The 56646-nt window shown below is 72.8% G+C and carries 52 protein-coding genes (1 of these 52 only partly in view); 16 read left to right on the top strand and 36 right to left on the bottom strand.

Annotation, left to right across the window (positions count from 1 at the left end; all coding sequences use genetic code 11):
* The 5 genes in view from ACZ462_RS28620 to ACZ462_RS28600 are tightly spaced (each overlapping or abutting the next) and all read right to left on the bottom strand, a layout consistent with a single transcriptional unit that may run on beyond the window.
* A protein-coding gene (locus ACZ462_RS28620) for a NuoI/complex I 23 kDa subunit family protein (RefSeq protein ID WP_467807166.1) crosses the window boundary here: on the bottom strand, window positions 1–378 show its 5' portion. Its footprint begins 264 nt before the window's first position; only the first 378 of its 642 coding nucleotides appear in the window; the start codon lies at window positions 376–378; its stop codon lies off the left edge, out of view.
* Entirely contained in the window at window positions 375–1334 is a 960-nt protein-coding gene (locus ACZ462_RS28615; protein ID WP_467807123.1) for a complex I subunit 1/NuoH family protein, read from the bottom strand. The genes ACZ462_RS28620 and ACZ462_RS28615 overlap by 4 nt, the downstream gene beginning before the upstream one ends.
* Window positions 1331–2515, bottom strand: coding sequence for an NADH-quinone oxidoreductase subunit C (locus tag ACZ462_RS28610; protein ID WP_467807122.1), 1185 nt, complete (start codon window positions 2513–2515; stop codon window positions 1331–1333). The genes ACZ462_RS28615 and ACZ462_RS28610 overlap by 4 nt, the downstream gene beginning before the upstream one ends.
* Complete coding sequence (locus ACZ462_RS28605) at window positions 2512–3099, bottom strand: NADH-quinone oxidoreductase subunit B (RefSeq protein ID WP_467807120.1); 588 nt, start codon at window positions 3097–3099, stop codon at window positions 2512–2514. The genes ACZ462_RS28610 and ACZ462_RS28605 overlap by 4 nt, the downstream gene beginning before the upstream one ends.
* Complete coding sequence (locus ACZ462_RS28600) at window positions 3090–3497, bottom strand: NADH-quinone oxidoreductase subunit A (RefSeq protein ID WP_467807118.1); 408 nt, start codon at window positions 3495–3497, stop codon at window positions 3090–3092. The genes ACZ462_RS28605 and ACZ462_RS28600 overlap by 10 nt, the downstream gene beginning before the upstream one ends.
* Before the next feature lie 148 nt (window positions 3498–3645).
* Here ACZ462_RS28600 and ACZ462_RS28595 point away from each other — a divergent pair, with 148 nt between their 5' ends.
* The 8 genes from ACZ462_RS28595 to ACZ462_RS28560 all read left to right on the top strand — a co-directional run bounded on the left by ACZ462_RS28595 (window position 3646) and on the right by ACZ462_RS28560 (window position 14272).
* On the top strand, window positions 3646–4815 hold the full coding sequence (locus ACZ462_RS28595; RefSeq protein ID WP_467807117.1) for a sensor histidine kinase: 1170 nt from the start codon (window positions 3646–3648) through the stop codon (window positions 4813–4815).
* Between the two features lie 133 nt (window positions 4816–4948).
* Window positions 4949–6349 (top strand): sensor histidine kinase, encoded by a 1401-nt coding sequence (locus ACZ462_RS28590; protein WP_467807115.1) that lies wholly within the window; start codon window positions 4949–4951, stop codon window positions 6347–6349.
* 202 nt (window positions 6350–6551) lie between these two features.
* On the top strand, window positions 6552–7223 hold the full coding sequence (locus ACZ462_RS28585; protein WP_467807114.1) for a response regulator transcription factor: 672 nt from the start codon (window positions 6552–6554) through the stop codon (window positions 7221–7223).
* 253 nt (window positions 7224–7476) lie between these two features.
* Window positions 7477–9435 (top strand): 2-oxoacid:acceptor oxidoreductase subunit alpha, encoded by a 1959-nt coding sequence (locus tag ACZ462_RS28580; protein ID WP_467807112.1) that lies wholly within the window; start codon window positions 7477–7479, stop codon window positions 9433–9435.
* The gene (locus tag ACZ462_RS28575; RefSeq protein ID WP_467807111.1) at window positions 9428–10495 is read left to right on the top strand and encodes a 2-oxoacid:ferredoxin oxidoreductase subunit beta; all 1068 of its coding nucleotides are present in this window, start codon (window positions 9428–9430) and stop codon (window positions 10493–10495) included. The genes ACZ462_RS28580 and ACZ462_RS28575 overlap by 8 nt, the downstream gene beginning before the upstream one ends.
* A gap of 182 nt (window positions 10496–10677) precedes the next feature.
* Window positions 10678–11535, top strand: a complete 858-nt coding sequence (locus ACZ462_RS28570; RefSeq protein ID WP_467807109.1) for an SDR family oxidoreductase — start codon at window positions 10678–10680, stop codon at window positions 11533–11535.
* Window positions 11536–11729: 194 nt separating this feature from the next.
* Window positions 11730–12740 carry an EamA family transporter RarD gene (gene rarD, locus ACZ462_RS28565; RefSeq protein WP_467807107.1) on the top strand — a complete coding sequence of 337 codons (1011 nt, stop codon included), beginning with the start codon at window positions 11730–11732 and terminating at the stop codon, window positions 12738–12740.
* 215 nt (window positions 12741–12955) lie between these two features.
* The gene (locus ACZ462_RS28560) at window positions 12956–14272 is read left to right on the top strand and encodes a M28 family metallopeptidase (protein WP_467807106.1); all 1317 of its coding nucleotides are present in this window, start codon (window positions 12956–12958) and stop codon (window positions 14270–14272) included.
* A 15-nt stretch (window positions 14273–14287) separates the two neighbouring features.
* Here the strand turns inward: ACZ462_RS28560 and ACZ462_RS28555 are convergent, their stop codons facing one another.
* The 6 genes from ACZ462_RS28555 to ACZ462_RS28530 all read right to left on the bottom strand — a co-directional run bounded on the left by ACZ462_RS28555 (window position 14288) and on the right by ACZ462_RS28530 (window position 18327).
* Window positions 14288–14704 carry a hypothetical protein gene (locus tag ACZ462_RS28555; protein WP_467807104.1) on the bottom strand — a complete coding sequence of 139 codons (417 nt, stop codon included), beginning with the start codon at window positions 14702–14704 and terminating at the stop codon, window positions 14288–14290.
* Window positions 14701–14904 carry a plasmid partition protein ParG gene (locus ACZ462_RS28550; RefSeq protein ID WP_114053686.1) on the bottom strand — a complete coding sequence of 68 codons (204 nt, stop codon included), beginning with the start codon at window positions 14902–14904 and terminating at the stop codon, window positions 14701–14703. Before ACZ462_RS28550 ends, ACZ462_RS28555 begins: the two co-directional genes overlap by 4 nt.
* Before the next feature lie 136 nt (window positions 14905–15040).
* Entirely contained in the window at window positions 15041–16240 is a 1200-nt protein-coding gene (locus tag ACZ462_RS28545; protein ID WP_467807102.1) for a LolA family protein, read from the bottom strand.
* Between the two features lie 331 nt (window positions 16241–16571).
* On the bottom strand, window positions 16572–16952 hold the full coding sequence (locus ACZ462_RS28540; RefSeq protein ID WP_467807101.1) for a PIN domain-containing protein: 381 nt from the start codon (window positions 16950–16952) through the stop codon (window positions 16572–16574).
* Window positions 16949–17206 carry a hypothetical protein gene (locus ACZ462_RS28535; protein ID WP_467807100.1) on the bottom strand — a complete coding sequence of 86 codons (258 nt, stop codon included), beginning with the start codon at window positions 17204–17206 and terminating at the stop codon, window positions 16949–16951. The genes ACZ462_RS28540 and ACZ462_RS28535 overlap by 4 nt, the downstream gene beginning before the upstream one ends.
* 110 nt (window positions 17207–17316) lie before the next feature.
* Window positions 17317–18327: a polyprenyl synthetase family protein gene (locus tag ACZ462_RS28530; protein ID WP_467807098.1), complete on the bottom strand. Its 1011-nt coding sequence runs from the start codon at window positions 18325–18327 to the stop codon at window positions 17317–17319.
* A gap of 357 nt (window positions 18328–18684) precedes the next feature.
* On the opposite strand from ACZ462_RS28530, the gene ACZ462_RS28525 reads away from it, so the two are divergent.
* Window positions 18685–20709, top strand: coding sequence for a CocE/NonD family hydrolase (locus ACZ462_RS28525; RefSeq protein WP_467807097.1), 2025 nt, complete (start codon window positions 18685–18687; stop codon window positions 20707–20709).
* Window positions 20710–20759: 50 nt separating this feature from the next.
* On the opposite strand, the gene ACZ462_RS28520 is transcribed toward ACZ462_RS28525, so the two are convergent.
* The gene (locus ACZ462_RS28520; protein WP_467807095.1) at window positions 20760–21578 is read right to left on the bottom strand and encodes an HAD family hydrolase; all 819 of its coding nucleotides are present in this window, start codon (window positions 21576–21578) and stop codon (window positions 20760–20762) included.
* 141 nt (window positions 21579–21719) lie between these two features.
* Here ACZ462_RS28520 and fahA point away from each other — a divergent pair, with 141 nt between their 5' ends.
* Both fahA and ACZ462_RS28510 read left to right on the top strand, forming a co-directional pair.
* Entirely contained in the window at window positions 21720–22943 is a 1224-nt protein-coding gene (gene fahA / locus ACZ462_RS28515) for a fumarylacetoacetase (protein WP_467807094.1), read from the top strand.
* A 197-nt stretch (window positions 22944–23140) separates the two neighbouring features.
* Window positions 23141–23749: a Uma2 family endonuclease gene (locus ACZ462_RS28510; protein ID WP_467807165.1), complete on the top strand. Its 609-nt coding sequence runs from the start codon at window positions 23141–23143 to the stop codon at window positions 23747–23749.
* 69 nt (window positions 23750–23818) lie between these two features.
* On the opposite strand, the gene nuoN is transcribed toward ACZ462_RS28510, so the two are convergent.
* From nuoN to ACZ462_RS28440, 14 genes are read right to left on the bottom strand one after another with little or no spacing between them, the layout of a single operon-like run.
* Window positions 23819–25474 carry an NADH-quinone oxidoreductase subunit NuoN gene (nuoN, locus tag ACZ462_RS28505; RefSeq protein ID WP_467807093.1) on the bottom strand — a complete coding sequence of 552 codons (1656 nt, stop codon included), beginning with the start codon at window positions 25472–25474 and terminating at the stop codon, window positions 23819–23821.
* Window positions 25471–27063 carry an NADH-quinone oxidoreductase subunit M gene (locus ACZ462_RS28500; protein WP_467807091.1) on the bottom strand — a complete coding sequence of 531 codons (1593 nt, stop codon included), beginning with the start codon at window positions 27061–27063 and terminating at the stop codon, window positions 25471–25473. The genes nuoN and ACZ462_RS28500 overlap by 4 nt, the downstream gene beginning before the upstream one ends.
* 1 nt (window position 27064) lies before the next feature.
* Window positions 27065–29005 carry an NADH-quinone oxidoreductase subunit L gene (nuoL, locus tag ACZ462_RS28495; protein WP_467807090.1) on the bottom strand — a complete coding sequence of 647 codons (1941 nt, stop codon included), beginning with the start codon at window positions 29003–29005 and terminating at the stop codon, window positions 27065–27067.
* 12 nt (window positions 29006–29017) lie between these two features.
* Window positions 29018–29317 carry an NADH-quinone oxidoreductase subunit NuoK gene (gene nuoK / locus ACZ462_RS28490; protein WP_189807950.1) on the bottom strand — a complete coding sequence of 100 codons (300 nt, stop codon included), beginning with the start codon at window positions 29315–29317 and terminating at the stop codon, window positions 29018–29020.
* Complete coding sequence (locus ACZ462_RS28485; protein ID WP_467807088.1) at window positions 29314–30126, bottom strand: NADH-quinone oxidoreductase subunit J; 813 nt, start codon at window positions 30124–30126, stop codon at window positions 29314–29316. Before ACZ462_RS28485 ends, nuoK begins: the two co-directional genes overlap by 4 nt.
* A complete protein-coding gene (nuoI, locus tag ACZ462_RS28480) occupies window positions 30123–30719 on the bottom strand; it encodes an NADH-quinone oxidoreductase subunit NuoI (RefSeq protein ID WP_467807087.1) in 597 nt (198 codons plus the stop codon). Before nuoI ends, ACZ462_RS28485 begins: the two co-directional genes overlap by 4 nt.
* Window positions 30712–32079 carry an NADH-quinone oxidoreductase subunit NuoH gene (nuoH, locus tag ACZ462_RS28475; protein ID WP_467807085.1) on the bottom strand — a complete coding sequence of 456 codons (1368 nt, stop codon included), beginning with the start codon at window positions 32077–32079 and terminating at the stop codon, window positions 30712–30714. Before nuoH ends, nuoI begins: the two co-directional genes overlap by 8 nt.
* Window positions 32076–34583 (bottom strand): NADH-quinone oxidoreductase subunit G, encoded by a 2508-nt coding sequence (locus ACZ462_RS28470; protein WP_467807084.1) that lies wholly within the window; start codon window positions 34581–34583, stop codon window positions 32076–32078. Before ACZ462_RS28470 ends, nuoH begins: the two co-directional genes overlap by 4 nt.
* Window positions 34580–35929, bottom strand: coding sequence for an NADH-quinone oxidoreductase subunit NuoF (nuoF, locus tag ACZ462_RS28465; RefSeq protein WP_467807082.1), 1350 nt, complete (start codon window positions 35927–35929; stop codon window positions 34580–34582). Before nuoF ends, ACZ462_RS28470 begins: the two co-directional genes overlap by 4 nt.
* Window positions 35929–36687, bottom strand: a complete 759-nt coding sequence (nuoE, locus tag ACZ462_RS28460; RefSeq protein WP_467807080.1) for an NADH-quinone oxidoreductase subunit NuoE — start codon at window positions 36685–36687, stop codon at window positions 35929–35931. Before nuoE ends, nuoF begins: the two co-directional genes overlap by 1 nt.
* Entirely contained in the window at window positions 36684–38009 is a 1326-nt protein-coding gene (locus tag ACZ462_RS28455; protein WP_114053666.1) for an NADH-quinone oxidoreductase subunit D, read from the bottom strand. The genes nuoE and ACZ462_RS28455 overlap by 4 nt, the downstream gene beginning before the upstream one ends.
* Entirely contained in the window at window positions 38009–38740 is a 732-nt protein-coding gene (locus ACZ462_RS28450) for an NADH-quinone oxidoreductase subunit C (RefSeq protein WP_467807079.1), read from the bottom strand. Before ACZ462_RS28450 ends, ACZ462_RS28455 begins: the two co-directional genes overlap by 1 nt.
* Window positions 38737–39291: a NuoB/complex I 20 kDa subunit family protein gene (locus ACZ462_RS28445; RefSeq protein ID WP_114053664.1), complete on the bottom strand. Its 555-nt coding sequence runs from the start codon at window positions 39289–39291 to the stop codon at window positions 38737–38739. The genes ACZ462_RS28450 and ACZ462_RS28445 overlap by 4 nt, the downstream gene beginning before the upstream one ends.
* A 13-nt stretch (window positions 39292–39304) precedes the next feature.
* The gene (locus ACZ462_RS28440; protein ID WP_114053663.1) at window positions 39305–39664 is read right to left on the bottom strand and encodes an NADH-quinone oxidoreductase subunit A; all 360 of its coding nucleotides are present in this window, start codon (window positions 39662–39664) and stop codon (window positions 39305–39307) included.
* A gap of 771 nt (window positions 39665–40435) precedes the next feature.
* Here ACZ462_RS28440 and ACZ462_RS28435 point away from each other — a divergent pair.
* Window positions 40436–41257, top strand: a complete 822-nt coding sequence (locus tag ACZ462_RS28435; protein WP_467807076.1) for a C40 family peptidase — start codon at window positions 40436–40438, stop codon at window positions 41255–41257.
* Window positions 41258–41509: 252 nt separating this feature from the next.
* Here ACZ462_RS28435 and ACZ462_RS28430 read toward each other — a convergent pair whose 3' ends face one another.
* Entirely contained in the window at window positions 41510–42793 is a 1284-nt protein-coding gene (locus ACZ462_RS28430) for a geranylgeranyl reductase family protein (RefSeq protein WP_467807074.1), read from the bottom strand.
* Window positions 42794–42889: 96 nt separating this feature from the next.
* Here ACZ462_RS28430 and ACZ462_RS28425 point away from each other — a divergent pair, with 96 nt between their 5' ends.
* Window positions 42890–43441: a GNAT family N-acetyltransferase gene (locus ACZ462_RS28425; protein WP_467807073.1), complete on the top strand. Its 552-nt coding sequence runs from the start codon at window positions 42890–42892 to the stop codon at window positions 43439–43441.
* Between the two features lie 16 nt (window positions 43442–43457).
* Here the strand turns inward: ACZ462_RS28425 and ACZ462_RS28420 are convergent, their stop codons facing one another.
* Together ACZ462_RS28420 and ACZ462_RS28415 are read right to left on the bottom strand one after the other, a co-directional pair.
* On the bottom strand, window positions 43458–44384 hold the full coding sequence (locus tag ACZ462_RS28420; protein ID WP_467807072.1) for a glutaminase: 927 nt from the start codon (window positions 44382–44384) through the stop codon (window positions 43458–43460).
* Window positions 44385–44402: 18 nt separating this feature from the next.
* Complete coding sequence (locus ACZ462_RS28415) at window positions 44403–45095, bottom strand: demethylmenaquinone methyltransferase (RefSeq protein WP_467807071.1); 693 nt, start codon at window positions 45093–45095, stop codon at window positions 44403–44405.
* Window positions 45096–45425: 330 nt separating this feature from the next.
* Here ACZ462_RS28415 and ACZ462_RS28410 point away from each other — a divergent pair, with 330 nt between their 5' ends.
* Window positions 45426–46367 carry a DUF3152 domain-containing protein gene (locus ACZ462_RS28410; protein WP_467807070.1) on the top strand — a complete coding sequence of 314 codons (942 nt, stop codon included), beginning with the start codon at window positions 45426–45428 and terminating at the stop codon, window positions 46365–46367.
* A gap of 62 nt (window positions 46368–46429) precedes the next feature.
* On the top strand, window positions 46430–46735 hold the full coding sequence (locus ACZ462_RS28405) for a response regulator transcription factor (protein ID WP_467807069.1): 306 nt from the start codon (window positions 46430–46432) through the stop codon (window positions 46733–46735).
* Here ACZ462_RS28405 and ACZ462_RS28400 read toward each other — a convergent pair.
* From ACZ462_RS28400 to ACZ462_RS28385, 4 genes are all read right to left on the bottom strand, one after another.
* A complete protein-coding gene (locus tag ACZ462_RS28400) occupies window positions 46701–47351 on the bottom strand; it encodes an imidazolonepropionase-like domain-containing protein (protein ID WP_467807067.1) in 651 nt (216 codons plus the stop codon). The genes ACZ462_RS28405 and ACZ462_RS28400 overlap by 35 nt on opposite strands.
* 7 nt (window positions 47352–47358) lie before the next feature.
* Window positions 47359–48558: a cyclic dehypoxanthinyl futalosine synthase gene (gene mqnC, locus ACZ462_RS28395; RefSeq protein WP_467807066.1), complete on the bottom strand. Its 1200-nt coding sequence runs from the start codon at window positions 48556–48558 to the stop codon at window positions 47359–47361.
* A 74-nt stretch (window positions 48559–48632) separates the two neighbouring features.
* Window positions 48633–50357, bottom strand: a complete 1725-nt coding sequence (locus ACZ462_RS28390; RefSeq protein WP_467807163.1) for a serine/threonine-protein kinase — start codon at window positions 50355–50357, stop codon at window positions 48633–48635.
* A 329-nt stretch (window positions 50358–50686) separates the two neighbouring features.
* The gene (locus ACZ462_RS28385; RefSeq protein WP_467807065.1) at window positions 50687–51535 is read right to left on the bottom strand and encodes a menaquinone biosynthetic enzyme MqnA/MqnD family protein; all 849 of its coding nucleotides are present in this window, start codon (window positions 51533–51535) and stop codon (window positions 50687–50689) included.
* Between the two features lie 239 nt (window positions 51536–51774).
* Here ACZ462_RS28385 and ACZ462_RS28380 point away from each other — a divergent pair, with 239 nt between their 5' ends.
* The gene (locus ACZ462_RS28380; RefSeq protein ID WP_030012116.1) at window positions 51775–51978 is read left to right on the top strand and encodes a cold-shock protein; all 204 of its coding nucleotides are present in this window, start codon (window positions 51775–51777) and stop codon (window positions 51976–51978) included.
* 215 nt (window positions 51979–52193) lie between these two features.
* Here the strand turns inward: ACZ462_RS28380 and ACZ462_RS28375 are convergent, their stop codons facing one another.
* The 3 genes from ACZ462_RS28375 to ACZ462_RS28365 all read right to left on the bottom strand — a co-directional run bounded on the left by ACZ462_RS28375 (window position 52194) and on the right by ACZ462_RS28365 (window position 55806).
* Window positions 52194–53939, bottom strand: coding sequence for a lytic transglycosylase domain-containing protein (locus ACZ462_RS28375; protein WP_467807063.1), 1746 nt, complete (start codon window positions 53937–53939; stop codon window positions 52194–52196).
* A 333-nt stretch (window positions 53940–54272) separates the two neighbouring features.
* A complete protein-coding gene (locus ACZ462_RS28370; RefSeq protein WP_467807062.1) occupies window positions 54273–54854 on the bottom strand; it encodes a TetR/AcrR family transcriptional regulator in 582 nt (193 codons plus the stop codon).
* Window positions 54855–54915: 61 nt separating this feature from the next.
* Window positions 54916–55806: an SDR family NAD(P)-dependent oxidoreductase gene (locus tag ACZ462_RS28365; protein ID WP_467807061.1), complete on the bottom strand. Its 891-nt coding sequence runs from the start codon at window positions 55804–55806 to the stop codon at window positions 54916–54918.
* Window positions 55807–56646 lie beyond the last annotated feature (840 nt).

Genomic DNA, 56646 nt, shown 5'->3' with positions numbered 1-56646 from the left:
CGTCTCCGCGTACTCGAACTCCGGCGACCAGAAGAGGGCGTCGAAGGGGCAGACCTCGATGCAGATGCCGCAGTACATGCAGAGGGAGAAGTCGATCGCGAAGCGGTCGAGGACGTTGCGGCTGCGCTCGCGGCCGCCGGGGGTGGCGGCGGGCACCGTCTCCTTGTGGGAGTCGATGTAGATGCACCAGTCGGGGCACTCGCGGGCGCACAGCATGCAGACCGTGCAGTTCTCCTCGAACAGGCCGATGACCCCGCGGGTGCGGGGCGGGAGTTCGGGCTGCACCTCGGGGTACTGGGCGGTGTGCGAGCGCTTCGTCATCGTGCGCAGGGTGACGGCGAGGCCCTTGGCCAGGCCGGATCCGGGGATGGGCATCAGTTCATCGCCACCTTCACGATGCCGGTGAGCGCGATCTGGGCGAGCGCGAGCGGGATGAGCACGGTCCAGGCGAGCTTCTGGAGCTGGTCCTCGCGCAGGCGCGGGTAGCTCACGCGGAGCCAGATCACGACGAAGGCGAGGACGGCGGTCTTGAGGAGGGTCCACACCCAGCCGTCGGCGACGGGCCCGTGCCAGCCGCCGAGGAAGAGGACGGTGGTCAGGGCGCAGAGGACGACGATGCCGGCGTACTCGGCGAGGAGGAACAGGGCGAAGCGCAGGCCGGTGTACTCGGTGTACGCGCCGAAGATGATCTCGGAGTCGGCGACGGGCATGTCGAAGGGGGGCCGCTGGAGTTCGGCGAGCCCGGCGGTGAAGAAGACGAGCGCGCCGGTGATCTGCCAGGGCAGCCACCACCACTCGAAGGCGCCGACGATGCCGGGCAGGGACACCGTCCCGGCGGCCATGGCGACGGAGGCGGCGGTGAGCAGCATGGGCAGCTCGTAGGCGAGGAGCTGGGCGGCGGTGCGCAGGCCGCCGAGGAGGGAGAACTTGTTCGCGGAGGCCCAGCCGGCCATGAGGCTGCCGAGGACGCCGACGCCCATGACGGCGAGGACGAAGAACACGCCGGCGTCGATGGCCTGCCCGACGGCGCCCTCGCCGGGGCCGATGGGGATGGCGATGAGGACGAGGAGGTAGGGGAGCAGGGCGACTGCCGGGGCGAGCTGGAAGATGCGGCGGTCGGCGCCGGCCGGGACCACGTCCTCCTTCTGCGCGAACTTCACGCCGTCGGCGACGAGCTGGGCCCAGCCGTGGAAGCCGCCCGCGTACATGGGGCCGAGGCGGCCCTGCATGTGCGCCATCACCTTGTGCTCGGTCTGCCCGATGACGAGCGGGAGCACGAGGAAGACGGCGAAGACGACCAGCAGCCGCAGGGCGACGTCGAGTGCGTCGTTCACGCGTCGCCTCCGTTGTCGGGTGTGGGGTCGGGGGTGGTGGTCTCGGCGGCGCCCGAGCCGCTGCCGGTGCCGGTGTCGCTGCCGCTGGCCGGGGTGCCCCGCTCCTGGGCGGGGGCGGGGCCGGGTTTGCGCTCCCGGCCGGCGGGGGGCTCGGCCTCGTCGAAGGCGGGCTTGGGGTCGTGCCAGGGGGCGTCGGAACTGCGCCGGGCGGCGGCCTTGCGGGCGGGCCGCTCCTCCCCCGCGGCTGCCGGGGCCTCCCCTTCGCCGGGCGGCGGCGCAGGCGCGGCGGCCGCCTGGCTCGCCGAGCCCTCCGACGCCGACCGCGAACGCCGCACCGGACGCACCGGAGCCTCCGCACCCTCGGCACCCGCCGCCGGAGCGGCCGCCGCCTGGCTCGCCGAGCCCTCCGACGCCGACCGCGAACGCCGCACCGGACGCACCGGGGCCTCCGTGCCCTCCGCCGGAGCCGGAGCGGCAGCCGCCTGGCCGGCCGAGCCGTCGGCGGCCGAGCGGGTGCGTCGGACCGGCGCGCCCTCGCGGGGGGTGCGGGCGGCCGCGCCCGCGGCGCGCGCGGTGCGTGCCGGGCGGGCGGGGGCGGGCGGGAGCTGGCCCTTGAGGGGGCCCCAGTCGTTGGGGTCGGGGACGCCCGGCGGCAGCATCTGCCGCCGCTTCGGCCCGTCGGCGTCGGCGCCCTCGCCGGGCTCCTTCGCGCCCGGCCAGGCCTTCGCGACGCGCGCCGCGAGCACGAAGTCCTTGCGCAGCGGGTGGCCCTCGAAGTTCTCCGGCAGGAGCAGCGGCGCCAGGTTCGGGTGGTCGGTGAAGTCGACGCCGAACATCTCGTGCGTCTCGCGCTCGTGCCAGGCGGCGCCCGCGTACACGGCGACGGCGGACGGCAGCGAGGCCGCGGCGTGCGGGACGGTGGTGCGCAGCAGCAGGCGGCGTACGCGGCGGTTCTCCAGCGCGACAACGTGCGCGCAGATGCGGAAGCCGGTGCCGGGCTCGTCGACGGCGCTCAGCCAGTCGAAGTAGGTGCAGCCCAGCTTGTCGCGGGCGGTCTCCAGCGCGGAGATCCAGCTGCCGACGGGGACGTCGACGGTCAGGACGCCGTACGAGCTCTCGGCGACGGCCTCGGCGCCGAAGACGGTGGCGGCGGCGTCGGGCAGCGCGTCGTACAGGTTCATGCGCCGCCTCCCGGGGCGGGCGGGGGCGTGACCAGCCCGCTGGTGAGCTGCTGCACCGAGGGCGTCTGCGCGTACCGCTCGGCGAGCGACTCGCGGGCGATCTTCTCCTGGAGCTTGAGGATGCCCTGGAGCAGTGCTTCCGGGCGGGGCGGGCAGCCGGGGACGTAGACGTCGACGGGGATGATCTGGTCGACGCCCTTGGTGACGGAGTACGAGTCCCAGTACGGGCCGCCGCAGTTGGCGCAGGCGCCGAAGGAGATGACGTACTTCGGCTCGGGCATCTGCTCGTAGAGCCGCTTGACGGCCGGGGCCATCTTGTCGGTCACCGTGCCCGAGACGATCATCAGGTCGGCCTGGCGGGGGCCCGGCGCGAAGGGGATGACGCCGAGCCGGATGAAGTCGTGCCGGGCCATCGACGCGGCGATGAACTCGATCGCGCAGCAGGCGAGGCCGAAGTTGAAGACCCACAGGCTGTAGCGGCGGCCCCAGTTGAGGACCACCTTCATGGGCTCGGGGGCCAGCCGGGACAGGACCCCGAGGCGCCGGGGCTCCGGCAGCATCAGGGGCTCGGGTGTCACGTCCATTCGAGGACGCCCTTCTTGTACGCGTAGAGCAGGCCGACGGCGAGGAAGCCCAGGAAGACGAACATCTCCACGAGCGTCGTGGCGCCGTAGCCGGCGGCGGCGAACACCGTCGCCCACGGGAAGAGGAAGATCGAGTCGACGGCGAAGATGACGTAGAGGAAGGCGTAGACGTAGTAGCGGACCTGGGTGTGCGCCCAGCCCTCGCCGACGGGGTCGACGCCGCACTCGTACGTCAGCAGCTTCTCGGGGGTCGGGACGGCGGGGCGCAGCAGGCGGCCCGCGCCGAAGGCGACGGCGACGAAGAGCACGCCGAGGACCGCCAGCAGGCCGACGACCGAATAGCTCCGGAAGTAGTCCGCGGCGAGCAGGGTCGCGGTCGACACCGTTGGTTCGGGCACGTCCGTTCCTCGCTCCTTGGCCGCTGTCGACGATCTGGTACGGACGGGAGTCTAGGGCCTGGCCCGAGCGGGGTGGGGTTATCCCCCGTTCACCGCGGCCCGGCTCCCCCCTGGCACCGGCCGCGGGCGCCTTGGCAGGCTGTGCGGCATGACCGCGCTCCCTGCCGCCACCGACGACGACCGACCGCCTGCCGTGCAGCCCGCCCTGGGGGCGGTGGCGTGGAAGGAGATCGCCCATCTGCTGTTCAACCTGCCTGCCTCGCTGTTCGGGTTCGTGTGGACCCTGACGATGGTGACGACGGCGGGCGGGCTGTCGATGACGGTGGTGGGTGTTCCGCTGCTGGCGGGCGGCCTGGCCTTCTCCCGGGTGGTGGGGCGGATGGAGCGGGCGCGGGCCCGGCTGCTGCTCGGCGTGCGGGTGGAGGAGCCGTCCGCGCTGCCGGGTCCGCGGCGGGCGGGCGGGTTCCTGGCCTGGCTGCGGGCCGCGGTGACGGACCCGGTGGCCTGGCGGGCCGTGCTGTACGAGCTGGTACGGCTGCCCTGGGGGGTGCTCACCTTCACGGTAGCGCTGGCCGGCCTGTTCGTGCTGTGGCCGGTGCTGCCGTATGTGTCGCGGGCGCTGACGAACGTGGACCGGGTGCTCGTACGGGTGCTGCTGTCGCCGTCGGACGAACTGGAGCGGCGGATCGCCGAGCTGGAGTCGGACCGCGGGGTGGTCGTGGACACCGCGGCCGCGGACCTGCGGCGCATCGAGCGGGACCTCCACGACGGGGCGCAGGCCCGGCTGGTGGCGCTGGCGATGGGCCTGGGCCTGGCGAAGGAGAAGCTGGCGGAGGACCCGCGGGCGGCGGCGGCCATGGTGGACGAGGCGCACGGCGAGGTGAAGCTGGCCCTGAAGGAGCTGCGGGACCTGGCGCGCGGCATCCACCCGGCGGTGCTCACCGACCGCGGCCTCGACGCGGCGCTGTCCTCGGTCGCCTCGCGGTGCACCGTGCCCGTGGCCGTCGCCGTCGACCTGCCCGCTCGGCCCGCCCCCGCCATCGAGGGCATCGCCTACTTCACCGTCTCCGAGCTCCTGCAGAACGTCAGCAAGCACGCGCAGGCCTCGTCGGCCCGCGTCGAGGTGTGGAAGTCGGGGCCGCGGCTGCTGATACGCGTCGCCGACGACGGGCGCGGCGGGGCGGCGCCCTCCGGGGGCACCGGCATGGCGGGGCTGGCGGAGCGGCTGGAGGCGGTCGACGGGGTGTTCGCCGTGGACTCCCCGCCGGGCCGGGGGACGGTCGTCACCGCGGAGCTGCCGTGGCGGGCGCGCGGCTGACCGCGACGCACTGGTGCCGGGGGTGGGGTTAACCCCCGGCGGGGGAGGCCGACGCACCTCATGGCCCGGCCCGGCCCCGGCGGGCAGGGTGAAGGGGCGGATCACGCGGACTCGGCGGGAAGGCGGGCGGGACATGGACGGCGGCGGCGCGGTGGCCGGCAGGGCGGGCGGAGCAGGCTGGAGGGGCAGGGCCGGCGGGGCCGGGCGGGCCGGCCGGGGGGCCGGCCGGGGCGTCGGCGGGGCGCTGCTGGCCCCGGTGTCGGGACGGGCGTGGCGGGAGTTCGCGTACGTGCTGCTGTCGCTGCCGCTGTCCGTCGCCTACTTCTCCCTCGCGGTCACCGGGCTGAGCCTGGCCGCCGGGCTGCTGGTGACGTTCGTGGGGATCCCGGTGCTGGCCGGGGTGCTGCTGATGTGCCGCGGGTTCGGATGGCTGGAGCGGGCCCGGGCGCGCGTCATGCTGGGGGCCGAGGTCGCCGATCCGGAGCCCCTGCCGCCGGCCCGGCCCGGCGCGGGGGCCGGCGGCGGGCGCGGTGCGCTCGGGGCGGTGGCCGCGCTGCTGAAGAGCGGCAGCGCCTGGCGGCACGCCGTGTACGCGGTGGTGTGGTTCCCGTGGGCCGTGTTCGCGTTCTGCACCGCCCTGACCCTGTGGACGGCCGCGTGGTCGCTGCTGCTGTACCCGCTGTGGTTCTGGGTGTTCCCGGTGTTCACGGACCAGCCCGGCCTGCAGGTGTTCCAGAACGGCGATGCCGCCCTCCGCCTGGACTCGCCGGCGGAGATCGCGCTGTCCTGCCTGGCCGGCCTGGTGCTGGTGCTGGCCGCGCCGTGGGTCGTACGGGCGCTGGCCGCCGTGGACCTGCTGCTCGTCCGCGGGCTGCTGGGCCTGTCCCTCCTGGCGCACCGGGTGTCCGAGCTGGAGTCGGACCGGGGCGTGGTCGCGGACACGGCGGCCGCGGACCTGCGGCGCATCGAGCGGGAGCTGCACGACGGGGCGCAGGCCCGGCTCGCGGCGCTGGCGATGGGGCTCGGCCTGGCGAAGGAGAAGGCGGCCGGGGACCCGGAGGCCGCGGCCCGCCTGGTCGACGAGGCGCACGGCGAGGTGAAGCTCGCGCTGAAGGAGCTGCGGGACCTGGCGCGCGGCATCCACCCGGCGGTGCTCACCGACCGCGGGCTGAACGCCGCCCTGTCCTCCGTCGCCTCGCGCTGCTCCGTGCCCGTGGCCGTCGCCGTCGACCTGCCCGCTCGGCCCGCCCCCGCCATCGAGGGCATCGCCTACTTCACCGTCTCCGAACTCCTCCGGAACGTCAGCGACCACGCGCGCGCCACGGCCGCCCACGCGGACGTCTGGAAGTCGGGTCCGCGGCTGCTGGTCCGCGTCGCCGACGACGGGCGCGGCGGGGCCCGCCCCGGGTCCGGCGGTACGGGGCTCGCGGGGCTCGCCGAGCGGCTGGGCGCCGTGGACGGCGTGCTGGTCGTCGACTCGCCCGACGGCGGCCCCACCACGGTTACCGCGGAGCTGCCCTGGCGCTCCCGCTGACCGCTGACCGCTGACCGGGCGGCGGCCGTCCGCCGCCCCGGCCGGGCCCGCCCCGCCCCGCCCTGCCCCGCCCTGCCGGAATCCACAATTCCGCTGACTGCGCCTCCCGAACGCGCCCCTGCGCGCCCCTGTACGCGCCCCCGGCCTGGAATGCTTGGCCGCGTCGGTACACCGGACGAGTGGACGCGGGAGCTGCGGAATCGTGGAAGACAGGGTGCGGGTGGTCATCGCCGAGGACTCGGTGCTGCTGCGGGAGGGGCTGACGCGGCTGCTGACCGACCGGGGGCACGACGTCGTCGCGGGCGTCGGGGACGCGGAGGCCCTGCTCAAGACCGTGGACGAGCTGGCGGCCGAGGGCGCGCTGCCCGACGTGGTCGTGGCCGACGTGCGGATGCCCCCGACGCACACGGACGAGGGCGTCCGGGCGGCCGTACGGCTGCGCCGCACCCACCCCGGGGTCGGGGTGCTCGTGCTGTCGCAGTACGTGGAGGAGCAGTACGCCACCGAACTCCTGGCCGGTTCCAGCACCGGTGTGGGGTACCTCCTCAAGGACCGCGTGGCCGACGTCCGCGAGTTCCTCGACGCGGTGGTCCGCGTCGCCCGCGGCGGCACCGCGCTGGACCCGGAGGTCGTCGCGCAGCTGCTGGGGCGCAGCCGCAGGCAGGACGTGCTGGCGGGGCTGACCCCGCGCGAGCGGGAGGTGCTGGGGCTGATGGCGGAGGGCCGGACGAACTCGGCGGTGGCCAGGCAGCTCGTGGTCAGCGACGGCGCCGTCGAGAAGCACGTCGGCAACATCTTCATGAAGCTGGGCCTGTCGCCCAGCGAGGGGGACCACCGGCGCGTCCTGGCGGTCCTGGCCTACCTGCGGTCCTGACGCCCCCTCCGGCCCCCCGCCCTCCCGGCCCCGCCGCCCCGCCTCCGTCCGGGGATTCACACCTTTTCCCGAACGCGGCCGAAAATTTCGGAATCGGCGATTCCGCGGGATTGCCGCGCAATCCCGCGGAATTCTGACCGGAGGCCGCCTTGTGCGGCGATCCGGAGTATGAACGTCCCCGATATGGGCAGGCCCGGCGTCGTAGGGTGGGCCTTGGAGCGGCAACGCCACGCCTCGAAGGAGGTCCAGTTCAGTGACCAGTCAGGTCAGTAGCCCAGCCGAGCAGGCCGACGGGGCCGGCGGCGCCGAGCCGGCCGTCGTCGGCGAGCAGAGGACGCCGCCGGGTCCGGGCGGCGGCGGGAAGGAAGTGCGCCGCCTCGACCGGGTGATCATCCGCTTCGCGGGTGACTCGGGGGACGGCATGCAGCTCACCGGCGACCGGTTCACCTCGGAGACGGCGGCCTTCGGAAACGACCTCTCCACCCTCCCGAACTTCCCGGCCGAGATCCGGGCACCTGCCGGCACCCTGCCGGGCGTCTCCTCGTTCCAGTTGCATTTCGCGGACCACGACATCCTCACGCCGGGCGACGCCCCGAACGTGCTGGTGGCGATGAATCCGGCCGCGCTGAAGGCGAACATCGCCGACGTTCCGCGCGGTGCGGAGATCATCATCAATACCGATGAATTCACCAAGCGCCCGATGGCGAAGGTCGGCTACGAGACCTCGCCGCTGGAAGACGGCTCCCTGGGCGCGTACAACATCCACCCGGTGCCGCTGACCACGCTCACGGTCGAGGCGCTGAAGGACTTCGGGCTCTCCCGCAAGGAGGCCGAGCGCAGCAAGAACATGTTCGCGCTGGGCCTGCTGAGCTGGATGTACCACCGGCCGACCGAGGGCACGGAGAACTTCCTGCGCCGCAAGTTCGCCAAGAAGCCGGAGATCGCCGAGGCGAACGTCGCGGCGTTCCGGGCGGGCTGGAACTTCGGCGAGACCACCGAGGACTTCGCGGTCTCCTACGAGGTCGCCCCGGCCACCCGCGCGTTCCCGACCGGCACCTACCGCAACATCTCCGGCAACCTCGCCCTCTCCTACGGGCTGATCGCCGCGAGCCGGCAGGCCGGACTGCCGCTCTACCTCGGCTCGTACCCGATCACCCCGGCCTCGGACATCCTGCACGAGCTGAGCCGGCACAAGAACTTCGGCGTGCGGACCTTCCAGGCCGAGGACGAGATCGCCGGCATCGGCGCCGCGCTCGGCGCGGCCTTCGGCGGCGCGCTCGGCGTCACCACCACCTCCGGGCCGGGCGTGGCGCTGAAGTCCGAGACGATCGGCCTGGCGGTCTCCTTGGAGCTGCCGCTGCTCGTCGTGGACATCCAGCGCGGCGGCCCCTCGACCGGACTGCCCACCAAGACCGAGCAGGCGGACCTGCTGCAGGCCATGTACGGGCGCAACGGCGAGGCGCCGGTGCCGATCGTGGCCCCGCGCACCCCCGCGGACTGCTTCGCCGCCGCCCTGGACGCGGCCCGCATCGCGCTGACGTACCGCACGCCGGTGTTCCTGCTCTCCGACGGGTACCTCGCCAACGGCTCCGAGCCCTGGCGGATCCCCGACCCGGAGGAGCTGCCCGACCTGCGCACGGCCTTCGCCGACGGGCCGAACCACACCCTCGCGGACGGCACCGAGGTCTTCTGGCCGTACAAGCGGGACCCCGAGACGCTGGCCCGCCCGTGGGCCGTCCCGGGCACGCCCGGCCTGGAGCACCGCATCGGCGGCATCGAGAAGCAGGACGGCACGGGGAACATCTCCTACGACCCCGCCAACCACGACCTGATGGTCCGCACCCGGCAGGCCAAGGTCGACGGCATCGACGTGCCCGACCTGGAGGTCGACGACCCGGGCGGCGCCCGGACCCTGGTCGTCGGCTGGGGCTCCACGTACGGCCCGATCACCGCCGCCGTCCGCCGGCTCCGCTACGCGGGCCTGCCCGTGGCACAGGCCCACCTGCGCCACCTGAACCCCTTCCCGCGCAACCTCGGGGACGTCCTGCGGCGCTACGACACGGTCGTCGTGCCGGAGATGAACCTCGGGCAGCTCGCGACCCTGCTCCGGGCCCGCTACCTGGTCGACGCCCGCTCGTACACGCAGGTCAACGGGATGCCGTTCAAGGCGGAGCAGCTCGCTAAGGCACTGGAGGAGGCCATCCATGACTGAGGCGACCGACACGGCGAGCCTGCTCTCGCTGGTCCCGAGGGCCGAGGCCCGCCAGTCCATGAAGGACTTCAAGTCGGACCAGGAGGTCCGCTGGTGCCCGGGATGCGGCGACTACGCCGTGCTCGCCGCGGTACAGGGCTTCATGCCGGAACTCGGGCTGGCGCGGGAGAACATCGTCTTCGTCTCCGGCATCGGCTGCTCCTCGCGCTTCCCGTACTACATGAACACGTACGGGATGCACTCCATCCACGGCCGCGCCCCCGCCATCGCGACGGGGCTGGCCACCTCCCGGCGCGACCTGTCGGTGTGGGTCGTCACCGGCGACGGCGACGCGCTGTCCATCGGCGGCAACCACCTGATCCACGCGCTGCGGCGGAACGTCAACCTGAAGATCCTGCTGTTCAACAACAGGATCTACGGGCTCACGAAGGGGCAGTACTCCCCCACCTCCGAACTGGGCAAGGTCACCAAGTCGACGCCGATGGGCTCGCTCGACGCGCCCTTCAACCCGGTGTCACTGGCACTGGGCGCGGAGGCGTCGTTCGTGGCGCGCACCGTCGACTCCGACCGCAAGCACCTCACCGAGGTGCTGCGGGCGGCCGCGGACCACCCGGGCACGGCTCTGGTGGAGATCTACCAGAACTGCAACATCTTCAACGACGGCGCCTTCGACGCCCTGAAGGACAAGGACCGGGCCGAGGAGGCGGTGATCCGCCTGGAGCACGGGCAGCCGATCCGCTTCGGCGCGGGCGGCCGCAAGGGCGTCGTGCGCGATCCGGCGACCGGGGACCTGGAGGCCGTCGAGGTCACCCCGGAGAACGAGGCGCGCGTCCTGGTCCACGACGCCCGGGCGGCGAGCCCGACCACCGCCTTCGCGCTGTCCCGGCTGGCCGACCCCGACACCCTGAACCGGACGCCGATCGGCGTCTTCCGCAGCGTGGAGCGGCCGGTGTACGACACGCTGATGGCCGAGCAGCTGGAGACGGCCGCCGCGGCCAAGGGCGAGGGCGACCTCGCCGCGCTGCTCGCCGGCAGCGACACCTGGACCGTCGTCGGCTGAACCGGTCGGCGCGCCGCTCCCCCGGCCCGGGGCTCCTGCAGGAGCCCCGGGCTTCGTCGTGGGCGGCGCGCGCCACCTGCCCGCCCCGGACCCCATGGCACTTTCCAAAAGTTAGCGCTTTCCGTAAGGTGGTGTTCGAGCCGGGGAAACGCCCCGCGCCCCACCGCAAGGGAGCACCCGTCATGAGCATCGTCGTCACCGGAGCCACCGGAGCCCTCGGCCGCCTCGTCGTCGAGGAGCTGCTGCACCGCGTCCCCGCCGACGCGGTGGCCGCCGTCGTCCGGGACGGGGCGAAGGCCGCCGACCTGGCCGCGCGGGGGGTCGAGATCCGCATCGCCGACTACGACTCCCCGGAGGACCTGGCAGGGGCCTTCCGCCCGGGCGACCGCGTCCTGCTGATCTCCGGCAACCAGGTGGGCCGCCGGATCACCCAGCACACCGCCGTGATCGACGCGGCGAAGGCCGCCGGCGTGTCCCTCCTCGCCTACACCGGCGTCCTCGGCGGCCCGGAGGCCGACTTCGAGCTGGCGGCCGAGCACAGGGCCACCGAGCAGGTGATCCTCGACTCGGGCCTGCCCTACACCTTCCTGCGCAACGGCTGGTACCACGAGAACTACACGGGCAACCTGGCCGGCGTCCTGGAGCACGGCGCCGTCGTCGGCAGCGCGGGCGCCGGGCGCGTCGCCTCCGCTGCGCGCGCCGACTACGCCGCCGCAGCGGCGGCCGTCCTGACCGGGGAGGGCCACGAGAACAAGGTGTACGAGCTCTCGGGCGACACCGCCTGGAGCCTCGCCGAGTACGCGGCCGAGGTCGCCGCACAGTCCGGCCGCGAGGTCGCGTACGCCGACGTTCCGGCCGACGCCCACCTGTCGGTCCTGACCGGCGCCGGGGTGCCCGAGGGCTTCGCGGCGCTCCTCGTCGGCGTGGACGCGGCGATCTCCCGCGGCCGCCTCGCCCACACCGGCGGCGACCTGTCCCGGCTGATCGGCCGGCCCACCACGCCGATCTCCGCCGCGATCTCCGCCGCCCTGGCGGGCTGACCCGCAGCCCCCGCCACCCCGCCGCACACGCCGCGCCGCCGGGCGGAATCCGTGAGTCCGCCCGGCGTCGGCCGCACAAGGCCCCGCATCTGTCACGCATCTGTCATGAGTATCTCGCCCTTACGGGCATGACATCCGGCCTCCGCGGCGTTAAGTTCGTCGTGAGGTTGGCCGGAATGTGACGGGAGGCCTTCGTGAAGGCGGAGAACGAGCAGCGCACGGGTCTGCTCTACGGATTCGGCGCGTACGGGCTCTGGGGGCTGGTGCCCCTGTTCTGGCCGCTCCTCAAGCCCGCCGGGGCGGTCGAGATCCTGGCCCACCGCATGGTGTGGTCGCTCGCCGTCGTCGGGGTGCTGCTGCTGGCCCTGCGCCGCTGGGGGTGGATACGCGAGCTCCTGCGGCAGCCCCGCAAGCTCGGCCTGACCGCCCTCGCCGCCTCGGTGATCTCCGTGAACTGGGGCCTGTACATCTGGGCCGTCAACAACGGCGCGGTCGTCGAGTCCAGCCTCGGCTACTTCATCAACCCGCTCGTCACCATCGCCATCGGCGTCCTCCTCCTCGGCGAGCGGCTGCGCCGCGCCCAGTGGGCCGCGGTCGGGATCGGCTTCGCCGCCGTGGTGGTGCTCGCGGTCGGATACGGGCGCCCGCCGTGGATCTCGCTGGTCCTCGCCTTCTCCTTCGCCGCGTACGGGCTGATCAAGAAGAAGCTCAACATGGGCGGCGTCGAGTCGCTGGCCGCCGAGACCGCCCTGCTCTTCCCTCCCGCCCTCGGCTACCTGGTCTGGCTCGGCGTGCAGGGGCAGGCCGCCTTCGGCTCAGAGGGCTTCGCGCACTCGGCACTCCTCGCCTCGACGGGACTCGTCACCGCGGTGCCGCTGGTGTTCTTCGGGGCGGCCGCGATCCGCGTCCCGCTGTCCACGCTCGGCCTGCTCCAGTACCTCGCCCCCGTCTTCCAGTTCGCCCTCGGCGTGCTCTACTTCCACGAGGCCATGCCGACAGAGCGCTGGATCGGCTTCTCCCTCGTCTGGGCCGCCCTCGCCGTGCTGACCTGGGACGCCCTCCGCACGGCGCACGCCTCGCGGGCCCGGCTGGAATCCGCCGGGGCGGCGGCCGCCGATGCCGGCCCTCTGCCCGCCCCCGCCCCCGCGCCTTCCGCTTCGGCGGCCGCGGCGGCGCCGGCCGCTCCGGCGCCCGAGCGCGCTTAGGACGGCGCCCCCCGCATCCCACGGCCCCCGCGATCCCCGTCACGCCACCCGCGTGACGGGGATCGTCCGTTTCCCGAACGGCCCTGACCGGATCGCGGTCTTGACGGACGGTCATATCCTCACTCAACATCGGGCTCGCACTGACGCACGACTGCTCACCCGCGCCATTCCCGCACGTTCCGTTCAATCCCCAACGGAATTCCCGGAGCCCCCACATGAGCCTGTCCGTCTCCAGGCGTCTTGCTGCCGCGACCGCGCTCGCGCTCGCCGGCCTGTTCGCCGCCACCGCGCCCGCCGCCCAAGCCGCACCGACAGCGGCGGCCGCGGCCCCCACGCCGCCCGACATCCCGCTGGCCAACGTCAAGGCCCACCTGTCCCAGTTCCAGACGATCGCAGCCAACAACGGCGGCAACCGCGCCCACGGCAGGGCCGGCTACAAGGCCTCGATCGACTACGTGAAGGGCAAGCTGGACGCGGCCGGCTTCACCACCACGCTGCAGACCTTCACGTACAGCGGCACCACCGGCTACAACCTCATCGCCGACTGGCCGGGCGGCGACCCGAACGCGGTGCTGATGGCGGGCGCACACCTGGACTCGGTCAGCTCGGGCGCCGGCATCAACGACAACGGCTCCGGCTCCGCGGCCGTCCTGGAGGCCGCCCTGGCCGTCTCGCGCGCCCAGCTCCAGCCCACCAAGCACCTGCGGTTCGGCTGGTGGGGCGCGGAGGAACTCGGCCTCGTCGGGTCGAAGCACTACGTCGGCAACCTGCCGTCAGCCGAGCGCTCGAAGATCTCCGGCTACCTGAACTTCGACATGATCGGCTCTCCGAACCCGGGCTACTTCGTCTACGACGACGACCCGGCGATCGAGCAGACCTTCAAGGACTACTTCTCCGGCATCGGGGTCCCCACGGAGATCGAGACCGAGGGCGACGGGCGCTCCGACCACGCCTCCTTCAAGAACGTCGGCGTCCCGGTCGGCGGCCTGTTCACCGGCGCCAGCCGCACCAAGACCTCGGCGCAGGCGCAGAAGTGGGGCGGCACGGCCGGCCAGGCCTTCGACCGCTGCTACCACTCCTCCTGCGACACCACCTCGAACATCAACGACACGGCTCTCGACCGCAACAGCGACGCCGTCGCGTACGCGATCTGGCACCTGGGCGCCTCCACCCCGGTCCCGCCGGGCCCGTCGTTCGAGAACACCGCCGACGTGAACATCCCGGACTACCCGGGCTCCGCCGTGAACTCGCCGATCACCGTGTCGGGTGTCGCGGGCAACGCCCCGGCCACCACCAAGGTCGACGTCAACATCGTCCACACCTACCGCGGCGACCTCGTCGTCGACCTGGTGGCCCCGGACGGCAGTGTCTACAACCTGCACAACCGCAGCGGCGGCAGCACCGACAACATCGTCGGGTCCTACACCGTCAACGCCTCCTCGGAGACGGCCAACGGCGTGTGGAACCTGCGGGTCAAGGACGCCGCCGCCCAGGACGTCGGCTACATCAACAGCTGGAAGATCACCTTCTGACGGCGCCCCCTCGCTCTACGCCTCCCCGCCGCGCGGCCGCGGGGAGGCGTCGAGCGGCTCCCGGATCAGGGAGCGCAGCTCCTCGGCCACGGCCCCGACATCGGCCCGGCCCAGCTTCGCCGCCTCCACGAGGTCGCCGAGCTCCTCGGGCGAGGGCAGCTGCTTCGCCCCGGCGACCCGCAGGTAGGAGCGGGTGGCGGCGGCCGCGTAGAACTCGTTCATCGGCGATTCGAGCGCCGGGCACACCGCGAGGGTGTGCAAGAACGCGGCGGCCCGCCACGCGGTGTCCGGGGCGGGCTGTTCGGGCACCAGGACGAGGTCGTTCTGGTGGCGGGCGACGGCGGCGGCCACCCCTGAGGGATCCCACACGGCGGGATCGGACGGCAGATGGTGGGCCAGAGCGGTCCACGCCCACTCCATGGTGATCTTCAATTGCCGAACCGCTCCTGGAAGTAGCCCCAGTGGACGGCGAACTCCTCTATCCCGGAGAGGAAGTTGCTCCGGTCCTCGTCGAGCTCCCGCTCCGTGACCTCGGTGATCAGCGCGGTGACCGTCGTCCCCATGGCCGCCGCCCGCGCCTTCAGGCGGTCGTGGAACTCCTCGTCCAGGCGGATGGTGACGTGTCTCGACATGCCTGACACGGTACAGCGGCCCCGCTGCACGCAGGGCCGGAACGGGCCAGGGGTGGTCGGGGACACACTCCCCGCCCACCCCTGGGTGTGCGCCTCGCGGCGGCCCGTACGGCCGCCGCTTGCCGTTACTTGCCGGCTACTTGTCGGAGTTTGCCGCGTTCAGCAGCGCGTCCTTGGTGACGGCGCCGACGTAGACGCGGCCGTCGTCGGTGATCAGGGCGTTGACCACGCGGGTCTTGAAGACGCGGCCCTCACCGAAGGAGCCCTTCACCTTGTCGCCCAGGGAGTCCAGGAACTGCTTGGCCTCCTTCGGCGCGTTCTTGTCGTTCTCCAGGTCCTTCAGGCCCCGGCCCGCGCCCGTGTCGATGCGGGCGATCGCCGACCAGCCCTCGCCGATGACCTTCGAGGGGCCGGCGGCGCCGGCGCCTCCGGTGATGCCCTCCAGGCCGGGGAAGGACTCCAGGCCCTTGAACTCCTTGTCCTGGAACGGTCCGTCGCCGGAAGCGCCCTCGGTGACCTTGGCGCCCTTCGGCGCGGTGAAGGCGAAGGTGTCCGCGGCGGGCCTGGCGAAGTCGACCTTCGTGAAGCCGGCGTCCACGATCGGCTTGCCGCCCTCGGCGGAGAGCACCTGCACGCGCAGCGGCACGCCGTTCTGCGCGTCGACCGCGATCTTGGCGGAGGAGAGCGTCGAGCCGCCGTGCTTGGGCTTGAGGACCAGCTGGTAGGCGTCGCGGCCGGCGACCCGGGCGGTCTCGCCGACGCTGACCTCGGTGGTCGGGCCGGCGGCCTCCAGCACCTCCTTGGCCACCTGCTGCGGGGAGGCGCCGACCCGGTCGGCCGTCTTGTGGTGGTCCCGGCCGGCCGCCTTGCCCGCCTCGGCGTCCTTCTCGTGCCAGACCTCGTTGGCCTTGCTGTCGTAGGCCCAGACGTCGGCGCCGTTGTGGATCAGGCTGTACTCGTCCTTGCCGTCGACGAACGTCAGCTTCTGGCGGTCGGGGCCGTCGGCCGCGACGCGCAGCGTGTGGGTTCCGTTCGCCAGCTGCGCGAGCTTCTCCTGCGGGTCGGCCGAGCCGCCCGCGACGCCCCCGCCGCCGAGCAGGCCGCTCGCGAAGGACGGCAGCCCCAGGTCCGTGGTGATCTTCGCGCTGCCGGAGAACTGCTGCACGTCCGACGCGGCGATCTTCTCGATCAGCTGCTGGGCCGTCACCTTCGGCAGCTCGGGGCTGCCGGCGTTCGCGAAGGCCGGGACCATCGCCACGGTCGCGGCGGCCACACCCGCCACCGCGACCGGTACGGCGTACCGGGCGGCCTTGCGGGTCTTGTCGTTCGTTGCCATGTCTGCCCTGCCTCTTCGTCTTCGGGGGCTCTTCGTCGCTGCCGGCGGTGTGTCTCCATAGGACCAAACGGGCGGGGTCCGGGGCGTCACTCCTCGGACTCAACTCCGCGTACGCCCAGGGGATGACACGGCGCGGGCTCCCCCTCCCCCACCCGTAGGGGACGGGTAGGGGGCGGACGAGGACATCGAGGGCGACCCGGTCTGGTACCGCCTGGCCGACGGCCGCGCTGGACCCCCGCCCGCCACGCCCAGGCCGACTGCGCGATCCCGCCCTGCAGCTGGCGCCCCGCCGGCCCCGGACCGTCGCCGGCGGCCCGGGAGCCCGCCCGTGTCAGGCCGTCAGGTCCAGCACCCGAACCGCCTCACCACTCCAACGCCCGGGCTCGGCCGTGGCGATGACCGCCCCGTCGGGACGATCCGGTGTCGGCTGAGCCGCGTACAGGCAGTGCGCCGCCGCCCAGGTGTCCTGGGGGGCCACCACGAGAACGGCCGGAAGGTCGAGGTCGAGCACCGTGATGCCGGGCAGTGCCGCCAGGTGCTCGGCAGTGCCGGGCCGCGCGCGATCGGCTTCGACGAGAGCGCACGTGGGGGCATAGAGGTACCAGCCGGCCTGGGCATGGGCCCGGTGGATGAGGCGGGAGGCGAGAACGCTGCCCCGCCCGGCCGCGGCCATCGCGGTGTCGTCCAGGATGATGTGCACTGCGTCGCTCACCGGGCGGCCGCGCGGGCCAGGCGGCGGTCCAACTCGCTGTCGAGTTTCTGCTCCTCGGCAGGGGTCGGCGCGTACCCGTTCCACTCCTTCAGCACGGCCCGCGCCTTCTCGGCCCGCGCCGCCCGCTCCTCCGGGGTCAGCAGGGTTTCGGCGAGACGGGCCAGGTAGGCGCGCAGCGACATGCCTTCCGCCGCCGCTATGGTGGCAAGCCGGTCCCGGGCTTCCTCAGGAATGCGGACATTGGCGTCAGCCATCATCGGGCTCCCTCACAGACCGAGATGGGTACGGGTACGTACCCATACCCATCGTAGGGGCAGGTGCGCCCGCCCGGGAGGGGAACCCGAATGCGAACACTGCCCGAGCCTCAGCCCGCGCGGTGGACCACCGCGTCGCAGAGTTCCTCCAGGGCCGCCTTCGCGAAGCAGTCCCGGAGGGGGGCGAGCGCGGCGCGGGCCTCCTGCGCGTAGCGGACGGTGTCGCGGCGGGCCTGCTCCAGCGCGGGGTGGACCCGGAGCCGGGCAAGGACCTCGGCGTGGCGGGCGTCGTCGGCGAGGTCGCCGTCGAGGAGGCGTACGAGGTCCAGGTCGGCGGGGTCGCCGCCCTGCTCGGCCCGCTCGCGCAGCCGCAGCACGGGCAGCGTCGGGATGCCCTCGCGCAGGTCGGTCCCCGGGGTCTTGCCGGACTCGTGCGAGTCGGAGGCGATGTCGAGGACGTCGTCGGCGAGCTGGAAGGCGGTGCCGAGGCGCTCGCCGTACTGGGTCAGGATGTCGACGACGGAGTCGTCGGCGCCGGACATCAGGGCGCCGAACCGGCCGGAGACGGCGATCAGCGAGCCGGTCTTGCCGGCGATGACGTCGAGGTAGTGGGCGACCGGGTCGCGGCCGTCGCGCGGGCCGGCCGTCTCCAGGATCTGGCCGGTCACGAGGCGCTCGAAGGCCTCGGCCTGGACGCGGACGGCCTCGGGGCCGAGGTCGGCGAGGATGTGCGAGGCGCGGGCGAAGAGGAAGTCACCCGTGAGGACGGCGACCGAGTTGCCCCAGCGGGCGTTGGCGCTGGGCACGCCGCGGCGCACGTCCGCCTCGTCCATGACGTCGTCGTGGTAGAGCGTGGCGAGGTGGGTGAGCTCGACGACGACGGCGGAGGGGACGACCCCGGGCGCGTACGGGTCGCCGAACTGGGCGGCGAGCATGACCAGCAGCGGCCGGAACCGCTTGCCGCCGGCCTTGACCAGGTGCTGCGCGGCCTCGGTGATGAAGGGGACTTCGCTCTTGGTGGCCTCCAGCAGACCCGCCTCGACGGCGGCCAGTCCGGCCTGGACATCGGCCTCAAGAGCCTGGTCCCGCACGCTCAGTCCGAACGGCCCGACGACGGTCACGAGGGGTACTCCTGTCTGCTGACGATCACGCTGACGATCACCTGGATTGTCGATGTGTCGCTGCCATCACTCAAGCCAGCGTATCCGGTCCGATTTCGATCACGGAGAGCACCCGTCGTGCCGCCGTCCCCACACTGTCCCATCCGCCCCGGTATGTTCGGAAAAAGCCGAAAGAACCGGAGCGTACGCCTTGCCCAGACCCGTGACCGACACGGCGGAGCCCGCGGAGCCGGCGCCTGCCGGGGCCGGACGGCCCGGCCTCCGCCCCCATGGTCCCGCGCGCCCGCGCCGCCGGCGGACGGCTCGCCGACCGGACCGCGGCCCCGCCTCTGCCGGGAGCGCGGCGGAGGCCCCGGCATGAGCGCCCGCGGCGGCTTCCCGTACGAGACCGCGCGCGAGGATGTCCGGATCCCGCTGCCCGACGGCATCGCCCTGTACGCCCGGATCTGGCGCCCGGTGGCCCCGGAGCCGGTGCCCGCCCTGCTGGAGTACGCGCCCCACCGGCTGACCGACCGCACCGCCCCCCGCGACGCCCGCCGCCACCCCTGGTACGCCGGCCACGGCTACGCCTCGGTCCGGGTCGACGTCCGCGGCCACGGATGCAGCGGCGGCGTGCCCGGCGGCCCGTACGCGGCGTACGCCCCGGACGGCGGCCCGGAGGCAGCCGACGCGGTCGCGGTGGTGCGCTGGCTGGCGGCGCAGCCGTGGTGCACGGGCGCGGTGGGGATGTTCGGCATGTCCTGGGCCGGCGCCCTGGCCCTGCGGACCGCCTCCCTGGCGCCCGAGGCGCTGCGCGCCGTGGTCGCGGTGTGCGCGGCGGACGACGGCTTCGGCGGCGCCGCGCCCTACCTGGGCGGCTCGGTCGTCGCCGCGGACGGGCACGCCGGGTCGGCGGCGCTGCTCGCGCTGGCCGCCCGGCCCCCGGACCCGCTGTACGCCGGCGACGACTGGCGGGAGCAGTGGCTGGCCCGGCTGGAGGCGCTCGAACCGCCCTCCCGCACCTGGCTGGCCCACCAGACCCGGGACGCCCACTGGGCGCACGGCGGCCTCTGCGAGGACCCCGCGGCGGTCCGGGCGGCCGTCCTCGCCGTGGGCGGCCTGCACGACCCGTACCGGGACGCCGTGCTGCGGCTGGTGTCCCGCCTGCCTGCCGGCCGGGTGCGCGGCCTGCTCGGCCCGTGGCCGCACGCCTACCCCGACCGGGGCCTGCCCCCCGGCCCGGCGATCGGCTTCCTCCAGGAGACCCTGCGCTGGTGGGACCACTGGCTGCGGGGCGCCGCCAACGGGGTGATGGACGAGCCGCTGCTGCGGTCCTGGATCTGCGCCTCCCGTCCGCCGGCCACCGTGTACGGGGAGCTGCCGGGGAGGTGGGCGGGCGACCGCGCCTGGCCGCCGCCGGCCGTCGCGCCCGTGACGTACGCGCTGCGGGGAGAGCCGGTGGAGGTGGCCTCGCCGCAGCACACCGGGCTGGACGCGGGGCGGTTCGTCCCGTGCGGCGGCGAGGCCGACCTGCCGCCCGACCAGCGGGAGGAGGACGCGAAGTCCGCCTGCTTCGAGTTCCCGGTCGCGGCCGGGTATCCGGTGGAGGTGCTGGGCCGGCCGCAGGTCACGCTGCGGCTGCGGATGGACGTCCCGTACGGGCAGGTCGCGGCCCGGCTGTGCGACGTCGCACCGGACGGCTCCTCGACGCTGGTCACCCGGGGGGCGCTGAACCTGTCCGCGCGGCTGGGCCCCGACAAGGCGGTGCCGTGGCCGGCGGGGGCGTACGAGGACGTCGTCGTCGAGCTGGGCGCCGCCGCGTACGCGTTCCCGCCGGGGCACCGCATCCGGCTCGCCCTCTCCTCCGCGTACTGGCCGTGGCTGTGGCCGCGGGCCGGGTCGGAGGCGGGCTGGACGCTGGACCCGGCGGGCAGCGCGCTGGTCCTGCCGGTGCGCGCCCCGTCGTCGCCGGACGACGCGGGCGTCGGCTTCGGGCCGCCCGAGCAGGCGCCGCCGCTCGGGGCCGTCGTCCCGGAGACCCTCGACCGGCCGCGCCCGCCGAGGCGGGTGGTCCGGGATGTCGCGGCCGGGACGTGGCGCCTGGAGGCGGCGCCCCGGTCCGGGTGGCGGCGGATCCACCCGGACGGGCTGGAGTACGCCGAGGACGCGGACGAGGAGTACGCGATCCGCGACGGCGACGCCCTGTCGGCCCGGGTCCGCTGCACGTGGCGGATCCGGCTGCACCGGCCCGACCTGGGCTGGGACGCCGTGGTGGAGGGCCGCTCGGAGACCTCCTGCGACGGGGAGGCCTTCCACACGGAGGACGAGCTGCTGTGCCGGGAGGGCGGGGAGGCCGTCTTCCACCGCACCTGGCGCCGGACCCACCCGCGCACGGGGGGCTGAGGCCGCGCGCCCCGCGGCGCCCACTGTGCGCCCGGCACGCGCCGGCGGGCTCAGCCGTAGAGGCGCTCCAGCACCACCGCGATGCCGTCCTCCTCGTTCGAGAGCGTCACCTCGTCGGCCACCGCGAGGAGTTCGCGGTGGGCGTCGGCCATGGCCACCCCGTACCCGGCCCACGCGAACATGGGGACGTCGTTCGGCATGTCCCCGAAGGCGATCGTGCCCGGACCCCCGACCCCCAGCAGCTCGGCCGCCAGCGCCAGCCCGCTCGCCTTGCTCACCCCCGGCGGCTGGAGCTCGACCGTGTGCTCCCCCGCCATCGTCACGTTGACCATGTGCCCGACGACGCCGCGGGCGAGCCGGGTCAGCTCGTCGTCGTCGAGCTCCGGGTGCTGGAGGAGCACCTTCGTGATCGGCGCCTCCCACAGGTCCGCGCGCCGCCGCACCCGGACCGTCGGCAGGTGGGGGTGCGGCATCCGGTAGCCGGGCCCTATCAGCATCGCCGCGTCGACCCCCTCCTGGTCGACCGCCGCGTACACCTCGCCGATCTCGGCCTCGATCTTGCCGAGCGCCACCTCCGCGAGCTCCCGGTCCATTTCGACGGAGTGCAGCAGGGCGCCGCGCGCCGTGTCGTACAACTGCGCGCCCTGCCCGCACACCGCGAGCCCCGTATATCCCAACCTGTCAAGAACATGGCGGACCTGCGGAACGGGGCGCCCGGTGACGATGATGTGCTGCGCACCCGCGGCGCGCGCCGTCGCGAGCGCCGTGTACGAGCGGGCGGAGACGGTGTCTCCGGCGCGCAGCAGGGTCCCGTCCAGGTCAGTGGCGATGAGAGAGAAGGGGAGGGCCGAAAGCGGGGCGGAAGTCACGGCGCAAGGATACGGACCCCGTTGGACAAGTCCTACAAATAGCGCCCGAATCCGGCCTCCCGCAGGCCCCACCAGCCACGTAACGTAGCAACCAGCCCCCGGGGCACCCCCCGGACCGCATCGAAAGCGAGGCAGTACCCCATGCCCCAGCAGAGCCCCCTCGATGTCCCCGAGGGCGACCCGTTCGGGCCGCACAACCTCCCGTACGGCGTCTTCTCCGCCGGCGGCGACCCCCGCCGCCGGATCGGCGTCCGCATCGGCGGGCACGTGCTCGACGCCGGGGCCGCCGCCGAGGCGCTCGGCTCCCCGTACGCCGGCCTGCTCGGCCACCCCTCGCTGAACCCGCTGCTGGCCGCCGGCCGCACCGCCTGGCGCGACGTGCGCCGCGCCCTGACGGCCTGGGTGACCGACCCGGGACACCGGCAGGCCGTGGAGCCGCACCTGCTGCCCCTGGAAGCGGTCACCCTGCACCTGCCGTACGAGGTCGCCGACTACGTCGACTTCTACGCGAGCGAGCACCACGCCACCAACGTGGGCCGCATGTTCCGTCCCGACGGCGAGCCGCTGACGCCCAACTGGAAGCACCTGCCGATCGGTTACCACGGCCGCTCCGGCACCATCGTGGTGTCCGGCACGGACGTCGTCCGCCCCTCCGGTCAGCGCAAGGCCCCCGCCGACCCGGCGCCGGTCTTCGGCCCGTCCGTCAAGCTCGACATCGAGGCCGAGGTCGGCTTCCTGGTCGGCACCCCCTCCGAGCTGGGCAGCCCCGTCGCGCTGGGCGACTTCGAGGACCACGTCTTCGGCCTCTTCCTCCTCAACGACTGGTCCGCGCGCGACATCCAGGCCTGGGAGTACGTCCCGCTGGGCCCGTTCCTCGGGAAGTCCTTCGCCACCTCCGTCTCGGCGTGGGTGACCCCGCTGGAGGCCCTGGACGCGGCCCGCACCGCGCCGCCGGCCCGCGACTTCCCGCTGCTGCCCTACCTCGACGACGCCGACGCCGACCGGCCCGGCGGCTTCGACCTGCACATCACGGTCTCCATCAACGGGCAGGAGGTCGCGCACCCGCCGTTCGCCACGATGTACTGGACCGCCGCCCAGCAGCTGGCCCACATGACGGTGAACGGCGCGTCCCTGCGCACCGGCGACGTGTACGGCTCCGGCACCGTCAGCGGCCCCGAGGTCGCCCAGCGCGGCTCCCTGCTGGAGCTGACGTGGAACGGCCGCGACGCCATCGAGCTGGCCGAGGGCAAGCGGACGTTCCTGGAGGACGGCGACACGGTCACCCTCACGGCCTGGGCCCCGGGCCCCGCGGGCACCCGCGTGGGCCTGGGCGAGGTCACGGGCCGCATCACCCCCTCCCGCTGATTCCGCGCCGCCGCCCCGCCGGACCGCCGACGACCGGCCTCGGCGGGGCGGTGGCGTTCTCACATATGCCGCCCGCCCACGCTCGCGGCACATGGTCAACACGCCGGCACTCGCTCACTCGTGCGGGCGGTCCCGATCCGGTCCCCGGCGATACGCTGTGCGGACTGGTGAGACTCCGTCGCATGGGAGCACTACCTATGAGCGTCGACCCCGAGGACATCGAGCCGACGTACCGCTGGCCCGTCCCGCCCGAGGGCGGTTGGACGGCTGACGACCTCGACCGGCTTCCCAACCTGCCTCCGCACACGGAGCTGATCGACGGGAGCCTCGTCTTCGTGGGTCCGCAGACTCGATTCCACATGCGCGCGGTCAACTTCTTCACCTGGCAGTTGCAGGATCAGCAGCCACCGGGTCTGGAAGTCTTCCGCGAGTTCACGATCGACATCGACCGCCACAACCGTCCCGAACCCGATGTCATCGTCGTGGACGAGAGCGCGATCGGCGATCTGAACCAGACTCGGCTCCCTGCGGAGTCAGTCTGCCTGGCCATCGAGGTCGTCTCCCCCGAGTCCTCCGGCCGAGACCGTGGCGTCAAGCCGGTCAAGTACGCAGGCGCCGGCATCACCCACTTCTGGCGGGTGGAGAACAAGGACGGTCGCGCCGTGGTCTATGTCTACGAACTGGACCCGTCGACGGGAAGCTACGGAACTGCGGGCATCTTCCACGAACGACTGAAGGTGGCCGTCCCGTTCCCCATCGACCTTGACCTCACCGAGATCACCTCGAAGCGCCGCGGCGCCGAATAGACCAGACACACACCGGGGCCCGGCTCCCCCGAAGGGAGCCGGGCCCCGGCGCATCCACCCGACAACCGGTCAGCGCACGAACGTGCTCGCCTGTCCCGCCAGGTCCAGGAAGTACTGCGGCGCGAGGCCCAGCACCAGCGTGACCGCCACGCCGACCGCGATCGTCGTCATCGTCAGCGGCGACGGCACGGCCACGGTCGGCCCGTCCGCCTTCGGCTCGCTGAAGAACATCAGGACGATCACCCGGATGTAGAAGAACGCGGCGATCGCGGACGAGATGACGCCGACCACGACCAGCGCTCCCGCGCCGCCCTCCGCCGCCGCCTTGAACACCGCGAACTTCCCGGAGAACCCGGAGGTCAGCGGGATGCCCGCGAAGGCCAGCAGGAACACCGCGAAGACCGCCGCCGTCAGCGGCGAACGCCGCCCGAGCCCGGCCCACTTCGACAGGTGGGTCGCCTCGCCGCCCGCGTCGCGGACCAGCGTGACCACGGCGAAGGCGCCGATCGTGACGAAGGCGTACGCGCCCAGGTAGAAGAGCACCGACTGGATGCCCTCCGCCGACGTCGCGATGACACCGGCCAGGATGAACCCTGCGTGCGCGATCGACGAGTACGCCAGCAGGCGCTTGACGTCGGTCTGCGTCACCGCGATCACCGCACCCGCCAGCATCGTCACGATCGCCACACCCCACATCACCGGCCGCCAGTCCCACCGCAGCCCCGGCAGCACCACGTACAGCAGGCGCAGCAGCGCGCCGAACGCGGCCACCTTGGTCGCCGCGGCCATGAAGCCCGTCACCGGCGTCGGGGCGCCCTGGTAGACGTCCGGGGTCCACATGTGGAACGGCACCGCACCCACCTTGAACAGCAGCCCCGTCAGCACCAGCGCCCCGCCGATCAGCAGCAGCGCGTCGTTGCCCATGGTGTCGGCGAGGGCCGGGTCCATGTGGGCGACGGTGCCGTCCACCACGTCGGCGATGGCCGCGTACGAGACGGAGCCCGCGTAGCCGTAGAGCAGCGCGATGCCGAAGAGGAGGAACGCCGACGAGAAGGCGCCCAGCAGGAAGTACTTCACCGCGGCCTCCTGCGACATCAGCCGGTGGCGGCGGGCCACGGCGCAGAGCAGGTACAGCGGCAGCGAGAACACCTCCAGGGCCACGAACAGCGTCAGCAGGTCGTTGGCCGCGGGGAAGATCAGCATGCCGGCGACGGCGAACATCGCCAGCGGGAACACCTCGGTGGTGGTGAACCCCGCCTTCACCGCGGCCTTCTCGCTGTCGCTGCCCGGTACGGACGCCGCCTGCGCCGCGAAGGAGTCCACCCGGCTGCCGTGCGCGGCCGGGTCCAGGCGCCGCTCGGCGAACGTGAACACCGCGACGAGCGACGCCAGCAGGATCGTGCCCTGGAGGAAGAGGGCCGGGCCGTCGACGGCGACGGCCCCCATCGCCGCGATCTGCGCCTTCTCCCCCGCGTGCCCGCCGGCGGCGAGCCCGACGACCGCCGCGAACGCGGAGGCGAGCGCGGCGGCAGCGAGGAACACCTGGACCGGGTAGCGGCCGCGGCGCGGCACGAACGCCTCGACGAGGATGCCGAGGATCGCCGCGCCCACCACGATCAGCGTGGGCGACAGCTGCGCGTACTCGATGTGCGGGGCCGGGATCCGCTCGGCCGGCGCCTGCGCGGCGAGCGCCCACAGGCCGTGGGCAGCAGTTGCGGTGCTCACTGGCCCGCCTCCCCGTTCTCGGCCCCGACCGCCACCTCGGGCTTGGGGTCCTTCTGCTTCACGTCGGACATGGTGTGCTCCACCGCCGGGTTGACGATCTCGGTCAGCGGCTTCGGGTACACGCCCAGCCCGATCAGCAGGGCGATCAGCGGGGCGACCACGAGGAGCTCGCGCGGCCGCAGGTCCGGCATGCGGCGGACCTCCTCCTTCACCGGCCCGGTCATCGTCCGCTGGTACAGCACCAGCGTGTACAGCGCCGCGAGGACGATGCCGAGGGTGGCGACGATGCCGGCGACCGGGTACCGGGAGAACGTGCCGACCAGGACGAGGAACTCGCTGACGAACGGCGCTAGCCCGGGCAGCGACAGCGTCGCGAGGCCGCCGACCAGGAACGTGCCCGCCAGTACCGGCGCCACCTTCTGCACCCCGCCGTAGTCGGCGATGAGCCGCGAGCCGCGCCGGGAGATCAGGAACCCGGCGACGAGCATCAGCGCCGCCGTCGACAGCCCGTGGTTGACCATGTACAGCGTCGCGCCCGACTGGCCCTGGGAGGTCATCGCGAAGATGCCCAGGACGATGAATCCGAAGTGCGAGATCGACGCGTACGCGATCAGCCGCTTGATGTCCCGCTGCCCGACCGCGAGGAGCGCGCCGTAGACGATGCTGACCAGCGCCAGGACGAGGACGACCGGGGTGGCCCACTTGCTCGCCTCGGGGAAGAGGCCGAGGCAGAAGCGGAGCATCGCGAAGGTGCCGACCTTGTCGACGACGGCGGTGATCAGCACGGCGACCGGGGCGGTGGCCTCGCCCATCGCGTTCGGCAGCCAGGTGTGCAGCGGCCACAGCGGCGCCTTCACCGCGAACGCGAAGAAGAAGCCGAGGAAGAGCAGCCGCTCGGTGTTGGTCGCCATGTCCAGGGTGCCCGCGGCCCGCGCGGCGGTGATCTCCTGGAGGGAGAAGTTCCCCGCGACCACGTACAGGCCGATCACCGCGGCCAGCATGATGAGGCCGCCGGCCAGGTTGTAGAGGAGGAACTTGACCGCCGCGTACGAGCGCTGCGCGGCGGCGTTCTCGTCGGTCCCGGCGTGCGCCCGGTCCCCGAAGCCGCCGATGAGGAAGTACATCGGGATGAGCATGGCTTCGAAGAAGATGTAGAAGAGGAAGACGTCGGTGGCCTCGAACGAGATGATCACCATTGCCTCGACCAGCAGGATCAGGGCGAAGAAGCCCTGCGTGGGCCGCCACCGCGGCGACCGGGTCTCCAGCGGGTCGGCGTCCTTCCAGCCGGCGGCGATGACGAACGGCACCAGCAGGGCGGTCAGCCCGATCAGTGCGACGCCGATGCCGTCGACGCCCAGCTCGTAGCGGACCCCGAAGTCGGCGATCCACGCGTGGGACTCGGTGAGCTGGTAGCGCTCGCCGCCCGGCTCGAAGCGGGCCGCGACGAGCCCCGCCAGGGCGAGCGTGGCCAGCGAGAACAGCAGCGCCAGCCACTTGGCGGCGGTCCGGCGGGCGGCCGGGACGGCCGCCGTGAGGACCGCGCCGGCCGCGGGCACCGCGGCCGTCACCGTCAGAAGCGGGAAATCCATCTCACACCGCCCTCATCAGCAGGGTCGCGGCGATGAGGATCGCCGTGCCTCCGAACATCGAGACCGCATAGCTGCGGGCGTAGCCGTTCTGCAGCTTGCGGAGCCGGCCGGACAGGCCGCCGACCGAGGCCGCCGTCCCGTTGACCACGCCGTCGACCAGGCTGTGGTCGACGTAGACGAGCGAGCGGGTCAGGTGCTCCCCGCCGCGCACCAGCACGACGTGGTTGAAGTCGTCCTGGAGCAGGTCGCGGCGGGCGGCCCGGGTGAGCAGGCTGCCGCGCGGGGCGGTCACGGGGACCGGCCGGCGGCCGTACATCGCCCAGGCGACCGCGACGCCGACGACGAGGACGGCCATGGTGGCCAGCGTGACCGTGAGGGCGCTGACCGGCGGGTGCCCGTGCTCGTACCCGGTGACCGGCTCCAGCCAGTTCAGGAACCGGTCGCCGATGGCGAAGAACCCGCCGGCGAAGACGGACCCGAAGGCCAGCAGGATCATCGGGACGGTCATGGACTTCGGGGACTCGTGCGGGTGCGGCAGCTCGCCGGGGCGGTGCCCGGCGGACGGCTCCACGTCCGCGGCGGTGTCCGCGTCGGGCGCCGGCTGCCAGCGCTTCTCGCCGAAGAAGGTCATCAGCATGACCCGGGTCATGTAGAACGCGGTGATGGCCGCGCCGAGCAGGGCGACCGAGCCGAGGATCCAGCCCTCGGTGCCGCCCTTGGCGAAGGCCGCCTCGATGATCCGGTCCTTGGAGAAGAAGCCGGACAGGCCGGGGAAGCCGATGATGGCGAGGTAGCCGAGGCCGAACGTGACGAAGGTGACCGGCATGTAGCGGCGCAGGCCGCCGTACTTGCGCATGTCGACCTCGTCGTTCATGCCGTGCATGACGGAGCCGGCGCCGAGGAAGAGGCCGGCCTTGAAGAAGCCGTGCGTGACCAGGTGCATGATCGCGAACACGTAGCCGATCGGGCCGAGGCCGGCCGCGAGGACCATGTAGCCGATCTGCGACATCGTCGACCCGGCCAGCGCCTTCTTGATGTCGTCCTTCGCGCAACCGACGACGGCACCGAAGATCAGCGTGACCGCTCCGACGATCGCCGTGACGAGCTGCGCGTCCGGCGCGCCGTTGAAGATCGCGCCGGAGCGGACGATCAGGTAGACGCCGGCGGTGACCATCGTCGCCGCGTGGATGAGGGCCGAGACGGGCGTCGGGCCCTCCATCGCGTCCCCGAGCCAGGACTGCAGCGGCACCTGCGCCGACTTGCCGCACGCGGCGAGCAGCAGCATCAGCCCGATCGCCGTCAGCATGCCCTCGGAGGTCTCGCCGGCCGAGGCCAGCACCGGCCGGAACGCGAACGTGCCGAACGTGGTGAACATCAGCATGATCGCGACGGACAGGCCCATGTCGCCGACCCGGTTGACCAGGAAGGCCTTCTTCGCGGCGGTCGCCGCGCTGGGCTTGTGCTGCCAGAAGCCGATGAGCAGGTACGAGGCGAGGCCGACGCCCTCCCATCCGACGTACAGCAGCAGGTAGTTGTCGGCGAGGACGAGCAGCAGCATCGCCGCGAGGAACAGGTTGAGGTAGCCGAAGAAGCGCCGGCGGCGCTCGTCGTGCTCCATGTACCCGATCGAGTACACGTGGATCAGCGTGCCGACGCCGCTGATGAGCAGGACGAACGTCATTGACAGCTGGTCCAGCTGGAAGGCGATGTCCGCCTGGAAGCCCTCCACCGGGATCCAGCTGTACAGGTACTGGCGCATGGTCCGGTCGTCGGCGCTGCGGCCCAGCATGTCGGCGAACAAGGCGGCGCCGATGCCGAACGAGACGGCCGCGAGCAGGGTGCCGAGCCAGTGCCCGGCCCTGTCGAGGCGCCGGCCGCCGCACAGCAGCACCGCCGCTCCGAGCAGGGGCGCCGCCACGAGCAGCGCAATCAGATTCTCCACTGTGTACGCCCCTTACAGCTTCATCAGGCTGGCGTCGTCGACCGAGGCCGAGTGGCGGGTACGGAACAGCGACACGATGATCGCGAGGCCCACCACGACCTCGGCGGCGGCGACGACCATCGTGAAGAACGCGATGATCTGGCCGTCGAGGTTGCCGTGCATCCGGGAGAACGCGACGAACGCCAGGTTGCAGGCGTTGAGCATCAGCTCGACGCACATGAACAGCACGATCGTGTTGCGCCGGATCAGCACGCCCGCGGCGCCGATGGTGAACAGCAGGGCCGCGAGGTAGAGGTAGTTGACCGGGTTCACTGCGAGGCCTCCTCACGGCCGAGCCGCTCCGCGGAGCGCCGCTCCAGCGCCTTGAGGTCGGCGAGCGCCTCGCCGGAGACGTCGCGGACCTGGCCGCGGGCGCGGAGCGTCTTGCTGACGGTGAGCTCCGAGGGGGTGCCGTCCGGGAGCAGGCCGGGCACGTCGACCGCGTTGTGCCGGGCGTACACGCCGGGCGCGGGCAGCGGCGGGAGCTGGACGCCCTCGCGGATGCGCCGTTCGGACAGCTCGCGCTGCGTCGCGGCCCGCTCGGTGCGCTCGCGGTGGGTGAGCACCATCGCGCCGACGGCGGCGGTGATCAGCAGCGCGCCGGTGAGTTCGAAGGCGAAGACGTACCGGGTGAAGATCAGCGCGGCGAGGCCCTCCACGTGCCCGGCCGAGTTGGCCCGGCCCAGCCCGTTGAAGTGCTGGAGGGAGGCGCTGCCGATGCCCGCGATGAGCAGGATGCCGAAGCCCAGCCCGCACAGGACGGCCAGCCAGCGCTGGCCCCTGATGGTCTCCTTCAGGGAGTCGGCGGCGGTGACGCCGACCAGCATGACCACGAAGAGGAACAGCATCATGATCGCGCCGGTGTAGACGATCACCTGGACGACGCCGAGGAAGTACGCCCCGTTCGCGAGGTAGAACACCGCCAGGATGATCATCGTCCCGGCGAGGCTCAGCGCACTGTGCACGGCCTTCTTCATCAGGATCGTCGCCAGCGCGCCGATCACGGCGACCGTGCCGAGGATCCAGAACTGGACCGCCTCGCCGGTGGAGGCGGCCGATGCCGCGGCGGCGACCGCGCTCATGCCCCCACCCCCTCGGCGGCGCCCCTGTCCTGCGGGGCCTCGCCCTTGGACGCGGCGGTCTGCCGCTCGGTGCCGGGGGCCGCCTCCGTCACCCGGCCGCGGTAGTAGTCCTGCTCGTCCGTGCCGGGGTACATGGCGTGGGGCGCCTCGACCATGCCCTCGGTCAGTCCGGCGAGCAGCTCCTCCTTGGTGTAGATGAGCGACTCGCGGCTGGCGTCGGCCAGTTCGAACTCGTTCGTCATGGTCAGCGCCCGCGTCGGGCACGCCTCGATGCACAGCCCGCACAGGATGCAGCGGGCGTAGTTGATCTGGTAGACGCGGCCGTAGCGCTCACCCGGGGAGTAGCGCTCCTCCTCCGTGTTGTCCGCGCCCTCCACGTAGATGGCGTCCGCGGGGCAGGCCCACGCGCACAGCTCGCACCCGATGCACTTCTCCAGGCCGTCCGGGTGCCGGTTGAGCTGGTGCCGTCCGTGGAAACGCGGTGCGGTCGTCTTCTGCTGCTCGGGGTACTGCTCGGTGAGGCGCTTCTTGAACATGGCCTTGAAGGTCACGCCGAAGCCGGCCACCGGGTTCTGCCACTGCTCGTCAGGCATTCTCCGCACCCTCCTCTCGGTCGCTGTCGGTGTTCGCCCCGCCGCTGGCGATCAGCTCCCGCTCCCGGCGGGGCCGCCGGCGCGGTACGGGGGCCAGGTGCTGGCCGGGCTTGGGCGGTACGGGGAACCCGCCCGCGAGCGGGTCGAACGGCTCGTCCGCCGGGGCGGCGGCCTCCGCGGCGGCGGCCTTCTCCCGCCGGTCGCGGAAGAGGTCCGCGACGAAGGACAGCAGCAGGACCGCGACGACCGCGCCGCCGACGTACAGGACGATCTGGGAGAAGTCGTACGCCTCGTTGCGCAGCGCCCGCACCGTCGCCACGAGCATCAGCCACAGCAGCGAGACAGGGATGAGGACCTTCCAGCCGAGCTTCATCAGCTGGTCGTAGCGGACGCGGGGCAGGGTGCCGCGCAGCCAGATGAAGAAGAACAGCAGCAGCTGCACCTTGACCACGAACCAGAGCAGCGGCCACCAGCCGTGGTTGGCGCCCTCCCAGAAGCTGCTGACCGGGTACGGGGCCCGCCAGCCGCCCAGGAACAGGGTGACCGAGACGGCCGAGACGGTGACCATGTTGACGTACTCGGCCAGCATGAACATCGCGAACTTGATGGACGAGTACTCGGTGTTGAAGCCGCCGACGAGGTCGCCCTCGGACTCCGGCATGTCGAACGGCGCCCGGTTGGTCTCGCCGACCATCGTCACCACGTAGATGATGAACGACACCGGCAGCAGCACGATGAACCAGCGGTCCGCCTGCGCCTCCACGATCGCGGAGGTCGACATCGACCCGGAGTAGAGGAACACCGAGGCGAACGCCGCACCCATCGCGATCTCGTAGCTGATCATCTGGGCGCAGGACCGCAGCCCGCCGAGCAGCGGGTACGTCGAGCCCGAGGACCAGCCGGCGAGCACGATGCCGTAGATGCCGACGGAGGCGACGGCGAGGATGTACAGCATCGCGATCGGCAGGTCGGTCAGCTGCATCGTGGTGCGCTGCCCGAAGATCGACACCTCGTCGCCGGGGGGCCCGAACGGGATCACCGCGATCGCCATGAAGGCGGGGATCGCCGCGACGATCGGCGCCAGCACGTAGACGACCTTGTCGGCGCGCTTGACGACGATGTCCTCCTTCAGCATCAGCTTCACGCCGTCGGCGAGCGACTGGAGCATGCCCCAGGGGCCGTGCCGGTTCGGGCCGATGCGCAGCTGCATCCAGGCGACGACCTTGCGCTCCCACACGATGGAGAACAGGACGGTCACCATCAGGAAGGCGAAGCAGAACACCGCCTTGACGAGGACCAGCCACCAGGGATCCCTGCCGAACAGCGACAGGTCCTCGGCAGCGAGCAGTACCGCGTTCACGCTCCCACCTCCGCAGTGGTGCCGCCTGCGCCGGCCGGGGTCGCCGGGCCGATCCGTACGAGGGTGCCCGGCAGGGCGCCGGTGTCGGCGCGCACGCCCGAGCCGGTGGAGTTCAGCGGGAGCCAGACCACCCGGTCGGGCATCTCCGTGATCCGCAGCGGGAGTTCGACGGTCCCGGACGGGCCGGTCACCGCGAGGGCGTCGCCGTCCTTGACGCCCGTCTCGGCCGCGGTGGCCGCGGAGAGCCGGGCGGTCGCCTCGTGCCGGGTGCCGGCCAGGGCGTCGTCGCCCTCCTGGAGCCGGCCGAGGTCGAGGAGCAGCCGGTGCCCGGCGAGGACCGCCTCCCCGGCCGCGGGCCGCGGCAGGGCAGTCGGCGAGCCGGGCTGCGCCGAGGCGCGCTCGCCGGTCCACCGGCCGAGCCGGTCGATCTCCCGGCGTACGGCGTGCACGTCGGGCAGGCCCAGCGGCCGGTCCGCGGCGTCGGCCAGCATGTGCAGGACGCGGGAGTCGGCCGGGGCGAGGGGGCGGGTCATCTGGTCGGGCTTGAGCGCGGCCTCGAACGGCCGCAGGCGGCCCTCCCAGTTGACGAACGCGCCGGCCTTCTCGGCGACGGCCGCGACCGGCAGGACCACGTCGGCGTGGTCGGTGACCTCGCCGGGCCGCAGCTCCAGGGAGACCGTGAACGCCTCCCGCAGCGCGGTCCGCGCCCGCTCGGGGTCGGGCAGGTCGTCGACCTCCACGCCCGCGACGAGCAGCGCGGTCAGCTCGCCGCCGGCCGCGGCCTCGACGATCTGCCCGGTGTCGCGGCCGTAGCGGTGCGGGAGCTCCTGGAGCCCCCACGCGGCCGCGACCTCCCCGCGGGCCCGCGGGTCCGTGGCCGGGCGGCCGCCGGGCAGCAGCGACGGCAGGGCGCCCGCCTCGATCGCGGCGCGCTCGCCGGCCCGCCGCGGGATCCACACCAGCCGGGCCCCGGTCGCGGCGGCCGCCCGGACCGCCGCGGTCAGCCCGCCGGGCACGCCCCCGAGGCGCTCCCCGACGACGATGACCGCGCCGGGCTCGCGCAGCGCTTCGGCGGCGGCGTCGCCGCCCTGCTCCAGGCCGGTGCGGGAGGCGAGTGCGTCCAGCCACTCGGGCTCGGTGCCCGGGGCGGCGGCCAGCAGGGTGCCGCCCGCCTTGGCCAGGCCGCGCGTGGCGAACGGGGCCAGGGCGAAGGTCCGCTGGCGGCGCTTGCGGAAGGCCTTGCGCAGCCGCAGGAAGACGCCGGGGGCCTCCTCCTCCGCCTCGATGCCGACGAGCAGCACCGCCGGCGCCGCTTCCAGCCCGGCGTACGAGAGGCCCTGCCCGTCGAGGTCGACGCCGCGGCCCGCGACCTCCGCGCCCAGGAAGTCGGCCTCCTCCGCGCTGTGCACGCGGGCCCGGAAGTCGATGTCGTTGGTGTCGAGGACGACCCGCGCGAACTTGGCGTACGCGTAGGCGTCCTCGACGGTCAGCCGCCCGCCGGTCAGCACGCCGGCGCGGCCGCGCGCCGCCGACAGCCCGGCCGCGGCGGCGGCGAGCGCCTCGGGCCAGCTCACCGGCTCCAGGACCCCGTCGGCGTTCCGGACCAGGGGCGTGGTCAGCCGGTCGGGGCGCTGCGCGTACCGGAACGCGAAGCGGCCCTTGTCGCAGATCCACTCCTCGTTGACCTCGGGGTCCTCGGCGGCCATGCGGCGCATCACCTTGCCGCGCCGGTGGTCGGTGCGGGTCGCGCAGCCGCCCGCGCAGTGCTCGCACACGCTCGGGGAGGAGACGAGGTCGAAGGGGCGGGAGCGGAACCGGTACGCGGCCGAGGTGAGGGCGCCGACCGGGCAGATCTGGATGGTGTTCCCGGAGAAGTACGACTGGAACGGGTCTCCCTCGCCGGTGCCGACCTGCTGGAGCGCGCCCCGCTCCAGCAGCTCGATCATCGGGTCGCCGGCGACCTGCGTGGAGAAGCGGGTGCAGCGGGCGCACAGCACGCACCGCTCCCGGTCGAGAAGGACCTGCGTGGAGATCGGCACCGGCTTCTCGTAGGTGCGCTTGCGGCCCTCGAAGCGGGAGTCGGCGTTGCCGTGCGACATCGCCTGGTTCTGCAGCGGGCACTCGCCGCCCTTGTCGCAGACCGGGCAGTCCAGCGGGTGGTTGATGAGCAGCAGCTCCATCACCCCGCGCTGGGCCTTCTCCGCGACGGGGGAGGTCAGCTGCGTCCGGACGACCATCCCGTCGGTGCAGGTGATGGTGCAGGACGCCATCGGCTTGCGCTGGCCCTCCACCTCGACGATGCACTGCCGGCAGGCGCCGACCGGGTCGAGCAGGGGGTGGTCGCAGAAGCGGGGGATCTCCACCCCGATCTGCTCGGCGGCGCGGATGACGAGGGTCCCCTTGGGCACCGACAGCTCGACGCCGTCGATGGTCAGCGAGACCAGGTCCTCCGGGGGCACGGCGGCCCCTCCGCCACCGGTGGGGGCATTCGTGGTGACGGTCATGCGTTCACCTCCGTGTCGGCCCAGAGGACCGACTTCCTGGGGTCGAAGGGGCAGCCCTTGCCCGTGACGTGCTGCTCGTACTCGTCGCGGAAGTACTTGAGCGAGGAGAAGATCGGGCTGGCGGCGCCGTCGCCGAGCGCGCAGAACGACTTGCCGTTGATGTTGTCGGCGATGTCCTGGAGCTTGTCGAGGTCGGCCATGGCGCCCTTGCCTGCCTCGATGTCGCGCAGCAGCTGGACCAGCCAGTAGGTGCCCTCGCGGCAGGGGGTGCACTTGCCGCACGACTCGTGGGCGTAGAACTCGGTCCACCGGGTCACGGCGCGCACCACGCAGGTCGTCTCGTCGAAGCACTGGAGCGCCTTGGTGCCGAGCATCGAGCCGGCCGCGCCGACGCCCTCGTAGTCGAGGGGGACGTCGAGGTGCTCGTCGGTGAACATCGGGGTGGAGGAGCCGCCGGGGGTCCAGAACTTCAGCCGGTGGCCGGGGCGCATGCCGCCGCTCATGTCGAGGAGCTGGCGCAGGGTGATCCCGAGCGGGGCCTCGTACTGGCCGGGGCCGGCGACGTGCCCGGACAGCGAGTAGAGGGTGAAGCCGGGGGACTTCTCGGTGCCCATCGCCCTGAACCAGTCCTTGCCGCGGTGGAGGATCGCGGGAACCGAGGCGATGGACTCGACGTTGTTCACGACGGTGGGGCAGGCGTAGAGGCCCTCGACAGCGGGGAAGGGCGGCCGGAGCCGGGGCTGGCCGCGGCGGCCTTCGAGGGAGTCGAGCAGCGCCGTCTCCTCGCCGCAGATGTAGGCGCCCGCCCCCGCGTGGACGGTGATGTCGAGGTCCATCCCGCTGCCGAGGACGTCCTTGCCGAGGTAGCCGGCGCCGTACGCCTCGCGCACCGCCTCGTGCAGGCGGCGCAGGACGGGCACGACCTCGCCGCGCAGGTAGATGAAGGCGTGCTCGGAGCGGATCGCGTAGCAGGCGATGACCATGCCCTCGATGAGGGAGTGCGGGTTGGCGAAGAGGAGCGGGATGTCCTTGCAGGTGCCCGGCTCGGACTCGTCGGCGTTGACGACGAGGTAGTGCGGCTTGCCGTCGCCCTGCGGGATGAACTGCCACTTCATCCCGGTGGGGAAGCCGGCGCCGCCGCGGCCGCGCAGCCCCGAGTCCTTCACGTAGGCGATGACCTCGTCGGGGGTCATCGCGAGGGCCTTGCGCAGCCCCTCGTAGCCGTCGTGGCGCCGGTAGGTCTCCAGCGTCCACGACCGCGGCTCGTCCCAGAACGCCGACAGGACGGGGGCCAGCAGCTTCTCCGGGCTCGTACCGTTCTCGTGCATGGCGGTCGCCACCGTCATCACTCCCCCTCCTCGCCGGTCGCAGCGGCCCGCGGGTGCACGATGCGCCCCTGGTCCGGGGCTTCGCCGCGCGCGATGCGCAGTCCGATCAGGGAGGCGGGTCCGGCGCCGCCGCCCGCCTCCACGGCGCCGGGGCGCTCGTCGGGGAAGCCGGCGAGGATCCGGGCGGTCTCCTTGTACGTGCACAGCGGCGCGCCGCGGGTCGGCTCGACGGGGCGGCCGGCGCGGAGGTCGTCGACGAGGGCCTTGGCGGACTCGGGGGTCTGGTTGTCGAAGAACTCCCAGTTCACCATCACGACGGGCGCGTAGTCGCAGGCCGCGTTGCACTCGATGTGTTCGAGGGTGACCTTGCCGTCGGGGGTGGTCTCGTTGTTGCCGATGCCGAGGTGCTCCTGGAGCTCCTCGAAGATGGCGTCGCCGCCCATGACCGCGCACAGGGTGTTGGTGCAGACGCCGACCTGGTAGTCGCCCGAGGGCTTCCGCCGGTACATGGTGTAGAAGGTGGCGACGGCGGTGACCTCGGCGGTGGTCAGGCCGAGGGTCTCCGCGCAGAACCGGATGCCGGTGCGGGAGACGTGGCCCTCCTCGGACTGGGTGAGGTGGAGCAGCGGCAGGAGGGCGGAGCGGCTGTCGGGGTAGCGGGCGACGATCTGCGCGGCGTCCGCGGCGAGCCGCTCGCGCACCTCGGCCGGGTAGTCGGGGGCGGGCGGCTGGGGCATGCCCAGGCTCACCTCTCGACGGGCGGGGCTGGCTGTCATCGGTCGACGCCTCCCATCACGGGGTCGATGGAGGCGACGGCGACGATGACGTCGGCGACCTGGCCGCCCTCGCACATCGCCGCCATGGCCTGGAGGTTGGTGAAGGACGGGTCGCGGAAGTGGACCCGGTAGGGGCGGGTCCCGCCGTCGGAGACGACGTGGACGCCGAGTTCGCCCTTGGGGGACTCGACGGCGGCGTAGGCCTGGCCCGCCGGAACGCGGAAGCCCTCGGTCACCAGCTTGAAGTGGTGGATGAGTGCCTCCATGGAGGTGCCCATGATGTTCTTGATGTGGTCGAGGGAGTTGCCGAGGCCGTCGGGGCCGAGGGCGAGCTGCGCCGGCCAGGCGATCTTCTTGTCGGCGACCATGACGGGGCCGGGCTCCAGCCGGTCCAGGCACTGCTCGACGATCCGCAGGGACTGCCGCATCTCCTCCAGGCGGATCAGGAACCGCCCGTACGAGTCGCACGTCTCCGTGGTGGGGACGTCGAACTCGTAGGTCTCGTAACCGCAGTAGGGGTCGGCCTTGCGCAGGTCGTGCGGCAGGCCGGCGGAGCGCAGGATGGGGCCGGTGGCGCCGAGGGCCATGCAGCCGGTGAGGTCGAGGTAGCCGACGTCCTGCATGCGGGCCTTGAAGATGGGGTTGCCGGTGGCGAGCTTGTCGTACTCCGGCAGGTTCTTCTTCATGGTCTTCAGGAAGTCGCGGAGCTGGTCGACGGCGCCGGGGGGCAGGTCCTGGGCGAGGCCGCCGGGGCGGATGAACGCGTGGTTCATGCGCAGGCCGGTGATCAGCTCGAAGATGTCGAGGATCAGCTCGCGGTCGCGGAAGCCGTAGATCATGATCGTGGTGGCGCCGAGTTCCATGCCTCCGGTGGCGATGCACACCAGGTGCGAGGAGAGCCGGTTGAGTTCCATCAGCAGGACGCGGATGACGGTGGCGCGGTCGGGGACCTGGTCGGTGATGCCGAGGAGCTTCTCGACGCCGAGGCAGTACGCCGTCTCGTTGAAGAAGGGCGTGAGGTAGTCCATGCGCGTCACGAAGGTGGTGCCCTGCGTCCAGTTCCGGAATTCGAGGTTCTTCTCGATGCCGGTGTGCAGGTAGCCGATGCCGCAGCGGGCCTCGGTGACCGTCTCGCCGTCGATCTCCAGGATGAGCCGGAGCACGCCGTGGGTGGAGGGGTGCTGCGGCCCCATGTTGACGACGATGCGCTCGTCGTCGGCCTTGGCCGCGGAGCGGACGACCTCGTCCCAGTCGCCGCCGGTGACGGTGTAGACGGTGCCCTCGGTGGTCTCGCGGGACGCCGCGTGGTGGTTCGTGGACATCAGCTGTACGACCTCCGCTGGTCGGGAGCCGGGATCTGGGCGCCCTTGTACTCGACGGGGATGCCGCCGAGGGGGTAGTCCTTGCGCTGCGGGAAGCCCTGCCAGTCGTCCGGCATCATGATCCGCGTGAGGGCCGGGTGGCCGTCGAAGACCAGCCCGAAGAAGTCGTACGCCTCGCGCTCGTGCCAGTCGTTGGTCGGGTAGACGGAGACCAGCGAGGGGATGTGCGGGTCGGCGTCGGGGGCGCAGGCCTCCAGCCGCACGGTGCGGCCGTGGGTGATCGAGCGCAGGTGGTAGACGGCGTGCAGTTCGCGGCCGCGGTCGCCGGGGTAGTGCACGCCGCTGACCCCGGTGCAGAGTTCGAAGCGCAGGGCGGGGTCGTCGCGGAGGGTGGAGGCCACGCGGACGAGGTGCTCGCGGGCGACGTGGAAGGTGAGCTCGCCGCGGTCGACGACCGTCTTCTCGATGGCGTTGGAGGGGAGGAGCCCCTGTTCCTCCAGGGCGCCTTCGAGCTCGTCGGCGACCTCGTCGAAGTAGGAGCCGTAGGGGCGGTGGCTCGGGCCGGGCAGGGCGACGGTGCGGACGAGGCCGCCGTAGCCGCTGGTGTCGCCGCCGCCGCGGGCGCCGAACATGCCCTTGCGCACGCCGATCACCTCGGGGCCGGCGGACTCGCGGGGGGCGGGGACGGCGCCGTCGTCGCCCGGGGTGGTGCCGGGGGTGGTGTCGCTCACCGGAGCAGCCCCTTCATCTCGATGGTGGGCAGGGCCTTGAGGGCCGCGGCCTCCGCCTCGCGGGCCGCCTCCTCCCGGTTCACGCCGAGCTTGGAGCTCTGGATCTTCTGGTGGAGCTTGAGGATCGCGTCCACGAGCATCTCGGGGCGGGGCGGGCAGCCGGGGAGGTAGATGTCCACCGGGACGATGTGGTCGACGCCCTGCACGATCGCGTAGTTGTTGAACATGCCGCCCGACGATGCGCAGACGCCCATGGAGATGACCCACTTGGGAGCGGGCATCTGGTCGTAGACCTGCCGCAGCACCGGCGCCATCTTCTGGCTGACCCGGCCGGCGACGATCATCAGGTCGGCCTGGCGCGGCGAGCCGCGGAAGACCTCCATGCCGAAGCGGGCGAGGTCGTAGCGGCCGGCTCCGGTCGTCATCATCTCGATGGCGCAGCAGGCCAGGCCGAAGGTCGCGGGGAAGACGGACGCCTTGCGCACCCATCCCGCGGCCTGCTCGACGGTGGTCAGCAGGAAGCCGCTCGGCAGCTTTTCTTCCAGTCCCATGGGATTCAGCCCCTCAGTCCCATTCCAGGCCGCCGCGGCGCCAGACGTAGGCGTAGGCGACGAAGACGGTGAGCACGAAGAGCAGCATCTCGACGAGCCCGAAGATCCCCAGGGCGTCGAAGGTGACGGCCCAGGGGTAGAGGAAGACAACTTCGATGTCGAAGACGATGAAGAGCATCGCCGTCAGGTAGTACTTGATCGGGAAGCGACCGCCGCCTGCGGGCGTCGGAGTCGGCTCGATGCCGCACTCGTACGCCTCCAGCTTGGCGCGGTTGTACCGTTTCGGGCCGATCAGCGTGGCCATGACCACGGAGAAGATCGCAAACCCTGCGCCTAGGGCGCCGAGCACGAGGATGGGCGCGTAGGCATTCACGCTCCTCGCTCCTTCCAGTCGTCCTTGACCGTTGGACCGCTGCGCCGGCGCCTGGTGCCCCGCCCCTCGGGATCTTGTGCATGTGAGGCAGTTCACAAGCCGGGCTGGTGCGCATCCTATGCCTGTCGATCTGTGATCTGCGACACGGGTGACAACACGGAGTTTGTGATCTCCACCACCCGGCGAACGATCATGAACCACGATGAGGGGTGATCTTCGTACACGAAGCAGCCAGTTGATCACCAACCGTGACAACAGGGCGCGTTACCCCAGGTAGGAGCGGGGTCGCCCTATCAAGGGATGGGTAGCGCAGGCAAATTTGACTGGATCTCTCCCCGCGTGATAAAGGGATCCGCGTCGCTCGACCGGGGGACGGGGTGCGGACAGGAGTGGACGCGTGCATCCGTTCACGATCTCCGGAGCCCCGGCCCGCCGCCCGCGGACGATCTTTCGGCCGCCCCTCCGCGCATCGCGGGTCACGGACAGGCCACGGCCACCTCTCGGCGCGATTTCGATGTGACCTGTGTCACATCGGAATGGGGTGCTCCAAAGCCGGGCTTGGCCAACGGTGCACCGGGATGGTAGGCCCCGGATCAATTGGGACTTATTGCTGAAACGCCTTGATCACAGGCTCGTGAAGGGCTGTCTGATTTGTCCGTTACGGCGTCAATAAGGGGCGCGACGCGCCCGGTTCGCGCCCCTCCTCGCGCAACTGTGGCGCAGACCACGTTTCTTGAAGGGAGACCGGGCCCCCTGATAGCGGTTGTCCTCATGTCCCACACCGCTCACATACCCAGCCACCGGAAGCCCCGTCGCAGCGCCTCGAAGCTCGCGGTCCGCGCCGGAGTTGCCGGTGGCGTCCTCAGCACGCTGGCGATGGCCGGCACGGCGAGCGCGTCCCCCGCCGCCGAGCCGGTGACCGAGACGCTGGAGATGCCGGTCCTCGACATGGACCTGGCCTCCGAGGTCTCCACCGCCGTCGCCACCGCCGCCGAGCACACGCAGGCGGCCGCCGTCGAGGGCGAACTCAGCGCCGAGGAGGAGAGCGCCCGCACCGGCGCCGCCGCCGAGGCGAAGAAGGCCAAGGAGGCCGCGGAGAAGAAGGCGAAGGAGGAGGCGGACCGCAAGGCCGAGGCCGAGCGCGCCACCCGCAACGCCGAGCGCGCCGCACTCAAGAGCACCTCCGCCGCCGCCTCGACCGAGAGCACCCAGGGCGTGGGCACCGTGACCGCCCCGAAGGGCTCCGCCGCGGCCATCATCAGCTTCGCCCGCGCGCAGGTCGGCAAGGCGTACGTCATGGGCGCCACCGGTCCCTCCGCGTACGACTGCTCCGGCCTCGTGCAGGCCGCGTACCGGCAGGCCGGCGTCACCCTGCCGCGCACCTCGCAGTCCCAGTCCTCGTACGGCACGTCGGTCTCGCTGAGCGCCCTGCAGCCGGGCGACATCCTCTACTGGGGCTCCAAGGGCAGCGCCTACCACGTCGCGCTGTACGTCGGCGGCGGCAAGTTCGTCGGCGCGCAGAACCCCAGCACCGGCATCGTCGAGCGCAGCCTGAGCTACGACCGCCCGACGGGCGCCGTCCGCGTCCTCTGACGCCCGGCACCCCGTCACCCGCCGCACCGCGCACCGCGGTCGGCCCCCGGTACGGCGAAGAGCCGGCACTCCCCCGCTCGGGGGCGGAGTGCCGGCCCTTCGGCATGCCCGTACGCGCGTTCGCGGCGCCACCGCCCTCCCGTACGGCCGCGGCGGGCCCGCGAGGCCGCCACAGGGCCGTCCAGGCCCCTTCCCGGGCCCGCCCCGCCCGGCCGCCGACCGGCAGGCCGGACCGAATGCTCCGGGACGGCGTCAGGCCCTCGGGGCCACCTTCGACAGGCCGTTGATGATGCGGTCCATCGCGTCGCCGCCCGTCGGGTCCGTCAGGTTGGCCAGCATCTTCAGCGTGAACCGCATCAGCACCGGGTGGCTCAGGCCGCGCTGCGCGGCGACCTTCATCACGGCCGGGTTGCCGATCAGCTTCACGAAGGCGCGGCCCAGCGAGTAGTAGCCGCCGTACGTCTCCTTCAGCACCTTCGGGTAGGTGTGCAGCGCCCGCTCCCGCTGGAGCGCCGTCGCCCGCGCGGCCGCCTGCACCACGACGTCCGCCGCGATCCTCCCGGACTCCATCGCGTAGGCGATGCCCTCGCCGTTGAACGGGTTGACGAGGCCGCCCGCGTCGCCGACCAGCAGCAGGCCCTTGGTGTAGTGCGGCTGCCGGTTGAACGCCATCGGCAGGGCCGCCCCGCGGATCGGCTGCGTCATGTTCTCCGGGGTGTAGCCCCAGTCCTCCGGCATGGACGCGCACCACGCCTTGAGGACCTCCCGCCAGTCCAGCTCCCGGAAGGCGGAGGAGGAGTTGAGGATGCCGAGGCCGACGTTGGAGGTGCCGTCGCCCATGCCGAAGATCCAGCCGTAGCCGGGCAGCAGCCGGTCCTGCGGACCGCGCCGGTCCCACAGCTCCAGCCACGACTCCAGGTAGTCGTCGTCGTGCCGCGGCGAGGTGAAGTAGGTGCGCACCGCCACGCCCATCGGGCGGTCCTCGCGCCGGTGCAGGCCCATCGCCAGCGACAGGCGGGAGGAGTTGCCGTCCGCGGCGACGACGAGCGGGGCGTGGAAGGTGACCGGCGTCTTCTCCTCGCCGAGCTTCGCCTGCACGCCCGTGATGTGGCCGGTGCGCGCGTCGCGGACCGGCTCGCCGACGTTGCACCGCTCGTACAGGCGGGCGCCCGCCTTCTGCGCCTGCCGGGCCAGGGTCTCGTCGAAGTCGTCGCGCTTGCGGACGAGTCCGTAGTCGGGGAAGGAGGCGAGTTCCGGCCAGTCCAGCTGGAGCCGCTGCCCGCCGCCGATGATCCGCAGGCCCTTGTTGCGCAGCCAGCCGGCCTCTTCGGAGATGTCGATGCCCATCGCGACCAGCTGCTTCGTGGCGCGCGGGGTCAGGCCGTCCCCGCAGACCTTCTCGCGCGGGAACGCCGTCTTCTCCAGCAGCAGGACGTCGAGTCCGGCCTTGGCGAGGTAGTAGGCGGTCGTCGAGCCGGCGGGCCCGGCCCCGACGACGATCACGTCCGCGGAGTGCTCGGAGAGGGGCTCGGTCACTGCGGGTCTCCCGAAGGCTCGATAAGGGGTGCCCATGGGCACAGGACATGTGCAGTCTATGCAGCGAGAGAGATCGTGAATCCGAAGGGTTACCCGATGACAAGCTCGCCGACCACGCCGACCACCCCGCTCCCGGCCGCCGCCCGGCCGCTCCCGGCGGTCCGGCTGCGCGTGCCCACCGACGAGGACGCCCTCGCCTGGCACCGCGCCTTCGCCGACCCCGACGTCATGGAGTTCCTCGGCGGCCCCGCCGAGCTGTCCGCGTACGAGGAGTTCACCGCCCGGCAGCGGATGCACGACGCCCGGCTCGGCTTCTGCCTGTGGACCCTGCTGGACGCGGACGGCGAGGTCATCGGCTTCACGGGCGCCCAGCCGTGGCCCGAGGAGAAGGCGTGGGGGCCGGTCGGCGAGATCGAGGTCGGCTGGCGCCTGGCCCGCCGCGCGTGGGGCCGGGGGTACGCGTACGCCGCCGCGCTGACCACCCTGGAGCGGGTCCGCGCGGCCGGCGTCCCCCGCGTCGTCGCGATGGTCGACGACGCGAACACCCGCTCGGCGGCGGTGGCCGAACGCCTCGGCATGACCCTGGAGGAGGTCTACCCCCTCCCCGGGGGCCGCCGCACCGGCCGCCGCTACGCCCTCGCGCTGTGAGCCGCCGGCCGGAGCATCAGAAGACGGACAGTCCGGTCAGGGTCGTGAACCGGTCGAGCGCGGCCACGCCCGCCACCGAGTTGCCCCGCCTGTCCAGGCCGGGGCTCCACACGGCGAGCGCGTACCGGCCGGGCACGACCGCGACGATCCCGCCGCCCACCCCGCTCTTGCCGGGCAGGCCCACCCGGTAGGCGAAGTCGCCTGCCGCGTCGTACGTCCCGCAGGTCAGCATCACCGCGTTGACCTGCTTGGCCTCGCTGCGGGTCAGCAGCCGCGACCCGTCGGCGCGCAGCCCGTGCCGGGCCAGGAACAGCCCCGCGCGGGCCAGGTCCGCGCAGCTCATCGCGATCGAGCACTGCCAGAAGTAGTGGTCGAGCAGGGCCGGAACCGGGTTGTCGATGTTCCCGTACGAGGCCATGAAGTGGGCCAGCGCCGCGTTGCGGTCGCCGTGCTCGTGCTCGGAGGCGGCGACCTCGGCGTCGAAGGAGACGTCCGGATTGCCGCTCTCCGCACGCAGGAACTCCAGCAGCTCGCTGCTCGCGTCGCCGGTCAGGGTCTGGAGCCGGTCGGTGACGACGAGGGCGCCCGCGTTGATGAACGGATTGCGGGGGATGCCGTTCTCGTGCTCCAGCTGCACCAGCGAGTTGAACGGGTTGCCCGACGGCTCCCGCCCGACCCGCCGCCACAGGCTGTCGCCGCCCTCGGCGAGCGCCAGGGCCAGTGCGAACACCTTGGTGATCGACTGTGCGGAGAACGGCACCTGCCAGTCCCCCACCCCGTGGACGTTCCCGTCGAGGTCGGCGAGCGCCATGCCGAAGTGGCGCGGGTCCACCTCGGCGAGCGCGGGGATGTACTCGGCGGGCGTGCCGCTGCCGATCAGCGGTGCGACGTCCGCCGCGATCCGCTCCAGCAGTCCCGCGAGGTCCTGGGCTCCGGTGTCCACCGCCGCCGCCACCGCCGACTAGGCCTTGAAGCCGCGGTGCAGGGCGACGATGCCGCCGCTGAGGTTGCGCCAGGCCACCCGGGACCAGCCGGCCTTCTGCAGCAGCGCCGCCAGCGCGGGCTGCTCCGGCCACTCGCGGATCGACTCGGCGAGGTACACGTACGCGTCGGGGTTGGAGGACACGGCCCGCGCCACCGGCGGCAGGGCGCGCATCAGGTACTCGGTGTACACGGTGCGGAAGGGCGCCCACGTCGGCTGGGAGAACTCGCAGATGACGACCTGCCCGCCGCGCTTGGTCACCCGGTGCATCTCGCGCAGCGCACCCTCGGTGTCCTGGACGTTGCGCAGCCCGAAGGAGATCGTCACGGTGTCGAAGACGCCGTCGGCGAAGGGCAGGCGGGTCGCGTCGCCGGCGGTCAGCGGCAGCCAGGCGTGGCGCTTCTTGCCCTCGCGGAGCATGCCGAGGGAGAAGTCGCAGGGGACGACGTACGCGCCGGTCGCGGCGAACGGCAGCGAGGACGTCGCGGTCCCCGCGGCCAGGTCCAGCACCTTCTGGCCGGGGCGGGCCGCGACCGCCCGGGCGACCTCCCGGCGCCAGAGGCGGGCCTGCCCGAGGGAGAGCACGTCGTTGGTGAGGTCGTAGTTCGCCGCCACCCCGTCGAACATGGAGGCGACTTCGTGCGGCTGCTTGTCCAGGGATGCGCGGGTCACTGGCGTGGGCCCCTCAGGTGGTCCGGAGTTCGTACTCCCCCATCCTCTCAGGCCGCCCGCACCCGCCGCGGCGGGCCCCGCCCCGCCCCTGCGCCCCGGGTGGGGGCGCAGGGGCGGGGCGGGGGCCGGGGCAGGGCCGGGGTGCGGGCCGACTGCCCGCCCGCGCCCGGGCGTTACCCGCAAGTACTGGCCCCGAGGACAGTTACGCGGAAGCGGTGCGGCAGGGTTTACTGGGGCGGCGCGGCCCGGTGACGGTCACCACCCGCGGGTCCCCGACCGCCCGGCGCGGCCCGGAAAACCATGCGGCAGCCGCGAGCAAAGGGCTTCAGCATGCCGGCAGGCCGCAGCGCCACGGGCCGCACCACCACCCGACGCCGCACCCCGGCGGCGTCCTCCGCACCCCGCGGGCCGCGCGCCCGCCGCCGCGCCGAGCGGCGCAGGCGGCTCCGCCGGACCCTCCTCGTCTCGGCAACGGCCGTCGCCGCCGCGGCCGCCCTGTGGACCGCCTGGCCGTCGCCGGAGACGGCGACCGTCGCGGACCGCCGCGCCGCCGGAGCGAAGCCCTCCGGCGAACCGGACACCTCCACGCACACCGAGGACGGCGGCGCCTCCCGCTCCTCCGGCTCCGGCGGCCGCAGCCCCGCCGCGCAGCCCTCTCCCTCCGCCTCCCCCTCGCCGCAGCCCTCCGGCAAGGCCGGTGCCGTCCCGGCCTCCGGCGACGGCGCCTTCACCCCCTCCACGCGCACGGGTCAGCCGCAGGGCAAGGGCCCCGCCCGCCGCTGGCGCGTCGAGGTCGAGGGCGGCAGCGGTATCGACCCGAACACCGCCGCCCAGGCCGTCGAGGCGATACTCGGCGACAAGCGCGGCTGGATCCGGGACCCCGCGTACGGCTTCCAGCTCGTCGGCGCCGGGCAGCCGGTGGACTTCACCGTGAAGATCGCCACCCCGAAGACCACCGACCGGCTGTGCGAGGTGGTCACCCCGGAACTCGTCGGCGAGACGAACTGCCGCGCCGGGCATGACGTCGTCGTCAACCTCAAGCGCTGGCAGGAGGGTTCGCCGCAGTTCAAGGGCCCGGTGGAGGAGTACCGGGCGCTGATCGTCAACCACGAGGTGGGGCACGAGCTGGGCCGCGGGCACGAGTCCTGTCCGGCCCCCGGCAAACCGGCGCCGGCGATGATGCAGCAGATCAGGGGACTGTTCGGCTGCGTTTCGAACGCATGGCCCTACAGCGAAAATGGAACCTACTTGTCCGGTCCAGCCGTCCCTTAGAGCGGGGAGAGTCGGTGAGTCGACCGTCCGGGCCGTGACGGCCGGGGGCGAGGAGTGGAAACGTGCGTGTCGTCAGCTTCAGCGTCCCGGCCTGGTTCCCGGCGTACGGGAGGGAGGCGACGGCCCGCCGCTCCGAGGTACAGCTGACGGAGCAGGAGTCGGCCGTGTTCCTCTGCCTGGCCACCGGCGCGTCGAACGCCGAGCTCGCGGGCGAACTGCACCTGTCCGTCAGCACGGTGAAGTTCCACGTCCACAACATACGGGCCAAGCTGGGCGGGATCAGCCGCCTCCAGGCCTGCCTGTTGGCCGCCCTGGCCCGCGAGGAGGGGACGCTCAGCGCCGGCGGTGCAGCAGCCGTCCCCCGATGACGGTGGCCACGCACGCCGCGGACCCCGCCTCGCGCAGGGATCCGGCCTCGGCCGCGAACACCGCGAACCGGGCGCGGCCGCCCGCCGCCACGACCCCGTGGAAGGCGTCCTGAACGTCCGCCAGGCCCTCGAACGGGTCCGGCGACGCCGCCCTGCGCGGCCCTTCGCCCGCGGCCGGAGGCAGCAGTTCCAGGCCCGAGCGGGCCACCGCCGTCCGCACCGCCGGGACCGTCAGCCGCCCCGCCACCGCCACGACCCCGCGGGCCAGCAGCTTCTGCGTGGCGCGCCGGGCGCTGTTGCCGCGGCGGGCCTCCGTCAGCCCCAGCGCGGCCAGCTCCGCGGCCCCGGTGACCGGCTCGGTGCCCAGCTCGTCCGCCTCGAAATGCCCGTCCGGGTGGTACGCCTCCTCCAGCAGCTCCCGCGCCCCGTGCACCACGAGCCCCGGCGCGAGCAGGCCGGGCCAGCGCCGCACCCGCGCCTGCGGGCGGCCCGCCGCCAGGTCCTCGTACGGGCCGACCGCGGTGATCCGGCCGCCGTCGACGAGGACCGCCCCGCCGGGCAGCGGTTCGGCCCCGCGCCCGGTGACCAGGGCGTCGGCGCGGTGCAGCGTCAGCACGGGCGGGTCACTCGGCGGAGATGAGCTTCAGCTCGGGGTGGGCGGTGCCGCCCTCGATCGCGACGGACGAGATGTGCGAGACGACGCGGTGGTCGACGGGGTCGTCCGCCGGGTCCGTGTGCACCGCGAGGTGCTCGTAGGTGGTGGCCCGCTGGGCGGGGACGCGGCCCGCCTTGCGGATCAGGTCGATGATCTCGTGCCGGTTGGAGCGGTGCTTGGCGCCCGCCGAGGAGACCACGTTCTCCTCCAGCATGATCGAGCCGAGGTCGTCCGCGCCGTAGTGCAGAGACAGCTGCCCGGCCTCCTTGCCGACGGTCAGCCAGGAGCCCTGGATGTGGGCGACGTTGTCGAGGAAGAGGCGCGCGACCGCGATCATCCGGAGGTACTCGAAGACGGTCGCCTGGGTGCGGCCCTTGAGGTGGTTGTTCTCCGGCTGGTAGGTGTACGGGATGAACGCCCGGAAGCCACCCGTCCGGTCCTGTACGTCGCGGATCATCCGCAGGTGCTCGATCCGCTCGGCGTTGGTCTCGCCGGTGCCCATCAGCATGGTGGAGGTGGACTCGACGCCCAGCTCGTGGGCCAGCTCCATGATCTCCAGCCAGCGCTCGCCGGACTCCTTCAGCGGGGCGATGGCCTTGCGCGGCCGCGCCGGCAGCAGCTCGGCGCCGGCCCCGGCGAAGGAGTCCAGGCCGGCCGCGTGGATGCGGCGGATGGCCTCCTCGGCGCTCACCCCGGAGATACGGGCCATGTGCTCGACCTCGGACGCGCCGAGGGAGTGGATGACCAGCTGCGGGAACGCCTCCTTGATCGCGGAGAAGTGCTCCTCGTAGTACTCCACGCCGAAGTCCGGGTGGTGGCCGCCCTGGAACATGATCTGCGTGCCGCCGAGCTCCACGGTCTCCGCGCAGCGGCGCAGGATGTCGTCGAGGTCGCGGGTCCAGCCCTTCTTCGTGTCCTTCGGGGCCGCGTAGAAGGCGCAGAACTTGCAGGCCGTCACGCACACGTTGGTGTAGTTGATGTTCCGCTCGATGATGTACGTCGCGATGTGCTCCGTGCCCGCGTAGCGGCGGCGGCGCGCGGCGTCGGCGGCGGAGCCGAGGGCGTGCAGCGGGGCGTGCCGGTAGAGGTCGAGCGCCTCCTCGGCGGAGATCCGGCCCCCCTCGGCGGCGCGGTCGAGGACAGACTGGAGAGCGGCCTGGTCGGTCACCGGTGCGTCACCCTTCGGCGGTGTGTCAAGAGGTCCGGACCGATCCAGCGTACGCCAGGGCCCGGAACGGGAAATCACCGGATGCGCGTCAGGTCCCCCTCGGGGTTTCCGGCGGCCGCGTCGCCCGACTTGTAGTGCAGGGTGCCGTTGTCGTTGAGGGAGAAGCGCTCGTCGGAGGAGCCGTTCGAGCAGATGCCGGGAGCCGGGTTGGGGCCGCCCGAGGTGTCCAGGACCAGCGAGCGGTCGGTCGCGGAGAGCAGCTTCCAGTCGCCGCTGCAGTCCGTGCCGATCAGCGGCAGGACGGACTTGTCCCGGCCGACGACCTCGCCGGTGCGGCCCGCCCGGATGGTGATCTCGAACTCGGCGGGGACGCCCATCCGGGCCGTGGTCACCGTCCCCTTCCACGTGCCCACCAGCTCCTTCGGGACGTCGGCGCGCGCCTTCGGCGCCGACGTTCCGGGCGTGGCGGGGCCCTCGCCGGAGGCGGACGGCGGGCGGGCGCCCGCGTCCTGGCCGCTGCCGCCGCTGCCGGGGAGGAGCCCCAGCCCGTACAGCCCGCCGGAGACCGCCGCGACGACGGCGGCCGCGGCGAGGACCACGGAGCAGCTGACGCTCCGCCCGGCCGCGGTGAAGGCGAGCCTGCGCCCGGACCCTGCCGCCCCGGTGGCTGGGCCGTCGCCGGCGGCGCCTCCCGCACCGGCGCCGGAGCCGGCGGGGGCGCTGCGCGGCCCGGGCAGCCCGCCGCCCGCGGTCTGCGTCGGCGCCCCGTACGGACCCGCCGGCGCGCCGTACCCGGAGCCGGCCGGGCCGCCGTACGAGGCGTCGGGCGCCCCGAAGCTGCCCGCGGCGGCCCCGTACCCGGGCGCGGTGAACGGGACCGGGCCCGAGGCGGCCTCCTGCGGGCCTGGCTCCCCGGCCTCCAGGTCGAGCAGGGCGACGGCCGCCCGGCTGGCGTCCTCCAACACGGCCGCGGGGAGCCGCCCGGGGGCGAGCAGCGCGCCGTCGAAGGCCTCCGCGACGGCCTGGGGTGCGGGCCGGGCCGCGGCGTCCTTGGCCAGGCACGCCTCGACCAGGTCGCGCAGCGGGCCGGCTGGGACGGCGCCGAGGTCCGCCGGCTCGTGCACCACCTTGTACAGCAGGGTCGCCGAGTTGTCCCCGCTGAACGGGGGCCGGCCCGTCGCGGCGAACGCCAGCACCGCGCCGAGGGAGAACACGTCGGAGGCGCCGGTGACACCGCGGCCCAGGATCTGCTCGGGCGACATGTAGCCGGGCGAGCCGACGGAGACGCCGGTGGAGGTGAGGGAGGCGGTGCCGTCCGTGGCCCGGGCGATGCCGAAGTCGATCAGGCGGGGGCCGTCGAGGGTGAGCATCACGTTCGACGGCTTCACGTCGCGGTGGACCAGCCCCAGCGCGTGGACGGCGGACAGGGCGCGGGCCAGGCCCTCGCCGAGGGCGCGCACGGCCGGCTCGGGCAGCGGCCCGTGCGCGGCGACCGCCGCGCCGAGGGACGGCCCGGCGACGAACCCGGTGGCCACCCACGGCACCGGCGCGTCGGGGTCGGCGTCGAGGACGGGCGCCGTCCACTCCCCGCCGACCCGGCGGGCGGCCTCGACCTCGCGCCGGAACCGGGCGCGGAACTCGGTGTCGGCGGCGAAGTGCGGGTGCACGACCTTGACCGCGACCGTACGGCCGCCCGCGCTGCGGCCCAGGTAGACGCGCCCCATGCCGCCCGCCCCGAGCCGCCCCAGCAGCCGGTACGCGCCGATGGTCCGCGGTTCGCCGGCTTCGAGCGGCTGCAACACGTCCCCTCCCCCGTGGTCGGGGCCCGCCGGGCCCCTCTGCTCGCTTCGTGTGCTGATCCCCAGCCGCCACCTTAGGGCTTGCCGGGGCGGATCCGGCGGGCTCACGCCGGGCGGGGCGGCGGCCGGTATTCCCGTTCCGGCGGGCCGGGGCGGGGGCGGATTGACCGGGGCGGGCCCGGGCCGTGTGAATGGCGGACGAATTCCCGATAAACGGATCACGCCGCGGAGATCACGGACCGCGCCCGGACGGGAGGACCGAAGCGGAAGGGGAGCGGAACCGGAGCGGAAGGAGGACAACCGCCCGGCAAATCGATCACATCAGCCGATCAGAATTTCAGCAGCTCCACGGCCACGTCCGCCGGATAGCCCGTCGAGGGCCCCGTGCGGCGCGCGAATTCCCGTACGCCCGCCAACTGCTCCGGGCCGAAACGGAAGTCGAGCGTGGTGAAGTACCGCTCCAGCAGAGCGGCGTCGAAGGCCTCCCAGCGGGCTGCCTGCTCGGCGACCTTGGCGACCTCCTCCAGGGAGATGTCCCGCGAGTCGAGGAACGCCTCGTGCACCTGCCGGACCACGGCGGGCTCACGCTCCAGGTAGTCCTTCCGGGCCGCCCACACGGCGAACACGAACGGCAGCCCCGTCCACTCCTTCCACATCCGCCCCAGGTCGTGGACCTCCAGGCCGAGCCGCGGCGCGTCGTGCAGCGAGGCCCGCAGCGCGGCATCCCCGATCAGCACGGCCGCGTCGGCCTCCTGCATCATCAGCCCCAGGTCGGGCGGGCAGGTGTAGTAGTCGGGGCGCACCCCGTACTGCTCGGAGAGCAGCAGCTGGGCCAGGCGGACGGAGGTGCGGGACGTCGAGCCGAGCGCGACGCGGGCCCCGTCCAGCCGCTCCAGCGGCACCTGCGAGACGATCACGCAGGACATGACCGGGCCGTCGCAGCCGACCGCGAGATCGGGGAACGCGACCAGCCCGTCGGCATTGCGGAGGAACTCCACCAGCGTGATCGGCGCGATGTCCAGACGGCCGCGGACGAGGTGCTCGCTCAGCTTCTCCGGCGTGTCCTTGGTCAGCTCCAGGTCCAGCAGCGTGCCGGTTCTGGCCAGCCCCCAGTACAGGGGAAGGCAGTTCAGGAACTGAATGTGGCCCACCCGGGGCCGGTTGCGATACACGTCCACATCGCGAGACTAGCTGGCGGCCCCGCGTCAGCCTTCGCGCGGGTCTCAAACGTCCGGGTGACGTGATCTTTCCCTCTGGTCTCGGCCGCGGTCTGCGTGCTAGGCTCGACGCAAGTTGCAGTTTGGTTTCCCTTGCAGTACGAGGCCTGCGGAGAATGTGACCCGCAGGCTTTTGTAGTTTTCAGACTTCTTAGCAGGTTCTGGAGCAGGGCGACCCTTTGGCCCATATAGGAGGGCTCATGGCTACCGGAACCGTGAAGTGGTTCAACGCTGAAAAGGGCTTCGGCTTCATCGCCCAGGACGGCGGCGGCCCGGATGTCTTCGTCCACTACTCCGCGATCAACGCGTCTGGCTTCCGCTCCCTCGAGGAGAACCAGACCGTGAACTTCGACGTCACCCAGGGCCCGAAGGGCCCGCAGGCGGAGAACGTCACCCCGGCCTAATCGCCCGGGGCCAACCATCGCGGTTGGAAAGCACCACCCAAGGAGCCCTGCCTCTCCCGCACGAGCGGAGAGAGGCAGGGCTCCTGCCCTTTCCGGCGGGCGACGGCGGCAGCAGGCGGAACGGCGGCCCCGGTGGTGGGGGTGGGGAAACGTGACGGCGGCCGCCCACCGCCGTCACGGGGACGGGGCGGACGGCCGCCGGCCGTACGGTCCGACTACCGCCGGGCGGCGGTCGCCGCCGGGGTCTCCGGGGCCGTGGGTGCCTTCGGCGCGGGGCTCTCGCCGGACTCGGCCTTCGCGGTCACCTTCAGCTCCAGCAGCAGCACCACGTTCTCCTTCGTGGTCAGCCGCAGGTGGTAGGTGCCGGGGGCGGCTCCGGCCGTCAGCAGCTCGGGCAGTGCGATGACGCCGTCGGCACCCGACGGGTCGAGCTCCACCCGGAACAGCTTCTCGCCTTCCTCGGCGCCCTTGAAGTACGGACCCTTGGCCTTCGCCGGGTCCACCGGCACCCACGCGCCGGCCTCGTTCTTCTCGACGAGCGCGGCGGTGGCCTGCGTACCCGCCACCGGCTTGCCGGCGGCCGTGGCCTTCACCTCGACGCCCTTCAGCGGCGTACCGGCGACGACCTCCAGCGGCTTGTCCGCGCCCGTACCGGTCCGCGCCAGCAGGTCGGCCACCGGAGCCGGCTTCGGGTCGACGGTGCCGGTGAAGTCCACCGTGAACCGGCGGGTGGTGTCGTAGCCGGAGGCGCGCAGGGTGAACGTGCCCGCCTTCGCGCCGGCCTTCAGGCCCGGCGCGGCCGCGATGCCCTGTGCGTCCGTCTGCACCACCAGGTGGGAGCGGCCCTCCGTCCCGAAGTGGGTGCCACCGGTGGTGTCCTCCTCGACGGCGAACACCACGTGCTGGCCGACAGCCGGCTTGCCGTCGCTGAGCAGCGCCTTGACGCGCGGCACGGCGGTGAACGCCGTACCGGCCTCCGCCTTCAGCGCGGCGCCGTCGACCGCCTCCAGCTTCGCCAGCTGCGCGGGCGCGGGCTTCTCCGGCTGCGGCTTGGGCTTCTCGGGCGTCGGCTGCGGGGTCGGCGTCGACGGCTTCGCGGGGCTGGTCGTCGGCGTCGACGGCTTCACCGGCGTGGTCGGCCGCGGCGTCGGGAGCACCGGCGTCGTCGGCGTCGGGTACGTGCCGACGGGCGGGTTCGCGACCTCGGTCGCGCCGCTCTGGTACTGGCGCATGTAGCCGAGCACCGTGTTCACGTACTCGCGCGAGTTGTTGTAGCTGAGGATCGCGCGGTCGAGCTGCGCCTGGTCGGACAGGTTGCGGTCACCGGCGCACAGGTAGAGGCCGGCGCCGAGCGCCGCGTCGTAGATGTTGTTCGGGTCGCGCTTGGAGTCGCCGCTGCCGTCGGCGCCCCACGTGGCCCACGTCGAGGGGATGAACTGCATCGGGCCGACGGCCCGGTCGTAGGCGGTGTCGCCGTCGTACTCGCCCTTGTCGGTGTCCTTGATCTCGGCGAAGCCCTGGCCGTTGAGCTGGGGGCCGCGGATCGGCTTCTCGGTGTAGCCATCGGCCTTGAGGCCGTACCCGGAGGCGTGGACGGACTCCACACGGCCGATGCCGGCGAGCAGCTGCCAGGGCAGCTTGCAGTTCGGCAGCGCGGCGGCGACCGCCGTCTCGGCGCGCTTGTACGCGTCGAGGGCGGTCGCGGGTATCCCGCTCGCCCCCTCGCCCGCGACCGCCCCGCCGGCCGGAGGCACGGCCGGGTCGGCGACGTCCTGCGGCAGCTCGAGCCGGGCGTCACCGCGGTCGGTGGCCTGGGGGCTGTCCGGGGTCGGCTCGGACTCACCCGCGTCGGCGGTCGGCGGGTTGGTCACGACGGCGGCGGTCGTGAGACTGGCCGCGAGCGCGGCCGTACACAGGACCTTGCGCGAAGTGTTGACAAGGTGGCGGTGAAGCGGCTTCACAGTGCGGCGATCCCCCCAAGGCGGCCGGCAAGTTGTACGGCGGGTCGAGCCGTGAATATTCACTGTCTATCAGGTATTCCAAGACGACTCACCGCCGCCCCGGCACTTCCATCACACCATTCGTCTCGTCTTCCACCCCGCAACGGACAGAACGCCCAGGAGGCAGCGGGGCCAAGGGGATTTGGGAGGATTCGGGATGTACGCGGGGAGGCGGAAGGACAGGAACCGCGCTCTCGGAACCGAAGACGCGTCGACGGAGGCGGGCGAGAGCGGAACCCGACGACTCGGGGTCGGTTGGCACCGGGGGTGTCCCGGCGGCTGCGGCAGGGGATCTCACACCGTCGTCGGTGTGGCTCGCAGGCCGCCGAGCAATGCGGCCAGGTAGCGGTGCGCGGTGTCGATCCGGTCCGCGGGAGCGCTGCCGTGCACCTGTACGGCGTAGGCGATGCCGCACATGAGCGGGACCAGATCGGCTGCGGCCAGGTCGGGACGGACCGCCCCGGCCGCGCGGGCCCGGTCGAGGAGTGTGGTGCCTGTCGACCACAGGGACTCCTTGAGCTCCGTGGTGCGCGGCAGGGCGTCGACGGAAGCGGCGGCAACCGGCGCCAGGGAGGCGTCGGTGACCTGCGCCTCGACGGTGCGGGTAAGGAAGCTCTCCAGCGCCCGCCAGGCGTCGGTGTCGGCCAGCGCCTGCCTGCCGTGGGCGGTCAGGGCCTCCAGGCGGGGGGTGGCGACGGTCTCCAGCAGCGCCTCGGGCGTGGCGAAGTGGCGGTAGACGGTGCCGACTCCGAGTCCGGTGCGGCGGGCGACGTCGTTGAGCTGCAACGGCGCGCCCTGGTCGACCAGTTCGCGGGCGACGGCCACGATCCGGTCCCAGTTGCGGGCCGCGTCCTTGCGCAGTCGTGTCGTCGTCATGGGGACATGTTAACCGGATGGACGATCCGGACCCCGCCGCCCGCACCGGGGCCGGGCCTGGTCAGGGCGCCACGAGGGGCGCGTGCTGCCGGCTGAGTCGGCGCACGGCATCGGCGACGCGGGGGTCGGTGGCCGTGCGGAATGGCGCCGCCGGGCGCGCCGTGGCACCGATGACAATGCCGGTCCGGCCCGCGAGGGACTCGTCGGTGGCGGCGATGATGGAAGGCCTTGCGGCCTCGGATGCCGGGCCTGCGGTGGAGCGTTCGAACTTGCGGCGCACCAGCGGCCACAGCAGCCGCAGAGCCGGTGAGACGATCTTCGGGTCGGTCAGGGTGCCGTTGGTCATGTCGGTCGCGGCACCTCCGGGGTCGGCGGCGAAGACCGAGACGCCCGTGCCGTCGAGCCGTGACGCCAGGTCGAGCGTGTAGGCGAGGTTCGCGAGCTTGGCGCGGCCATACCAGTGGAAGCCGTAGTAGCCGCCGGGCGGCTCGACGGCGTCGAACACCCGCTTGGCGACACCGACCGCACCCGAGGTCACGTTCACGATCCTGCTCGGCGCACCGGCCGTGAGCGTGGGCAGCAGCAGTTCCGTCAGCAGGTACGGCGAAAGGTGGTTGACGACGAACGACGCCTCCACGCCGTCCAGCTCCCGGCGATCCGCGAACATCGCCCCGACGTTGTTCACCAGCACGGTCAGCGGTTCGCCGGAGGCGGCGTGGTCGCCGGCTATCCGGTCGGCGAGCGCGCGCACGCCGTCGAGCGAGCCGAGGTCGGCGGGCAGGAACCGGGCAGAGCGCGCCGGGTTCACCGCACCGATCCGGTCGACCGCCCGGGCGCCTCGGTCGGCACTGCGCCCGACCACGGTGACCGAGAATCCGGCGGCAGCCAGTCCCAGAGCCGTCTCCAGGCCGATGCCGGCGGTCCCGGCCGTGACCACAGCTGTCTTCCCCATGCGTTCCTCCACCCCGGCAATTCGGATAGGTCATCCGCTTATTGGCGACGGTACCACAAGCGGATGCCTCATCCGCTTGTGGTGGCAGACGGGGCTGTGCCGCCCGGACGAAGCGCTCGCAAGCACCAGACCCCGAAAGCCCTCAGGGGGCGGGCGCGGCGTGGTCCTGGAGCAGGCCCAGGCCCGAGGTGGATGCCGCACGCGAGCGGGTCGAGCGGGCCCGCGGGAGGCGCTCGTGTCGGTGCCGGCCGAGGAGAGCCCGGCGGATACGCCGGTTTCCGTGCCGCCTGGTGGTGAGACGGCTACTGCCGTGGATCGGGCGAGAGGCTGTGGCGGCCGGGCATGGGCAAGGAGGTGCTCAGCGTCCAGATGATCACCCGCTGCCGCTCGAAGGAGATCCGGTTTGCCACAACGCACTCAGCGGCTGGGGCGGGGCGGCAGTCGCCACCGGGGCGCCGTCGGTTCGGCGGCTGGCTGCACCCTGCTGGCTGCTGTGGTGGATCGCGAAGCGCCCCAGCCCGCTTCCCGCCCTCCACCTCCGGCGGACGGCCGCCGGACGCTGAGCCGAGGACGCCCACGTAGCGATCCGACGCGCCCGTGTCCGCGGATGACGCCCTGGACATCATTTCGCCACGTCACAGGCCACCCCGCTGCCGCCGAGGGGTCTGCTGATGCCGGTGGGGCGAAAGGGGCCCGCTGGGCGGGAGGGAAGCGACTCTGATGGCCCTGAATGGTCCAGCTACCCCCAGGCCGTTCCCCTGGGGGCGTCCCGGCAGAAAAAATGCCTCCGGGGCGGGTCGGTCGGTCAAGGGTGGCCCGCAAGGGCCATCGCACCGCGAC

Source organism: Streptomyces sp. NPDC031121 (assembly GCF_055570615.1).
Note: the sequence above shows the minus strand (reverse complement) of the source record. Positions and strands in the feature narration are given on the sequence as shown.

Coding starts and splice junctions, on each gene's coding strand:
- ACZ462_RS28610 (WP_467807122.1), bottom strand. CDS start 2,515: ATGAACCTGTACGACGCGCTGCCCGACGCCGCCGCCACCGTCTTCGGC.
- ACZ462_RS28605 (WP_467807120.1), bottom strand. CDS start 3,099: ATGGACGTGACACCCGAGCCCCTGATGCTGCCGGAGCCCCGGCGCCTC.
- ACZ462_RS28595 (WP_467807117.1), top strand. CDS start 3,646: ATGACCGCGCTCCCTGCCGCCACCGACGACGACCGACCGCCTGCCGTG.
- ACZ462_RS28590 (WP_467807115.1), top strand. CDS start 4,949: ATGGACGGCGGCGGCGCGGTGGCCGGCAGGGCGGGCGGAGCAGGCTGG.
- ACZ462_RS28575 (WP_467807111.1), top strand. CDS start 9,428: ATGACTGAGGCGACCGACACGGCGAGCCTGCTCTCGCTGGTCCCGAGG.
- ACZ462_RS28570 (WP_467807109.1), top strand. CDS start 10,678: ATGAGCATCGTCGTCACCGGAGCCACCGGAGCCCTCGGCCGCCTCGTC.
- ACZ462_RS28560 (WP_467807106.1), top strand. CDS start 12,956: ATGAGCCTGTCCGTCTCCAGGCGTCTTGCTGCCGCGACCGCGCTCGCG.
- ACZ462_RS28550 (WP_114053686.1), bottom strand. CDS start 14,904: ATGTCGAGACACGTCACCATCCGCCTGGACGAGGAGTTCCACGACCGC.
- ACZ462_RS28545 (WP_467807102.1), bottom strand. CDS start 16,240: ATGGCAACGAACGACAAGACCCGCAAGGCCGCCCGGTACGCCGTACCG.
- ACZ462_RS28535 (WP_467807100.1), bottom strand. CDS start 17,206: ATGGCTGACGCCAATGTCCGCATTCCTGAGGAAGCCCGGGACCGGCTT.
- ACZ462_RS28525 (WP_467807097.1), top strand. CDS start 18,685: ATGAGCGCCCGCGGCGGCTTCCCGTACGAGACCGCGCGCGAGGATGTC.
- fahA (WP_467807094.1), top strand. CDS start 21,720: ATGCCCCAGCAGAGCCCCCTCGATGTCCCCGAGGGCGACCCGTTCGGG.
- ACZ462_RS28510 (WP_467807165.1), top strand. CDS start 23,141: ATGAGCGTCGACCCCGAGGACATCGAGCCGACGTACCGCTGGCCCGTC.
- ACZ462_RS28500 (WP_467807091.1), bottom strand. CDS start 27,063: ATGGATTTCCCGCTTCTGACGGTGACGGCCGCGGTGCCCGCGGCCGGC.
- ACZ462_RS28485 (WP_467807088.1), bottom strand. CDS start 30,126: ATGAGCGCGGTCGCCGCCGCGGCATCGGCCGCCTCCACCGGCGAGGCG.
- nuoI (WP_467807087.1), bottom strand. CDS start 30,719: ATGCCTGACGAGCAGTGGCAGAACCCGGTGGCCGGCTTCGGCGTGACC.
- ACZ462_RS28470 (WP_467807084.1), bottom strand. CDS start 34,583: ATGACCGTCACCACGAATGCCCCCACCGGTGGCGGAGGGGCCGCCGTG.
- nuoF (WP_467807082.1), bottom strand. CDS start 35,929: ATGACGGTGGCGACCGCCATGCACGAGAACGGTACGAGCCCGGAGAAG.
- nuoE (WP_467807080.1), bottom strand. CDS start 36,687: ATGACAGCCAGCCCCGCCCGTCGAGAGGTGAGCCTGGGCATGCCCCAG.
- ACZ462_RS28455 (WP_114053666.1), bottom strand. CDS start 38,009: ATGTCCACGAACCACCACGCGGCGTCCCGCGAGACCACCGAGGGCACC.
- ACZ462_RS28445 (WP_114053664.1), bottom strand. CDS start 39,291: ATGGGACTGGAAGAAAAGCTGCCGAGCGGCTTCCTGCTGACCACCGTC.
- ACZ462_RS28435 (WP_467807076.1), top strand. CDS start 40,436: ATGTCCCACACCGCTCACATACCCAGCCACCGGAAGCCCCGTCGCAGC.
- ACZ462_RS28425 (WP_467807073.1), top strand. CDS start 42,890: ATGACAAGCTCGCCGACCACGCCGACCACCCCGCTCCCGGCCGCCGCC.
- ACZ462_RS28410 (WP_467807070.1), top strand. CDS start 45,426: ATGCCGGCAGGCCGCAGCGCCACGGGCCGCACCACCACCCGACGCCGC.
- ACZ462_RS28380 (WP_030012116.1), top strand. CDS start 51,775: ATGGCTACCGGAACCGTGAAGTGGTTCAACGCTGAAAAGGGCTTCGGC.
- ACZ462_RS28370 (WP_467807062.1), bottom strand. CDS start 54,854: ATGACGACGACACGACTGCGCAAGGACGCGGCCCGCAACTGGGACCGG.
- ACZ462_RS28365 (WP_467807061.1), bottom strand. CDS start 55,806: ATGGGGAAGACAGCTGTGGTCACGGCCGGGACCGCCGGCATCGGCCTG.